Below are 56,726 nucleotides of genomic sequence, written 5' to 3' on the forward strand. Positions count from 1 at the left end.
GGGCGACCACCGTTCGGGCGCCCTGGGCGAGGACCTGGAGCTTCCCGTCCCGCTGGGCACCGTGGTCAAGGACGCCGACGGCACCGTGCTCGTCGACATGCTCACCCCGGGGATGCGCTTCGTCGCCGCTCCCGGCGGTCTCGGCGGCCTCGGGAACGCGGCGCTGGCCTCGCCCAAGCGGAAGGCGCCGGGCTTCGCGCTACTCGGCACCCCCGGCTACGAGGGCGACGTCGTCCTCGAGCTCAAGACCGTCGCGGACGTGGCCCTGGTGGGCTTCCCCTCCGCCGGCAAGTCGAGCCTGATCGCCGCGGTCTCGGCGGCGCGCCCGAAGATCGCCGACTACCCCTTCACGACCCTCCACCCGAACCTCGGCGTGGTCCAGGCGGGCGACGCGCGGTTCACGATCGCCGACGTCCCCGGGCTCATCGAGGGCGCGAGCGAGGGCAAGGGCCTGGGCCTGGAGTTCCTCCGTCACGTCGAGCGCTGCACGGCGCTCGTCCACGTGCTCGACTGCGCCACGCTCGACCCGGGCCGCGACCCGCTGAGCGACCTCGACGTCATCCTCGCCGAGCTCGCCGCCTACCCGGTCCCCGAGGGCCAGACCCCGCTCCTGGAGCGGCCGCAGATCGTCGCGCTGAACAAGGTGGACGTCCCCGAGGCGCACGAGCTGGCCGACTTCGTCCGGCCCGACCTCGAGGCCCGCGGGTTCCGCGTGTTCGAGATCTCCACCGTCAGCCGCGCCGGCCTGCGCGAGCTCACCTTCGCCCTCGGCGAGATCGTCGAGCAGCACCGCCTCGCGACCGTCGACCAGGCCCCGGCGGAGCGCGTCGTCATCCGCCCCCGCGGCTCCGAGAAGGACTTCACGATCAAGGTCGAGGGCGGCACCTACGGGGCCGTGTACCGGATCCTCGGCGACAAGCCGGTCAAGTGGGTGCAGCAGACCGACTTCCAGAACGAGGAGGCCGTCGGCTACCTCGCCGACCGTCTCGCGCGCCTCGGCGTCGAGGACGGCCTGTTCCGCGCGGGCGCGGTCGCCGGCGCCACGGTCGTCATCGGTCCCGGCGACGGCATCGTCTTCGACTGGGAGCCCACCCTCACCTCCGCGGCCGAGCTCATGACGGCCCCCCGCGGCACGGACCCGCGCCTCGTGCAGAACTCGCGCCGGACCTCCTCCGAGCGACGCGAGCAGTATCACGAGCGGATGGATGCCAAGGCCGACGCCCGCGCCGAGCTCGAGGCCGAACGCCGCGCGGCGCGGGCCGCGGGCATCTCGCCCGACGGCGACTCCTCGGCGCTCTCGTCCGAGGACGAGGAGCGGTGACCGCGACGACCCGCGCCGACATCCCGCGCTCCGCACGCGTCGTGGTGAAGGTCGGCTCGTCCTCGATCAGCGGCGACGGCGCGCACCGCATCGACACGATCGTCGCGGCGCTGTCGGACCTCGTCGCGACCGGGACGGAGGTCGTGCTGGTGTCGTCCGGCGCGATCGCCACGGCCCTCCCGCTGCTCGACCTGGGGGAGCGCCCCAACGACCTCGCGACCCAGCAGGCCGCGGCCGCAGTAGGCCAGAACGTCCTCATGTGGCGGTACCAGACGTCCCTCGACCGGTTCGGCCTCCTCGCCGGGCAGGTCCTCCTCACGGCCGGCGACCTCGAGAACGCGACCTCGCGGTCGAACGCGCGCCGCGCGATGGAGCGCCTGCTGGGCCTGGGCATCCTGCCGATCGTCAACGAGAACGACACCGTCGCGACGCACGAGATCCGCTTCGGCGACAACGACCGCCTCGCCGCGCTGGTCGCCCGCCTCATCGGCGCCGACGCGCTGGTGCTGCTCAGCGACATCGCCTGCCTGTACACGCGGCCGCCGAGCGAGCCCGGGGCGCAGCCCATCACACACGTGGCGTGGGGCGACGACCTCGAGGAGTTCGAGTTCGGTGCGGGCGTGGTCAACGGCGTGGGCACCGGCGGAGCGGCGACCAAGGCCTCCGCAGCCAAGCTCGCCTCCACGGCCGGCGTCGGCGTCCTCGTCACGAGCGCCGACCTGGTGGCATCCGCCCTCTCCGGAGACGACGTCGGCACCTGGTTCGCGCCGAATCCCGACCCGGTGACCCTCGCGACCGGCCCGGTGGGGGCCGTCGCCCCGGCGGTAGACTGAGCCGATGACCACGATCGCCGCCTCCGTCGAGGACCGCCTGCGTTTGGCGAAGGACGCCGCCCGCGAGATCGGGCTCCTGGATGCCGCCGCGAAGACGGCTCTGCTGACGGCGATCGCCGACGGGCTCGAGGCCGCCACCGACGACATCGTCACGGCGAACGCGGACGACCTGGAGCGCGGTCGCCGCGACGGCATCGGCGACGCCCTGCTCGACCGGCTGCGCCTGGACGCGGAGCGCGTCGCTTCGCTCGCGTCCGCCGTGCGCGCCGTCGCCGAGCTGCCGGACCCCGTCGGCCGCGTCCTCGACAGCCGCACCCTCCCGAACGGCCTCGCCCTCCAGAAGGTCGCCGTGCCGTTCGGCGTGGTGGGGTCCATCTACGAGGCGCGTCCCAACGTGACCGTCGACATCGCCGCCCTCGCGCTGCGCTCCGGCAACGCCGTGGTCCTCCGCGGCGGGTCGGCCGCCCAGAGCTCCAACGCGGCCCTCGTGGACGTCATGCGCGCCGCGCTGGAGACGCGGGGGGTCTCGCCCGAGGCCATCCAGACGGTCGACGACTTCGGCCGCGAGGGGGCGCGGGCCCTCATGAACGCGCGCGGCCTCGTCGACGTGCTCGTCCCGCGGGGCAGCGCCGGACTCATCGAGACGGTCGTGACCGAGTCGACGGTGCCGGTCATCGAGACCGGGGCCGGCGTCGTGCACATCTACCTCGACGCGACGGCCCGCGACGCCTGGGCCCGCGACATCGTCCTCAATGCCAAGACGCAGCGCCCGAGCGTGTGCAACGCGGTCGAGACCGTCCTGGTCCACCGCGCCGCCGCCGACCGTCTGGTCCCCGAGCTCGTCGCCGCGCTCTCCGACGCCGGCGTGCGCGTGCACGGCGACGAGACCGTCGCGGGCTTCGACGCGCGCGTCATCCCCGCGACCGAGGACGACTGGGCCGCCGAGTACCTCAGCCTCGATCTCGCCGTCCGCGTCGTGGACGACCTCGACGCCGCCCTCGACCACATCCGCCGCTACTCGACGCAGCACACCGAGTCGATCATCACCGAGGACGCGGCATCCGCCTCCCGCTTCCTCGCCGAGGTCGACTCCGCCGTGGTGCTCGTGAACGCCTCCACCCGTTTCACCGACGGCGGCGAGTTCGGCTTCGGCGCCGAGGTGGGCATCTCGACCCAGAAACTGCACGCCCGCGGCCCCATGGGCCTCGCCGAGCTGACGAGCACCAAGTGGCTCGGGCGCGGCGACGGGCAGATCCGCCCCTGACCGCCTAAAATGACTGTGGCTCACGCCGCAGACTTCCCGAACGGAGCACCGATGACTTTCGCCACGCTGACCGCCCTGGCCGCCGAAGGGGCCGAGCACCACGGCGGCAACGTCCAGGCCGAGACGTTCATCTTCGGCGTCATCGCCTTCGTGGCGTTCGTCGCGCTGAGCCTCGTGACCCTGTCGTACCGCAACGTCGCCAACCGTCACGCGAACAAGGCCGACGCCTGGACGCGCAAGAACGGCACGCCCACTCCCGAGGCGCACGGCCACTGAGGCCGACCATATGTCGGTGACGCGCGCCCCTCGCATCGGGGTCATGGGTGGGACGTTCGATCCCATCCATCATGGTCACCTGGTCGCCGCCAGCGAGGTCGCCCAGTCGTTCGACCTCGACGAGGTCGTCTTCGTCCCCACGGGCCGCCCGTGGCAGAAGGACCAGGTCACCTCGAGCGAGCACCGCTACCTCATGACGGTCATCGCGACCGCGGCGAACCCGCAGTTCACCGTGAGCCGCGTCGACATCGACCGCGAGGGCCCCACCTACACGATCGACACGCTGCGCGACCTGCAGCGCGAGCGCCCCGGCGCCGACCTGTTCTTCATCTCGGGCGCCGACGCGGTCGCGCAGATCCTCGGATGGCGCGACCACGAGGAGCTGTGGGAGCTGGCGCACTTCGTCGCCGTCTCCCGTCCCGGTCACGTCCTCTCGACGGAGGGGCTGCCGAGCGACGACGTCAGCCAGCTCGAGATCCCCGCGCTGTCGATCTCGTCCACCGACTGCCGCGCCCGCGTCCGTCGAGGCCACCCCGTGTGGTACCTCGTCCCGGACGGCGTCGTGCAGTACATCGCGAAGCACCACCTCTACCGGAGCAAGGCATGAGCACATCCGATTCCTCGACGCCCCCGCTGACGCGTCGCCAGTTGCGCGAGCTGCGCAACACCGGAGCGACGCCGGTCATCACCCCGGACATGACCCCGGCGGATGCCGCCCCCGCGGAGCCGTCCGCTCCCGACGAGACCGTCATCGACGCGGTCCCCACCGCCGAGGACGAGGGCGCCGCGCCCGCCTCGACGGACGCCGACTCCTCCGCCTCGACGGACGCCGACTCTCCCGCCTCGACGGACGCCGGCGCTGGCGCGGACGGGGACGGCGACGCCCTCGTGGAGGAGCCCGCCACCGATGATGCCGCTCCCGCCGCGGAGGGTGACACCGTCGCCGCGGACCGCGACGACGAGCCCACCACGACGCCGGCCGGCCCGTCGGCCCCGCTGGCCCGCGCGGCCGCCCCCGTCTCCTTCGCCCCGCCCATGACCGATGCCGGTCTCGACCTGGGTGTCGGCGGTCTCGACATGGGCGTCGGCGGCCTGACCCGTCGTCAGGTGCGGGCGCAGGAGAAGATCCGCACCGCGTCCATCCCGGTCATCACGCCCGACTTCGACCCGGCCCCCGCCACCGCGGTGCAGCCGGTCGTGGCCGAGCGCGCCGAGACGACGCCCGCCTCCGCGGCATCCGAGACCCCCGCCATCTTCAAGCCCGCCGTCCCCGACGACACCGATGAGACGCCGGTCGCCGCGGACGCCGAGGCCCCGCGCGTCGACGCCCCGGTCGCCGTGGTCAACCCGAGCCTCGGCTCCGAGCTGCTGGAGGGGGCGACGCCCGAGGTGTCGCTGCCGCCGTCCTTCGACCAGCTCATCGCGCGCAGCGCCTCCGCCACCGGGTCGATCTCCACCCCCAACGCGCTCATCCTCTCGCAGACCCCGACGGGCGCCCCGCTCGTGGCGCCGGTCACCGCGACCGGCGAGGTGCTCATCACGGGCACGTTCGACCTCCCCGAGGGACTCGGTTCCATCGGGCACGCCCCCGGGACGACCGACGGCCGCGACGCCGACGCCGTCCTCATCGACGGCGAGCTCCCGCCCGCCTCCTCGCCGACCCCCATCGCCGCCAGCGCGGCGATCAGCACCGTCAAGCAGCCGGGTGAGATCATCCGGCCGCCGGCGCCCGAGAAGGGCAGCCGACTGATGATCGGACTGATCATCACCACCGGAGCCCTGGCGATCGCCGTCGTCGGCGCGCTCGTGCTTGCTTTCACGACAGGAGTCTTCTGATGCCGGCTACCCAGAACGGCCGCGACATGATGCAGATCGCGGCAGCCGCCGCCGATGCGAAATCGGGGGAGGACCTCGTCGCGCTCGACGTCTCGGAGCCGCTGCCGCTCGTCGACATCTTCCTCCTCGTCACCGGCCGCAACGAGCGCAACGTCGCCGCGATCGCGGACGAGATCGAGGAGAGGCTGCTCGAGGCCGGCCACAAGCGCCTGCGCCGCGAGGGCCGGCAGGAGTCCCGCTGGGTCCTGCTGGACTTCGGCGACCTCGTCGTCCACGTCTTCCACGAGCAGGAGCGCGTCTACTACGGTCTCGAGCGGCTCTGGAAGGACTGCCCGGTCGTCCCGATCGACCTGCCGGCACCCACCACCGCCGACTGACCCGCAGGATCCCGGATGCCTCTCGACCTCGCGTCGAGGGGCATCGGCGTTTCCGGCGCCCTCCCCGGGCCGATGCGAGCCTCGCCCTGAGTTGGCGCAGATGTCCGCCGCAGGGCCCTCCCCGCGTACATTCACGCCAACTCACCGCCCCCGGGAAGCAGCCCCTCCGCTGAGTTGGCGCAGATGTACGCCGCAGGACCCTCCCCGCGTACATTCACGCCAACTCACCGGCCCGGGGAAGCAGCCTCCGCTGAGTTGGCGCAGATGTACGCCGCAGGGCCCTCCCCGCGTACATTCACGCCAACTCACCGCCCCGGGGAAGCAGCTCCTCCGCTGAGTTGGCGCAGATGTACGCCGCAGGGCCCTCCCCGCGTACATTCGTGCCAACTCACCGCCCCGGGAAGCAGCTCCTCCGCTGAGTTGGCGCAGATGTACACTGCAGGACCCTCCCCGCGTGCATTCACGCCAACTCACCGCCCCGGGGGTCAGCCGTAGCGCTCGCGATACCGTCGGGCGGCGGCAGGATGCAGCGGCACGGGCACCGTGTCGATGAGGCTCGCCGGGGTCAGGTACTGCACGCCGGCGGCATCCGGGGGCACGAGGGCACGCGCGTCGTCGATGAGGATGTCGACGAGCGCAGCGACCGCGTCGTCGTTCAAGGACGACCGCGCGAGCAGCAGGTTCGCGATGCCGATCGTCGCCACCGGCTCCTCCCCGCCGTAGACCCCCGCAGGGATGGCCGTGGCGATGTACGCCTCCGGGTACTGCTCGCGCAGCCGCGGGAGCACGGTCGTGGTGTCCAGCACTCGCAGGGCCGTCGTGCCGGACAGCGCGGCGATCTGCGGTGTCGGCACCCCGCCCGACCAGAAGAGGGCGTCGATCGCGCCTGTGCGCAGCTGCGTCGCCGCCTCGCCCAGCAGGCGCTCCACGACCACCGGGCCGTCGGGGACGGCGAGGAGTCCCGCGGCCGCCAGCACCCGACGCGCCGTCGCGGCGGCGCCCGATCCCGGCGCGCCCAGCGAGACGACGCGACCCGACAGGTCGCCGAGGGTCCGGATGCCGCTGTCGGCGCGAACCACGCACTGGAGGTAGTTCTGATACACCCTCCCCACGGCGACGAGGTCCGAGGTCGGGGAGCCGGCGGCGGAGTCCGCGAGCGACAACGCGAGCGCGATCCGGTCGGCGTCGAGGAGGGACAGGTTCTCGACGCTACCCTCCGTCACGAGCGGCCGCAGGCGGAGCCGACCGGACCGCTGCGCCGCCTCGGCGAGCAGGCGACCGAACTCCAGATAGCTTCCGCCGTCCTCGCCGCACCCGACGTCCAGGGTCGCGGGGGGCGCGACGTCGCAGCCGGCCAGGGCGAGAAGCCCCGTGCCCGCGAGCCCGGTCAGCACGGCGCGCCGCGTCAGCCCGGCGGACGGAGCGCTCACGCGGCATCCCATCGCAAGGAGGCCCGCAGACCGCCCTCGGGCGACCGGGCGAGCTCCAGCCGGCCGCCGGATGCCGTCATGAGCTGATCCACGATGGCCAGGCCAAGGCCCGTGCCCGTCCGCCCCTGGTGCCGGCCGGCGCGCCAGAAGCGGGTGCCCATGCGGGCGAGGTCGTCGTCGCGGAGGTCCGTGCCGGTGTCGTCGACGCGGATCACGGGACCCGGCTCGACGGTCACGCGCACCTGCGCGCCCGGCCCGGCGTACTGGAGGGCGTTGTCGACGAGGACGTCGACGATCTCGTCGAGGTCCGCGCGGGGGAGGGGCGGCGAGAGCACGGGGGCGGCGTCGGCGACGAGCGTCAGCCCGGCGGCGGCGAGCCGGTCGCGATGCCGGTCGGCGAGGTCGGCGGCCGACAACGGACCCGAGCGGCCCCGGTCGTCCTCCGCCGGTCCTCGCCGACGCGTGGAGACGCGGTGTTCGGCGTTCGCGAGCACCAGCATGCGGTCGACGGTGTGCTCGAGCCGGTCGAGGTCCTGCTCCACGGCCGCGACGTCGGCGGCATCCTCCGCGGACCGCGGGAGGGCGTCCACGCGCAGCCGGATGGCAGCGAGCGGGTTGCGCAGCTGGTGCGATGCGTCGGCGACGAACCCGCGCTGCTGCTCGAGCGCGTCCTCGACCTCGACCGCCATGCGTGAGAACGCCCGGCTCAGGCTCCGCAGTTCGGGCGGCCCGCTCGCCGGCACGCTCTCCAGCGGCCGGTGCGCGGCGACGGCGGCCACCGCGGCGTCGAGCGCCTTGACGGGGCGGAGCACCCATCGCGTCCAGAGGAGGGATGCCGCCATCAGCGCGACCAGCAGCAGACCGCCGACCGCGGCCACGAGCAGCCACCCGAGGGTGACGTCCGTCCGCGCTTCGCGCAGGTCGACCCGGAGCACGACGACGCCGCGGGGCAGGTCCCCGGCCGCGATGACCGGCACGGCCACATCGGCGGTGTCCCCGCCCCACGGCAGCACCGTCGGCAGCGACCACTGGGGGAGCGTTCGCGACGCGGCGGTCACCAGGGCGTCGACGCGGTCGTCGCGCACGAGGTCGCCGGCGCGGGCGGCCACGTCGCCGCGCTCGTCGAGGACGAGCACCGCCTCGCCGTACGTCCGCTCGAAGCGCTCGAGGTACGCCTGGAGAGCGGCCGTGTCGCCCTGCGCGAGAGCGGTCCGGGCGCGTTGGACGATCTGCTCGGCCGCGGCGGTCCGCTGCAACGCGAGCTGCGACGTCCGCGTCTGGGCGATCGCCTGCCCCACGGGGATGAGCACCGCGATCACGGCGATGAGCCCGAACACGAGCAGCGGCAGCAGCACGCGCCGCCTCACGAGTCGTCCTCGAGGCGGTAGCCGAAGCCGCGCACGGTCGTGATGCGGACGCCCGGCAGCTTCTGACGTACTTGCGCGAGATGCACGTCGAACGACCGCGACGACGCGGCGTAGGCGTCGCCCCACACCTCGTCGAGGACCTGCTGGCGGCTCACGATCTGTCCGCTCCGGCGCGCCAGGGCCACGAGCAGCCCGAACTCGGTCGGTGTCAGCGTGACGGCCTCGCCGGCGGAGACCACCGTCCGCGCGACGACGTCGACGGCGAGGTCGCCCACCACGATCCGCTCGGCCTGGTGCGGACGGGCGTACCGGCGGACGACCGCCCCCAGCCGCGCGAGCAGCTCGTGGAGCCGCACGGGCTTGACGAGATAGTCGTCCGCGCCGAGGCTCAGGGCGCGCACGGTGGAGCGCTCGTCGCCGCGGGCGGTCACGACGATCACCGGCACCTCGCTGACGGCCCTCAGCTGCGTGAGCGCGTCGAGGCCGTCCATGTCCTCCAGGCCGAGGTCGAGCAGCACGACGTCGGCGTCGCGGTGGCGCAGCAGCAGGTCGCTCCCGCGGGCGACGCGCGCGCAGGTGTGACCGGCGCGCGCGAGCACCGACGTCAGGGCGGCGGCGACCGACGCGTCGTCCTCGGCCACGAGCACACGCATGGCCCCATCGTAGGCACAGCGCCGCCGCACCCCCGGTCCGGACCACCTCGCCTGCATGTCGCACTTCGCGCAGCACACAGCACCCCAAGCTGCACAAAAGGGGACACGCCCCCTCCGGCCCGCCGGACACCTGACAGGCATGTCCCACTTCGTGCAGCACGCAGCACCCCAAGCTGCACAAAACGGGACACGGGCGCCTCCGCACCGCTGCAGCGCGCAATGTAAAGCGAACGTAAGGATTCCGCCCGCAGGGACCGGGATGCCGCGACGATGAGCGGACGTGTCCCACCGGTGTCGCTGTGCACGAGCTCGGCGACGCCATCGGTCCCCGAACGAACGGATTCCCATGTCGACGACGACGACGATCCCCACCAGCCTGCGGCGCTCCATATCGAACACGCTGAAAGGCTCCGCCGGCAATCTCGTGGAGTGGTACGACGTCTACGTCTACTCCGTGTTCGCCGTGTACTTCGAGTCGCAGTTCTTCGCCGCGGAGGACAAGAACTCCACCATCTACGTCTGGGCCATCTTCGCCGTGACGTTCCTCATGCGCCCGATCGGCTCCTGGTTCTTCGGACGCTTCGCCGACCGCCACGGACGCCGCCTGTCGCTCACCGTGTCGGTCTCGCTCATGGCGCTGTGCTCCCTCGTCATCGCGTTCGCGCCCACCGCCGAGACGATCGGCGTCGGCGCCGTCGTCATCCTCGTCCTCGCGCGTCTCGTGCAGGGCTTCGCCACCGGCGGCGAGTACGGCACGAGCGCGACGTACATGTCCGAGGCGGCGATGCCCGGCCGCCGCGGCTTCCTGTCGTCGTTCCACTACGTCACGCTCGTCGGCGGGCACGTGCTCGCGCAGACCACGCTGCTGATCATGGTGGTCACGCTCCCCGAGGAGGCCATCACCGCGTGGGGCTGGCGCGTCGCCTTCGCCATCGGCGGCATCGCGGCCGTGGCCGTGTTCTGGATGCGCCGCACGATGGACGAGTCGCTCGAGAAGCACGTCCTCGACGACACCAAGGCGGGCCGCTCGAAGGACTCCGGCTCGATGCGCGACCTGCTCGTGAACAACTGGCGTCCGCTGCTGCTGTGCTTCGCCGTCACCGCCGGCGGCACGGTCGCGTTCTACACGTACTCGGTCACGGGCCCGAACATCGTCAAGACCGCGTTCTCGGGCGGCGACGTCGTGGCCGGCACGATCATCAACCTCGTCGCCCTGACCGCGCTCATGCTCATGCAGCCGCTCGGAGGATGGCTGTCCGACAAGGTCGGGCGCAAGACGCTCCTGGTCTTCTTCGGCGTCGGGGGAGTGCTGTACACGTGGTTCCTCATCACGGTCCTGCCGCAGCAGACGAACGAGTTCGCGGCGTTCGCCATCCTCTTCGGCGGGTTCGTCATCCTCACCGGCTACACGTCGATCAACGCGCTCGTGAAGGCGCAGCTGTTCCCGACCCACGTCCGCGCCCTCGGCGTCGGGCTCGGCTACGCGCTGGCCAACTCCCTGTTCGGCGGCACGGCGCCCCTGCTCTACGCCGGCGCGCAGACGACCTCGCAGGTCCCGTTGTTCATCGTCTACGTGACGGCGATCATCGCGGCATCCCTGCTCGTGTACATCTTCTGCCTGCGCAACAAGGCACCGAACTGGCTAGACGACGAGGTCGCGATGCGCGAGGCGCAGGTTCCGGCCCGCGTCCCGGCGGCGCGCTGACCGCGTCCGGTCCTCGCGACCCCGGTATGGGGGGAGGGATGCCACGAGCCCTGGCATCCCTCCGGCGAGGACCGGCGCGGTGTCGTGCACACCGCCGGGGAAAGCGGAAGGCCCCCGCTCTCGCGGGGGCCTTCCGGTGAGGGTGGACCTGAGGGGACTCGAACCCCTGACCCCCTGCATGCCATGCAGGTGCGCTACCAGCTGCGCCACAGGCCCTCAGCTGCCCCTCGCGGGGCAACTCATTCAGCTTACAACACGGAAAGCGCGGGCGAAAAACCGGCGTAGCACGGGCGTGTCGCGTCGGCTCCCGGCTTGCCATCTCCCGCCGCCCGGGGGACCCTGGAATCACCCCATTATGTCCCACCCCCGCTCACGCGCCCGTCGTCCCGGCCTCCCCGCCCTCGGCGTCGCCGCGCTCCTGTCCCTCACCGTCGCCTGCGCTCCGACGCCGGAGGCGCCCGCGGCATCCCCTGCGCCGACGACCGCCGCCGCCGACCCGACCCCGACCCCGACCCCCTCGCCCACGCCCACGACCGCCCGGACCAGCGCCGAGGCCCGCGTCGACGCGATGGACCTGCGCGAGCGCGCAGCCTCGGTCGTCATGGGGCACGTCGCGACCACCGATCCCGCGACCGCCGGAACGTACGTCCGCGAGAACGCGCTGGGCGGGTTCCTGCTGATGGGGGCGAACATCGGCGCGGACGCCGCCGAGGTGCGGCGGCTGACCGGGGCCATGGTGACCGACCCCGCCTTCCCGCCGCTCGTCGCCGTCGACCAGGAGGGCGGCGACGTCTCCCGCCTGCGCTGGGACGACCTGCCGAGCGCACTCACCCTCAAGGACGCGAGCCCGGAGACCGTGCGCGACGCGTTCGCCGGGCGTGCCGCACTCGTGGCCGACGCCGGCGCGAACGCGAACTTCGGCCTCGTCGCCGATGTGACCGACGACCCCGGCATGTTCATCTACCGTCGCGCCCTGGGCACGACCCCGGAGGCCGCCGCCACCCGCATCGCCGCCGCGGTCGAGGGCGAGAAGGGCACCGTCGCGAGCACCCTGAAGCACTTCCCCGGACACGGCGCGGCACCGGGCGACTCGCACGAGGGGATCCCCGGCAGCGACATGTCGATCGAGCAGTGGCGGCAGACCCAGGCGCCCCCGTTCGTCGCGGGCGTCGACGCCGGCGCGGAGATGCTGATGTTCGGACACCTCCGCTACACCGCCGTCGACGACGCCCCGGCCTCGCTGTCCCCGGAATGGCACCGCATCGCGCGCGAGGAGCTCGGCTTCGACGGCGTCATCGTCAGCGACGACCTGGGCATGCTCGAGTCCTCGGGCGAGGCGGCGTACACCGACCCGGTGGACAACGCCGTGCAGGCCCTCGCCGCGGGCACCGACCTCGTGTTGACGGTGGTGGGGACGGATGCCACGACCGCTCCGCGCATCGTCGACGGCATCGTCGCGGCGGTCGAGGACGGGCGTCTTCCCGCGGACCGTCTCGACGACGCCGCGGCCCGGGTGGCCGCGCTGCGGCTGGACCTCGCGTCCGGCGCCGGCTGAGCGCGCAGGGTACGCCCGTCCACGCGCCGGGACGCGGGTCCGCCCTCGCCGCCGGCTCAGTCCTCGCGCGTCGCCGCGTCGACGACCGCACGGCGCAGCCGCTGGCCGCGGGCGCTGAGCTCGCGCTGGCGCGCGACGTATTCGGCCTTGCCCTCCGCCGTCTCGATCCGCACCGGAGCGTAACCCCACGCGGCGAGGTCGTACGGCGACGCCTCCATGTCGAGCGTGCGGATGTCGCGGGCCAGTTCGAACGCCTCGAGCAGAAGCGCACCGGGCACGAGGGGCCCGAGCTTGAGGACCCACTTGTAGAGGTCCATCCCGGCGTGCAGGCAGCCGGGCTGCTCCCGGGCCGCCTGTCCGTCCCGGGTCAGCGGCTCGCGGTTGCGCGGTGCCGCCTCGGGCGTGAAGAACCGGAACGCATCGAAGTGCGTGCACCGCAGGTCGTGCGCCTCGACCACCGCGTCGGTCCCGTCGCGCCCCAGCCGGAGCGGTACCGCGTGGCGCACCTCGTCGGCCCGGTACGCCATCGCCCACTCATGCAGCCCGAAGCACCCGAACTGGGCCGGCCGGTCCAGGGTCGCCCGCAGCAGGTTCACGGTGCCGCGGAACAGCGCGCCCTTCTCGGTGCGGAACGCCGCGGCATCCACTCTCACCCCCGACCCGTCGGCGCGGTACCAGCGCCACCCGGCGCGGTCGTCGGCGTCCTCGAGGACGACACCGATCCCCGGATGCCACCGCCGCAGGATCGCCGGCTTGTACGAGTAGTAGGTGAAGAGGAAGTCCTCGACCGGATGCCGCTCGGCCCGAGCCGCGCGTTCCCGATGCGCCGCCGTCAGGGCGTCGGCCCGTGCAGCGTGGTCTGCGGCCGTCGCCGACCACTCGTCGCGCGAGAGCACGACGGCAGCGGGGGCGGCGAGAGAGGGCACCGTCCGACGATACGTCAGTCGTCGACCGGCTCGATGAGCGCGGCGGAGTCGTTGCGGACGTTGCCCACCGCCGACGACACGACGTGGTCGTCGAGCGTCTCGGCGATGTCGGGGGCGGCGTCGATCGCCGCGTCGAGGATGTCGCCGACGTTCTCGGTCGTCGGGTCGAGCCAGGCGTCCGCGAAGTCGGGGTCCATGAACAGCGGCATGCGGTCGTGGATGGACCCGAGCCGGCCGATGGAGTCCCGCGTGAGGATCGTGCAACTGAGGACCCAGCGGGCGGGGTCGTCGTCCGCGCGGGCCGGGTCCTTCCACCACTCGTACAGTCCCGCGAAGAAGAGCGGCGAGCCGTCGGCGGGGTGGATGTAGTGGGGCGTCTTGACTCCGTCGACGGTCTTCCACTCGTAGTAGCCCGAGGCGGGGATGACCGCGCGGCGCTTGATGAGCGCGTTGCGGAACATCGGCTTGTCCTCGATCTCCTCGGAGCGGGCGTTGAAGGCCCGCGCGCCGATCTTGACGTCCTTCGCCCAGCCGGGCACGAGACCCCAACGGGCGACCTCGAGGCGGCGCGTCGGCGGCTCGGTCTTCACCGAGTCCAGGACGATCGCGACCGGGGAGGTCGGTGCGATGTTGTACGAGGGCGGGGGGAGCTCATCGGCCTCGACGTCGACGCGCAGCACGCCCACGAGCTCGGACCCGACGTTGGCCACCACGAATCGACCGCACATGCCTCCACCGTACGCGCAGGCTCCGACATCGCGGCGCGGGCAGCGGCGTCGACGCCGCCGGTCAGGCGTCGCTGCGGATGACCCCGACGCCCTCGAGGCGCTCCAGCAGGCCGGCGCCGTCGGACTCGCTCACCCACGGGACCTCCGCGGCCGAATGGTCGTCGACGACCGTGCGACCACCGGCCAGCACCGCCTCGGCGGGAGAGAGGCGCCGGATGGCGACGGCCGTGACGTTCGACGGGTGCTCGATCGCGAACCCGGTGTAGATGGCGTCGTCGTGCTGCCCGTCGTCGCCGACGAGGAGCCACTTCACGTCGGGGAACTCGGCGGCCAGACGGCGGAGGTTGACCTCCTTGTGGTCCCGTCCACTGCGGAACCACCGGTCGTGCGTGGGGCCCCAGTCCGTCAGCAGCAGCGACCCCGAGGGGAAGAGGTGACGCCGGAGGAAGCGCATGAGCGTCGGCGCGACGTTCCACGCGCCGGTGGAGAGGTAGATGACGGGCGTGCCCGGCTGCTCGCGCGACAGACGCTCGAGCAGGACCGCCATTCCGGGGACCGGCTGCCGGGCGTGCTCGTCGACGACGAACGAGTTCCACGCCGCCAGGAGCGGGCGGGGGAGCGCGGTCACCATGACGGTGTCGTCCACGTCGCTCACGACGCCGAACTTCACGTCGGAGCCGACGACGAAGACGCGGGTCTCGCTGGGCTCGCTGCCCTCGACGGTCATCGTGACGGTCTGCCAGCCCGGGGCGAGGGATGCCGGGAGCTTGGCGTCGATCACGCCGCCGCGGTCGGCGACGACCTCGTGCGACACGCCCTCGATGGTGACGCGGACCTGCGCGTAGCCGACGGGCACCGCCGCGAAGCTGCGCCAGCCGCGCAGGCTCGCGAACTCACCGGTGGAGGTGCGCTTGATCGGCGGGGCGATGAGCACGCGACCGAGGACGCGCACCCACTGCTCGGTCCCGTAGCCGGGGAAGCCGGTGACGGACGGGCGCAGACCGCGGGCACGCGCGCGACGTTCGCGCCAGGCGTGGAAGCGGTACTCGAGGCGGGCGAACCACAGCACTTTTTTGCGGGGCGAACGAGGCATCGGCCTCAGTCTTTCACGTCGCCGGTGCCCGCTCCGATCGTTTCCTTCTCGTCGGCCAGATGACGTCGCTCGACGCGCTCCAGCACCTTCTTGCCGATGAAGATCACCACGAGGAAAAGGACGATGGCGCCCACGAACCAGTAGCCCGCAGAGTGGATGCTGTCGCTCAGCTCGCGATACGTCCCGGCGGCGGTCGCCGCGACCGAGATGTAGAGCGACGTCCAGACGACGCAGGCCGGCGTCGTCCACGCGAGGAAGCGCCGGTAGCTGTAGCCGCTCATCCCGACGGTGAGGGGGACGAGGGAGTGGAGCACGGGCAGGAAGCGCGACAGGAAGATGGCGGGCCCGCCGCGACGGGTCAGGTATTTCTCCGCCCGCACCCAGTTGCGCTCGCCCAGGCGGCGTCCGAGTCGCGAGGCGCGGATGCGCGGACCGAACCAGCGCCCGAGCCAGAAGCCGAGACTCTCGCCGATCAGCGCGCCGACCACGACGGCGGCGCCCAGGACGACGGCCTCGAGGGGCGAGGCGACGGCCGTGCCGGCGACGATGACGATGGTGTCGCCCGGGACGACGAGCCCGACGAGGACGCTCGTCTCGAGCATGATCGCCACACCGGCGAGAAGAGTGCGCACCACGGGGTCGACGTTCTGGACGACGTCGAGGAGCCACGTGAGGATCTCGTTCACCTCCGTCAGCCTATGGCGCGCAGCTAGCCCTAGCCTGGGAGCGTGCCGCGTCCTGTCTCCACGATCGCCCTGCCGGCGTGGATCGACCCGGAGGACGTCTTCGTCCACCTGTTCGCCGACGCCGCGCACGCGTTCTGGCTCGACGCCGGCCCGGGGAGCGCGACCGGGTTCTCCTGGATGGGCACGGGCGCGCCGGACCCGTCGTCCGCGCCGCTGACCCGGGATGCCGCCTCCCCGAGCCCCGTCCCGACCTCCGGCCGCTTCACGGGCGGCTGGGTGGGGTGGATCCCCTATGACGAAGGCCCGTCCGGGGCGCAGTGGCTGCGGGTGGACACCTGGCTCGCCTTCGACCACGGCAGCCGGCGCGTCTGGGCGTCGTCCGTCGACGGAGACGACGCGGCCGCGGACCTCGCCGCGCGCGCCGCCGCCGCGCCGACGGCCGTCGCACCGCCGCAGGCGGCGGCATCCGGAACCGCCCTCTCCCGGCACACGCCCGAGGAGTACGCCGACCTCATCGCCGCGTGCCGTTCGCACATCCGCGAGGGCGACGCGTATCAGCTGTGCCTGACGACACGGTTCACCGTCCCGGGTGGCGCCGACCCCGCCGCCGTGTTCCGCCGGCTGCGGGCGGCCGCACCGTCCCACCACGGCGGCTACGTCCGCCTCGGCGGAACGGCGCTGGCGAGCGCGTCGCCCGAGCGCTTCCTCGACGTGCGGGACGGGCGCGTGCACACGCACCCCATCAAGGGAACGCGCCGCCGCGACCCCGATCCGGAGAGGGATGCCGCCCTCGCTCATGACCTGCGCGCGGACGAGAAGGAGCGCGCCGAGAACGTCATGATCGTCGACCTCATGCGCAACGACCTGTCGCGGGTCTGCGTGCCGGGGTCGGTCACCGTGGACCGGCTGCTGGAGGTCGAGACGTATCCGACCGTCCACCAGCTGGTGAGCGAGATATCCGGACGGCTGCGTCCGGGGACGACGATCGGCGACCTGCTGACGGCCACGTTCCCGGCCGGCAGCATGACCGGCGCCCCGAAGGAGTCCGCGATGTCGATCCTCGCCCGACTGGAGGGGGCGCCGCGCGGCGTGTACGCGGGGGCGTTCGGCTGGATCGGCGACGACGGCGCCGCGGATCTGGCGATGGTCATCCGCAGCGTCGTGACGACTCCGGATGCCGCCCACGTGGGCGCCGGGGGAGGGATCACGTGGCGCTCGGTCGCGGCCTCCGAGGTGGCCGAGGTGGGCATCAAGGCCCGTGCGCCGCTGGCCGCGCTGGGTGCCGCCGTCCCGCCCGGGTGGTGACCTGAGGGTCCGCTAACCTGGAAGACGGCCCTCCGGGGTCTCCCGACTTACACGATTGGCTTCTCCGTGTCCCAGAACAGCACGACCGCGACCGCGTCCGAGGGCGGCTTCGACCCCCACGAGATCCAGGCGAAGTGGCAGCGCGCGTGGGCCGACAAGGACCCCTTCCGCGCCGGCGGCGACGATGACACCCGCCCCCGCAAGTACGTGCTCGCGATGTTCCCGTACCCGTCCGGCGACCTCCACATGGGCCACGCCGAGAACTACCTCTACTCCGACATCGTGGCGCGCTTCTGGCGCCACCGCGGCTACAACGTCCTCAACCCGATCGGCTGGGACTCGTTCGGCCTCCCCGCCGAGAACGCCGCCATCAAACGCGGCGCCGACCCGGTGCAGTGGACCTACGCCAACATCGACCAGCAGAAGGCGAGCCTCAAGGACTACGGCGTCTCCTTCGACTGGAGCCGCGTGCTGCACACCAGCGACCCGGAGTACTACCGCTGGAATCAGTGGCTGTTCCAGAAGCTGTACGAGAAGGGCCTCGCGTACCGCAAGGACGCGCTCGTCAACTGGGACCCGGTGGACCAGACGGTCCTGGCCAACGAGCAGGTCCTGCCCGACGGCACGAGCGAGCGCAGCGGCGCCGTGGTCGTCAAGAAGAAGCTGACCCAGTGGTTCCTGCGGATCACCGACTACGCCGACCGCCTGCTCGACGACCTGAACCAGCTGGAGGGGTTCTGGCCGTCGAAGGTCATCCAGATGCAGCGCAACTGGATCGGCCGCTCCGTCGGCGCCGACATCACCTTCGAGATCGAGGGCCGCGACGAGAAGATCACGGTCTTCTCCACCCGTCCCGACACCCTCCACGGCGCGACGTTCTTCGTCGTGGCGCCGGAGTCCGACCTGGCCGCCGAGCTGGCGGCATCCGCGGATCAGGGCGTGCGGGAGAGCTTTGAGGCGTACCTCACGCAGGTGCAGCGCGCCACGGACATCGAGCGCCAGGCGACCGACCGCCCCAAGACGGGCGTGTTCCTCGGGCACTACGCGATCAACCCCGTGAACAGCGAGAAGCTGCCGATCTGGGCCGCGGACTACGTGCTGGCCGACTACGGCCACGGCGCGGTGATGGCCGTGCCCGCGCACGACCAGCGAGACCTGGACTTCGCCCGCGCCTTCGACCTGCCGGTGAAGGTCGTCGTCGACACGACCGCGCCCATCACGGGGGCCATCCCGGTCATCGAGCTCGACGACGACGGCGTGCCGATCGACCCGCTCGGCGACGAGGACGACCTCGACCCGGTCAAGACCGGGGTCGCCCTGACCGGCGACGGGCGCATGATGAACTCCGGGTCGCTGAACGGACTGTCCAAGCGCAACGCGATCGCCCGCATGATCGAGGAGCTCGAGGCATCCGGGACGGGCAAGGCCGCCAAGACCTATCGCCTCCGCGACTGGCTCATCTCCCGCCAGCGCTACTGGGGCACGCCGATCCCGATGCTGCACGACGAGGACGGCGCGATCGTGCCGGTCCCCGAGGACCAGCTGCCCGTCGTCCTCCCGTCCGTGGAGGGCCTCGACCTGAAGCCCAAGGGCACGTCGCCCCTCGGCGCGGCGACGGACTGGGTCGAGGTGACCGATCCCGAGACGGGTCGGACGCTGCAGCGCGACCCCGACACGATGGACACGTTCGTCGACAGCTCCTGGTACTACCTGCGCTTCCTGTCGCCGCACAGCGACAGCGAGCCGTTCCCGGCGCGCGAGGCATCCAAGTGGGGCCCGGTCGACTTCTACATCGGCGGCGTCGAGCACGCGATCCTCCACCTCCTGTACGCGCGCTTCATCACGAAGGCCCTCTTCGACATGGGCCTGGTGGAGTTCACCGAGCCGTTCTCGAGCCTCATCAACCAGGGCATGGTCATCCTCGACGGCGCGAAGATGTCCAAGAGCAAGGGCAACCTCGTGCTCTTCCAGGAGGAGCTCGACGCCCACGGCGCCGACGCGCTGCGCGTGGCGCTCGCGTTCGCCGGGCCGGTGGAGGACGACAAGGACTGGAACGACGTCTCGACGACGGGCGCGGCGAAGTTCCTCGCCCGGGCGCTGCGCATCGCGCACGACGTCGACAGCGAGACCGACGTCGTCTGGGCCGAGGGCGACCAGAGGCTGCGTCGCGTGACGCACCGCCTGCTGGCCGACGCCCCCGGGCTGATCGAGCAGACGAAGTTCAACGTCGTCGTCGCGCGCCTGATGGAGCTGGTCAACGCCACCCGCAAGGCGATCGACGGCTCCGCCGGCACGAGCGACCCCGCCGTCCGCGAGGCGGCCGAGGTCATCGCGATGACCCTCGACCTGTTCGCGCCGCACACCGCCGAGGAGATGTGGCAGACGCTCGGCTACACCGGCTTCGTCGGCCTCGCCACCTGGCGTCAGCCCGACCCGACGCTGCTCGTCGAGGAGTCCGTGACCGCCGTCGTCCAGATCGACGGCAAGGTGCGCGGCACCCTCCAGGTGTCGGCCAAGGTCGGCGCCGACGAGCTCGAGGCGCTCGCCCGTCAGGACGAGAAGGTCCGCCGTGCGCTCGGCGACCGTGAGATCGTCCGCGCGGTCATCCGCCCGCCGAAGGTCGTCAGCTTCTCCACGAAGTAGCGCTTCGTCCGTCCGCCCCCGTCGTTCCCCGGAACGGCGGGGGCGTCGTACGTTCCGGGGTGCGAGCGATCTCGTCTCCCCACGCCGCGGATCGTCGAACGCGTCCCCATTCGAGGGTCACCGGACCTCGCGGGGGGAGCGCCGCTGCCTACTCTCGCTCGCGTGACGACTTCCGAGGACGCTGCCGAGCCCCCTGCCGCCCGGAGACGCCTGGGCGTCGGCGCCGTCATCGTGCTCGTGCTCGCGGCCTTCGCGGTCGTCGTCGTCATCGGCATGGTCAGGGGAGCGACGGGGGCCAAGGTCGTCACGTCCGTCCCGTCACCCTCGGGCTCCGCCGCCCACGCCCCGACGGTCGGGCTCTACGTCCACGTCACGGGTGCGGTCGGCGCGGCCGGACTCTACCGACTGCCCGCGGGGAGTCGGGTGATGGATGCCGTCGCGGCGGCGGGCGGGTTCGCCGACGACGCCGACCGGGCCGGGGTCAACCTGGCGCGTGCGGTGTCCGACGGCGAGCAGATCGTGGTGCCCGTCCTCGGCGCCGCGGCGGAGGCACACCCCGACGGCGGTCCCGACGGCGCGGCGGGGGCGGCCGGCGGAGGGGCGGCGGCCAGCGGGACCATCGACCTCAACACGGCGACCGCCGATCAGCTCGACACCCTTCCGCGGATCGGGCCCGCCATCGCAGAGCGGATCATCTCCTGGCGGGAGGAGAACGGCCGTTTCACGAGCGTCGACGACCTGCTCTCGGTCCCGGGCATCGGCGAGAAGATGCTCGCGGGGCTGCGCGACAAGGTGCGGGTGTGAGCGTCCGCGCTGCGCTGGTCCGGCGCAGTCTCCGCCCGGTGGTCGTCGCCCTGATCACGTGGACGGCCGCCGCCGTCGCGGTCTCGGTCCCCGCTGCGGCGGTCTGCGGTGGTCTGACGGCCGTCGCCCTGATCGCGGGGGCGGTCTTCCTCCGCGGGCGGCGGGCCGTGCTGGGCGTGGTCGTCGTCGCCGCCGCGTGCGGGGCGGCCGCGGCGGGCACCGTCACGACGGTCGCGCCGCTCCGCGCGACGGTCGCGGCCCTGCAGGTCGACGGCGGTCGGCATCTCGTCGTCGAGGCCACGGCCGTCGGGAGGCTCGCCGTCGCCGACAGCGGCGACGTCTGGTTCGACGCCGTCGCCACGGACATCGCGGCCGGACGGGAGCATGTCCGCGGCCGCTTTCCGGCCCGCATCGGCGTCCCGGCGGCTCAGCGACCGGCGCTCGCGGACGTCGGACCGGGCAGTCCCCTCGTCGTCGCGGGGACGGCGTTCGTCCCCGATGGTCCCGAACGCGCCGTCCTCGTGCTCCGCGTCGCCGACGTTTCGCGCGCGACGGCCCCGACGGGCCTGTGGGGCTGGTTCGAGGACCTGCGCGACGGACTCGTGGCATCCGCCCGGGGACTCCCGGAACCCGGGGCGGGCCTCGTCCCGGGCCTCGCGGTCGGCGACACCTCCGGCCTCGACCCGGCCACGGAGCGGGCCATGACCGCCACGTCGCTGTCGCACCTCACCGCCGTCTCCGGCGCGAACTGCGCCATCGTGGTGGGCGCCGTGTTCGCGCTCCTCGCCCTCTGCGGGGCGCCGAGAGGCGTCCGGGTGGTCGGGGCGGCGACGGCCCTCGCCGCCTTCGTCATCCTCGTGACCCCGGAGCCGAGCGTCGTCCGCGCGGCGACGATGGCCGCCGTCGCGATGATCGCCGTGGCCCTCGGGCGACCGGCGGTCGGCGTCGCGGTGCTGTCGGCGGCGGTCACGATCGTCCTCATCGTCGACCCGTGGACGTCCCTGTCCCTCGGCTTCGCCCTGTCCGCCGCGGCCACCGGCGCCCTTCTGACGCTGGCGCGCCCCCTCGCGGCGGGCCTGGAGAGATGGATGCCACGATCCCTGGCACTCGCCCTGGCGGTGCCGACCTCCGCACAGCTGGCGTGCGGGCCGCTCATCATCCTCATCGACCCGCACGTGCCGCTGCTCGGCATCGGCGCGAACCTCCTCGCCGACGTCGCCGCGGCGCCCGCCACCATCGCCGGCGCGTTGGCGTGCATCGCACCGTTCCCGTGGCTGCGCGACGGCCTCGTGGCCGTCGCGTGGGTCCCCGCCGCCTGGATCGCGGCCGTCGCCCACACGGGTGCCGGAGCCGCGGAGCAGGAGCTGCCATGGCTGGAGGGGGTTCCCGGGGCCGTCGCCCTCGCGGGTGTGGGCGCGGCGACCGCTCTGCTGCTGCTCCGTCCCGGGCGGCGGGTGCGGCGATGGCGCCCGGTCGCCGCGCTCGTCGTCGCCCTCACGGTCGGCGTCTCGGCCGGGCATACCGCGGTCCGGACGGTGGCGGGACCGCTGACGCTGCCGACCGCGTGGAGCGCCGCCATGTGCGACGTCGGGCAGGGCGACGCGACCCTCTGGCGGAGCGGGAACGCCGTCGCGCTCGTCGACACCGGGCCGGACGCCGAGCTCCTCACGAGCTGCCTCCGTCGTTTCGGCGTGGACCGCCTCGACCTGCTCGTCCTGACCCATTTCGACCTCGACCACGTGGGCGGAAGCGCCGCTGTGGTGGGGCGGGTCGACCGCGTCCTGCACGGTCCGCCCGCCGACGGAAGGGACGAGAGCCTGCTGCGACGTCTTGCGGACGGGGGAGCGGCGCTGCAGCGGGCCGCGATCGGCGACGCGGGCGTCGTGGGCGACACCCGCTGGACCGTCCTCTGGCCGGTCGAAGCCCAAGAGCCCGGGAACGACGCCAGCGTCGTCATCGACGTCACCGGACCGGGCTTTCCGCACATGGTGCTCCTCGGCGACCTCGGGAAGCGGCCGCAGGCCGCGCTCGGCCGCCGCGTGGACGTCCCGCATGTCCGCATCGTCAAGGTGTCCCACCACGGCAGCGCCGATCAGGACCCCGATCTGTACCGCCGGCTCGCGCCCGAGGTCGCCTTCATCGGCGTCGGCGCGGACAACACCTACGGCCATCCCACGGCCACGCTCCTGTCGACCCTCGCGTCCCTGGGGACGACGACCGGCCGGACCGACGTCGACGGCCACCTCGCGGCCTGGCTCGACGAGCAGGACCGCCTCGTCCTGTGGCGCGACCGCGCTCCCGGCGACACCCCGCCCGAGCCGCGTCGGAGAGCACCCGGCGTCCCGGTCGCGTCGGAGCGACGCCGCCACGCCCGCGGCGAGCACGAGTCCTCCCTCCGCCGGACGAGGACGGTGTCGGAGGGCGTCGGTAGGCTGGGGGAGTGACTCCGGCCCCTCGACGCTCCGCCCCCGCGAAGACGAAGTCGGCCATCCCGCAGCTTCCGTGGCGCAACCCGCAGCCCGCGCCGATCGTCCTCGTGTCCGGCCCCGAGGAGGTCTGCGCGGAGCGGGCCATCGCGGGCGTCCGCGACTTCCTCAAGAGCGAGGACCCCAGCCTCGAGGTCACCGACGTCCGCGCCGACGACTACGCCGCCGGCACCCTGCTCGCGGTCACGTCGCCGTCCCTGTTCGGCGAACCGCGCCTCGTGCGGGTCGCCGGCGTCGAGAAGTGCTCCGACACCTTCCTCGCCGAGGCCGTCTCGTACCTGTCGCAGCCGCAGGAGGGCGCAACGGTCGTCCTCCGTCATACCGGCGCCAGCGTCCGCGGCAAGAAGCTGCTCGACGCGATCCGCGCCGGCCAGGGCAGCGGCGTCGAGATCGCGTGCCCCGCGATCAAGCGCGACTCCGACCGGTTCGACTTCGCCGCGGGCGAGTTCCAGGCCGCCAAGAAGCGCATTGCCCCGGTCGCGCTCCGCGCCCTCGTCTCCGCCTTCGCGGACGACCTCACCGAGCTCGCGGCCGCGTGCCAGCAGCTCATCAACGACGTCCCCGGCGACGTGACCGAACAGGTCGTCGAGCGCTACTACGGCGGCCGCGTCGAGATCTCGGCGTTCACGGTGGCGGACACGGCCATCGCCGGCCGCTACGGGGAGGCTCTGCTGGCGCTCCGCCACGCCTTGGCATCCGGAGCCGACCCCGTCCCGCTCGTCGCCGCCGTCGCCATGAAGCTCCGGACGATGGCCCGTGTCGCCGGCACCCGCGAGTCGTCCTCGGCGCTGGCCGCGCGCCTCGGGATGAAGGACTGGCAGGTGGACCGCGCCCGCCGCGACCTCGTCGGCTGGACCCAGGCGACGCTCGGCATGGCCATCCACGCCACCGCGCGCGCCGACGCCGAGGTCAAGGGCGCGTCTCGCGACTCCGTGTTCGCGCTCGAGCGCATGATCACGGTCATCGCCACGCGCGCGCCCTTCGCCGGCTGACCCTCCCTCCCGACCGTCACGCCTCCCGACCGGGGCGCACAAAGTGCAGTGGGGCGATCCTCGACCGCCACCCCTGCACAAACGGCGCCCCGAAGTGGGGCGTCAGCGCCGCCTCGCGCTCAGCCCGCATACCCGAGCCGCGCGTCCAGGATCTGCAGCAGGCGCGTGCGCAGCGGCACCGACGACCATCCGTGGTCCGCACCATCGATCACCGTCAGCGTCGCATCCGGGAGCAGGTGCTCGTACCGGGCCCCGTAGGCGACGGGGACGATGTCGTCCGCCGTGCCGTGCACGATGTCGACGGGACCGGGGTACGCGAAGACGGGACCGTAGACGTCGAAGCCATCGCGGACCTCGGCGATGAACGGCATCCCGAGCGCCATACCGCCGAAGTCGAACCACCCCTGCTCCCGCGCGGGGGCGAGCGACTGGCCCTGGATCTCGTCGTGAACGGTGATGTCGTCCACGACGACGCCCGCAGGCGACCACAGCGTCAGGGTGGCGACGGCGTCGGGGAGGCGCGCCGCCGCGAGGGCCGACTCCACCGCGCCCAGGCTGTGCGCGACGACGTGCACGGTCCCGCCGGCGGCGAAGTCCTCGATCATCTCGACGACCTGATCCACCTCGTCGCCGAGGGTGATGTCGGCGAACTCGCCGTCGCTGGCCCCCTGGCCGAGGCGGCTGTAGCTGCGGACGACCGCGCCGAGGGCGGCGAGGTGCCGCGCGGTCTGGACGAACAGCTGACGGCCGCCCATCTCGTCCGCCCCGAAGCCGTGGACGAGCAGGACGCGCGGCGCATCAGCGACCGCTCCGGCAGCGGGCTCCCACTGCCGACCGCGGAGGATTCGGCCGACGTGGGCCAGCTCGACCGGTGTCACGCGCGGTTCGGCGGCCATCAGTTGGTCCGCTCCGTCCACCCGGCCGGCAGGTCGCCCGGCGCGATGTCGATCACCGACTCGTCGTCCTCGCCGACGTGCTCGAAGAGGGTGATGTGCGCGAACTCGGGGACGACGTAGATCGGGTACGTCGGCCCCTTGTCGCGGTGGCGCCGCATGTCGTCCAGATGGTCGTTCTGGAACAGCACCGTCTTCCGCCCGTCGAGCTCGACCCAGCGCGGGAAGAAGATCGTGCCATGCAGCACGCGCGCCTCGGGGAGCACGTTCACGACGACGCTCGTCCCGGTCGGCTCGTTCCACGACACTTTGAAGACGCCGGGAGCCAAGGCGACGAGATCGACGGTCTGGTCCTTGACCCATCGGCCGCCGACGTGTCCGGAATGGATGCGGTAATCGATGGTGTCGGCGTTCTTGACGTACATCTCGTACTGCCAGCCGTTGGCATAGGTGTAGACGAAGCGGTGGCCGACGATCCCGGTGAGATCCTGCGGCGGAGCGGGTCGAGCGACCGTGGTGGTGATGTCCATGAAGCGATGGTGTGCCTAAGGTAGTTTTTTGTCAAACCTACTTTTCTCCTAGACTTCACGCATGGACGATGGCGCTCTCCGCACCGCGCGCGCGCTCAGCGATCGGCTCGGACCCCTTCGGCGAGCCGTCCTGCGGACCTCGCGCGCCGCGGCCGACCTGCCCGACATCCCGGATGCGCAGATCGAGGTCATGCGCACGCTCGCCGCGACGGGCGGCAGCGCTCCGTCCGACCTCGCCGCGGGCCTGGGCCTCGCCCGGTCGACGGTCAGCAACCTCCTCTCGCAGATGGAGAAGGGCGGTCTCATCGAGCGACGCGTGGTCCCCGGCGACGGTCGCCGCAGCGTCGTCGCCCTGTCGCCGCTCGCGAGCGCGCGCCTCCACGCCTTCGACGACGCCGCGACCGAGGTGATCGTCTCCGCCCTCCTCGACCTCCCCGCGGGCGACCTCGACGCCATCGCCGGCGCGCTCCCCGCCCTCGAACGTCTCCAGCACGTCATCGTCGACACCTGAGGGCGGGGGGAGGGGGATGCGGCCACCTCGCGGCATCCGTCCCCCACCTCGCCGGCGGCGCGACGACCTGCCGTACGCGCGAACGCCCGGCGAAAGGCAGAAGGCCCGCCCCGCGCGATGCGGGACGAGCCTTCCGGAGATCGGCGGCTCAGAGAGCGGCGACCGACTTCGCGATGGCCGACTTGCGGTTCGCGGCCTGGTTGGTGTGAATGACACCCTTGCTCACGGCCTTGTCGAGCTTCTTGGTCGCGGTGGCGAGGGCCTTCTCGGCGGCCTCCTTGTCACCGGCCAGGACGGCCTCGCGGGTGCGGCGCACGTGGGTCTTGAGCTCGCTCTTGACGGCCTTGTTGCGCTCGCGCGCCTTCTCGTTGGTCTTGTTGCGCTTGATCTGCGACTTGATGTTCGCCACGTCGACGGTCTTTCGTTTGAGTGAGTGTTGGAAGTGCCGGGCGAGCGGTAGAGGGACGCCGCACCGGCGGTCGTGGAGGTCGGGAAAAACCCCACACGCAAGCCAAGAGTCGAGTCTAACAGGTCGAGGCCTCGACCGTGGTGAGCGCCACGTCCAGCAGCGCGTTGAAGACGCGCGGCCGCATGGCGGTCACGAGGTGGGTCGTCCGCGGCACGACGATCAGCTCCGCGTCGCGGGCCACGCGGAGGAACAGGCGCTCGTTGACGCGCAGCTGGTCCCACTGGCCGTTGACGAACCACAGCGGCACGTCGATGCGCGCGAGCGCGGCGAGCAGGTCCAGCACGGACAGGCTCCGCAGCGCCGTGTCCTGCGCGTCGAACGCGTAGCCGCCCGCGCCGAAGTCCTCGCGCGTCTCGGGCGGCAGCGTGCGGTCCAGCACCCGGTTGGTCAGCGCGAGCCCCCGATCCGGCAGGCTGTCGAACCGCCGCGCGAAGAACCGGTACGCGGCCAGCCCGACCCCGCGCGGGATCGACGTGCACGAGGCGGCGACGAAGGCGGCCACCGGCGGTCGGTCCTCCCGCCCCACGTACTCGATGCACAGCAGTCCGCCCATCGAGTGCCCGACGAGCAGGACGGGACCGCGGGCCGCGGCATCCCGGACCGCCCGATCGATCGTGGCGAAGGCCTCCTCGAGCGTGAAGGTCTCGCCGCGTCGCGTGCCGTGCCCGGGCAGGTCGACCGCCGTGGCGGCCGTGCCGCGCTGCGCGAGGTGCGCGACCTGCGCGCGCCACATGGTGGCCGACGTCCGGATGCCGTGCACGAACACGACCTGGACCCCACCCATGGCATCCACTGTAAGAGCCCGCCCGACAGACGCCGAGATCGCACGATCGGGCCGAGAGCACACGCTCGTGCGCCCTCGGACCGTGGGTGCTCGCGCGGGACGTGCGATCTCGACCGGGGAGCCGGACGTGCGCGACGAAACAGGAGCCGGGATGCCGCCGGCCCCGACGCCCGCGGACGGCGACGTCGCCGCGCCACCGTAGAATCGACGGAACATGTCACCGCGCGCCCTGAAGCCCCTCGAGCCGTCTGCCACCCCGCCGGAGCAGATCCGCAACTTCTGCATCATCGCCCACATCGACCACGGCAAGTCGACGCTGGCCGATCGCATGCTGCAGATCACCGGCGTCGTCAGCGACCGCGACATGCGGGCGCAGTACCTCGACCGCATGGACATCGAGCGCGAGCGCGGCATCACCATCAAGTCGCAGGCCGTCCGGATGCCGTGGGCCACGAGCGACGGCACCTTCGCGCTGAACATGATCGACACCCCCGGGCACGTCGACTTCACGTACGAGGTCAGCCGCTCGCTCGCCGCGTGCGAGGGTGCGATCCTCCTCGTCGACGCCGCGCAGGGCATCGAGGCGCAGACGCTCGCCAACCTCTACCTCGCGCTCGAGAACGATCTGACGATCATCCCGGTCCTCAACAAGATCGACCTGCCCGCGGCCGACCCCGAGAAGTACGCGGCAGAGCTCGCCGGCCTCATCGGCGGCGACCCCGCGGACGTGCTGCGCGTCAGCGGCAAGACGGGAATGGGCGTCGAGGAGCTGCTGGACCTCATCGTCGAGAAGATCCCCGCCCCGGTCGGCCAGGCCGACGCCCCGGCGCGCGCGATGATCTTCGACTCCGTTTACGACGCCTACCGCGGCGTCGTCACCTACGTCCGCATGATCGACGGCTCGCTGCAGCCGCGCGAGCGCATCCAGATGATGTCGACCGGCGCAACTCACGAGGCCCTCGAGATCGGCGTGTCCAGCCCCGAGCCGGTGCCCACCAAGGGGCTCGGCGTCGGCGAGGTCGGCTACCTCATCACCGGCGTGAAGGACGTCCGCCAGTCCAAGGTCGGCGACACCATCACGACGCACCGCAAGCCCGCCACCGAGGCCCTGGCCGGCTACACGGACCCGAAGCCCATGGTCTTCTCGGGTATCTACCCGATCGACGGCAGCGACTACGCGGAGCTCCGCGAGGCGCTCGACAAGCTCAAGCTGTCGGACGCGTCGCTGCAGTACGAGCCGGAGACCTCCGTCGCCCTCGGCTTCGGCTTCCGCTGCGGCTTCCTGGGCCTCCTCCACCTCGAGATCATCACCGAGCGCCTCTCCCGCGAGTTCGGCCTCGACCTCATCACCACCGCGCCGTCGGTGACGTACGAGGTCGCCACCGACACCGGCGACGTCGTCTCGGTCACGAACCCCAGCGAGTACCCCGACGGCCGCGTCGCCGAGGTGTCGGAGCCGATCGTCAAGGTCGGCATCCTGCTCCCCAAGGACTACGTCGGTACGGTCATGGAGCTGTGCCAGTCCCGCCGCGGCACGCTCCTCGGCATGGAGTACCTCAGCGAGGACCGCGTCGAGCTGCGCTATCACATGCCCCTCGGCGAGATCGTGTTCGACTTCTTCGACCACCTCAAGAGCCGCACCCAGGGCTACGCGAGCCTCGACTACGAGCCCGCCGGCTCGCAGACCGCGGACCTCGTCAAGGTCGACATCCTCCTGCAGGGCGAGAAGGTGGATGCCTTCAGCTCCATCGTCCACCGCGAGAAGGCGTACAGCTACGGCACGATGATGACCGAGCGGCTGCGCAAGCTCATCCCGCGCCAGCAGTTCGAGGTGCCCATCCAGGCGGCGATCGGCGCGCGGATCATCGCGCGCGAGAACATCCGTGCCATCCGCAAGGACGTCCTCGCCAAGTGCTACGGCGGTGACATCACCCGCAAGCGCAAGCTCCTCGAGAAGCAGAAGGAGGGCAAGAAGCGCATGAAGATGGTCGGCCGCGTCGAGGTGCCCCAGGAGGCGTTCATCGCCGCGCTCTCCGGCGACGTCGACGGCAAGAAGTAGCCCCGGCTCCGCCCCTCCACCCTCCCCCCAGCCCCGACACGTACCCTGGAACCATGCGCCGGCAGAGCTTCACCGACGACACCGTCGACTACGCGGCGGTCGGCGCCACTCAGGCGCACGACCTCATGCAGTACCCGCCCGAGAAGTCCCTCCCCGCCGAGGACGCCTGGCGGATCGGCAGCGGCGAGGAGCGCTTCACCGCCGCGAGCGAGCAGCTGCTCGCCTGGGGTCCGCTCCGCGGCGGCGACCTCCGCATCAGCGACGTGCGGCCGGCGGGCGGCCCCGGCTACACCGGCGTCGCGTTCGACGCCGATGGCGCACCCGTCGCCCCCAGCCGCCTCGACGCCGACCAGCGCTTCGACGCGGACGGCACGCCGTTCGTGAGCGCCGGAGCGGGCGTCCGCCTGCACGGCCGGGTCGACGGCCACCGGGCCGACGCCGAGCTGAGGGTCATCTCGGTGATCGAGGAGCCCCGCCGCGTCGGGTACATCCTCGGCACGGTCGGGCACTCGCTCGTCAGCGGCGAGGAGCTGTTCGTCCTGGAGTGGCGCGACAACGACGAGGTCTGGTTCATCGTCCGCGCGTTCGACCGCCCCACGGCCCCCACCTACCGCCTGTTCAAGAGCCGGGTGCGCCGCCGCCGCCGCGCGCTGTTCACGCGCTACCTGCGGGCGATCTCGCCGCTGTACGCGTCCTGATGGGCGGACCCCTCCCGCTCGGCGACCCGGCCCCGGCCGACGGCCTGCTGCCGGCCGACGTCACGGCCGATCCCACGAAGGACTTCGGCGTCTACCTGCACGTGCCGTTCTGCCGCGTCCGCTGCGGCTACTGCGACTTCAACACCTACACCTCCGGAGAGCTCCGCGGCGCCCGTCAGGACGAGTTCGCCGACACGCTCGCACACGAGGTGCGCCTCGCGAGACGGGTGATGGATGCCGCGGGCCCGAGACGCATGGCATCCACCGTCTTCTTCGGGGGCGGCACGCCCACGCTCCTGCCCCCGGGCGACCTCGCGCGCATGCTGGACGCGGTGCGGGCGGAGTTCGGGATCGTCGAGGGGGCCGAGGTCACCGTGGAGGCGAACCCGGACACGCTGGACGACGCGGTGGCCGCCACGCTGGCCGCCGCCGGGGTGACGCGCGTGTCGATCGGGATGCAGTCCGCCCGTCCGCACGTCCTGGCGGTGCTCGACCGCACCCACGACCCCGCCAACGTCGCGACCGCGGTGGCCGCCGCGCGCGGCGCCGGGCTCGACGTGTCGCTCGACCTCATCTACGGCGCACCGGGGGAGTCGCTGGAGGACTGGCGCGCCTCGCTGGAGACGGCGGTGGCGCTGCAGCCCGACCACATCTCCGCGTACGCCCTCATCATCGAGGACGGCACCAAACTGGCCCGGCAGATCCGCTCGGGGCTCGTGCCGATGCCGGACGACGACCTCCAGGCCGACATGTACGAGCTGGCCGACGACCTCCTCGCCGCGGCCGGGTACGACTGGTACGAGGTCTCGAACTGGTCGCGCGGGGTCGATCACCGCTCCCGCCACAACCTCGCCTACTGGCGCGGGACGGACTGGTGGGGCTTCGGTCCGGGCGCGCACAGCCACGTCGGCGGTCTGCGCTGGTGGAACGTCAAGCACCCCGCCGCCTACGCCCAGCGGCTCGCGGCGGGGGAGTCGCCGGCCGCCGCGCGCGAACGGCCCGACGAGGAGGCCCGGCGCCTGGAGTCGGTGCTGCTGCGCAGCCGCATCCGCGAGGGTCTCGCCGTCTCGGAGGTGCAGGGGGAGGGCCGCCGCGCCGTCGCCGCTCTCATCGCGGACGGGCTCATCGAGGGCGGGGACGCCGTGCGGGGGCGGATCGTGCTCACCCGGCGCGGCCGCCTGCTGGCCGATGCCGTCGTCCGCGCGCTGACGGTCTGAGCCGGTCGCGCTCCCACGTCCGGCGCGCGGAATCGGACACGTCGCCGCGTCTGCGCGCGTCCGAGGCGCCGGGGCGGGGGCATCGATTAGAATTGGCACTCCCGTCAGCGGAGTGCCAGCAGGAAGGAGCGGAGCGTGGTATCTGAACGCGGCCTGCAGGTGCTCCGTGCGATCGTGCAGGACTACGTCGACACGCGCGAGCCGGTCGGCAGCAAGGCGATCGTCGAACGGCACGCGTTCGGCGTCTCGGCGGCCACCATCCGCAACGACATGGCCCTGCTCGAGGACGAGGAGCTCATCGCCGCCCCGCACACCTCGTCGGGACGCGTGCCGACGGACAAGGGCTACCGGGTGTTCGTCGACCACCTCGCCGAGCTCCGCCCGCTCTCGGGCGCGCAGCGCAGCGCCATCACCTCGTTCCTCGACGGCGCCGGCGACCTCGACGACCTGCTCGCGCGCACGGTCCGGGCGCTCACGCAGCTGACCGGCCAGGTCGCGATCGTGCAGTACCCGTCGTTCGCCCGGGCCAACGTCAGCCACGTCGAGCTCGTCGCCCTGGGCGGACCGCGGGTGCTCGTCATCATCGTCACCGACACCGGCCGGGTCTCGCAGCGCATCGCGCTCGTGGGGCACGAGCCCGACGAGAACGACGTCATCCAGCTGCGCTCCCGCATCGGCGCCCTGCTCGTCGGGCACAGTGTCGGAACGGCCGTGCAGCGGGTCGCCGCACACCTCGCCGAGCCGACCCGGGCGGGCATGCCGCTCGACCAGATCGTCGACGCCGTGCTCCGGGTCGTCGCCGAGGAGCTCGAGGGCTTCCGACAGGACCGGCTCGTCATGGCCGGTGCGGCCACCCTCGCCAAGCGCGAGCAGGACTTCCGCGGCAGCATCTACCCGCTGCTGGAGGCCATCGAGGAGCAGGTGACGCTGCTGCGCCTCATGAGCGAGATGGTCGCGGACGACCAGGGCCTCTCGGCCAGCATCGGCCGCGAGAACGAGCCCTTCGGCCTCGTCGAGGCCTCCGTCCTCGCGAGCCGCTACGACGGCGCCGCGGGCGGCGCCCGGGTGGGCCTGCTCGGCCCGACCCGGATGGACTACTCCTCCAACCTCGCGGCGGTCCGCGCCGTCGCGCACTATCTCACCCGGTTGCTCGAAGACGACGACAGCGCGCGCTGACGAGCATCCCGACCGACGACGACACCCGCACCCGCGGACAGGAAGGCGACTGTGGCTGACCATTACGAGGTCCTCGGCGTCGCGCGCGACGCCAGCCCCGACGACATCAAGCGCGCGTACCGCCGTCTGGCACGCGAGCTGCACCCCGACGTGAACCCCGGCGAGGACGCGTCCGAGCGCTTCAAGCTCGTCACCCATGCCTACGACGTGCTGAGCGACCCCGACCAGCGCCGCCGCTACGACATGGGCGGCGATCAGAGCCCGTTCGGCGGTGGGGGAGCGGCCGGGTTCGGCGGCTTCAGCGACATCTTCGAGACGTTCTTCGGCGGCGCCCAGGGCGGCGGCGGTCGCGGCGCGCGTCCCCGGTCCCGCCGGGAGCGCGGTCAGGACGCGCTCGTGCGCGTCACCCTCGACCTCGGCGACGTCGTGTTCGGTGTCCACCGCGACCTCGAGGTCGACACGGCCGTGCTGTGCGAGACCTGCCAGGGCTCGTGCACCCAGCCCGGCACCAGCGAGGTCACCTGCGACATCTGCCACGGCAGCGGCCACGTGCAGCGCACCGTTCGGAGCCTGCTCGGCAACGTCGTCACCAGCCAGCCCTGCACCGTGTGCCACGGTCACGGCACGACGATCCCCTACCCCTGCGGCACGTGCCAGGGGCAGGGCCGGGTCCGCGCCCGGCGCACGGTGTCGGTCGACATCCCCGCCGGTGTCGAGTCGGGCCTGCGCCTCCAGCTCCCGGGCTCCGGCGAGGTCGGCCCCGCCGGCGGCCCGAACGGCGACCTCTACATCGAGATCACCGTGGCCACCCACGACGCCTTCAGCCGCGAGGGCGACGACCTGGTCGCCACGCTCGAGGTCTCGATGCCCGACGCGATCCTCGGCACGACCACGTCGATCGAGTCGCTGGACGGCTCCGTCGACCTGGAGGTGCGCGCCGGCGTGCAGTCCGGCGACGTCCTGACCATCAAGGGACGCGGCATCACCCCGCTGCGCGGCTCCCAGCGCGGCGACCTCAAGGTCGGCGTGCACGTGGTGACGCCCACGCGTCTCGATCACAAGGAGCGCGCCCTCATCGAGGAGTTCGCCAAGCGCACCAAGGCCCCGAAGCCGCGCCTGGCCGAGCACCAGCAGGGAATGTTCTCGAAGTTCCGCGACCGCTTCCGGCACTGAGCGTGGCGCTGCACTTCGTCACCGACGACGCCGCCGCGGCGCGCCCGGGCGACGACATCGCCCTCACGGGCGCGGAGGCGCACCACGCCGCCGCCGTCCGGCGCGTCCGCGTCGACGAGGCGGTGACCCTCGGCGACGGCCGCGGCGTGTGGCTCGAGGGAGTCGTCACGGCGGCCACGCCGAAGCAGGTCGACGTGCGCGTGACCGGCCGCACCGAGCTGCCGGCCTCGGCGCCGCGCATCGTGCTCGTCCAGGCGCTGGCCAAGGGCGACCGCGACGAGCTCGCCGTGCAGGCCGCGACCGAGCTGGGCGTGGACGCCATCGTGCCGTGGCAGGCCGCTCGCAGCGTGTCCCGGTGGGACGCCAAGGCCGAGAAGGGCCTCGCCCGCTGGCGGACGATCGTCCGCGAGGCGGCGAAGCAGGCCCATCGCGCCTGGATCCCTCCGGTCGAGGGCGTCGCCCGCACGGCCGACCTCGTCGCGCGGGCGGGCACGTCCCAGGTCCTCGTGCTCGAGCCGTCGGCATCCGATCGCCTGTCCGCCGTCGCCGCGGAGCCCTCCGACGGACGCGACATCGTGCTCGTCGTCGGCCCCGAGGGCGGGATCGCCCCGGAGGAGCTCGCCGCGCTGGCCGACGCCGGCGCCCGTCTCGTCCGTCTCGGCGACACCGTGTTGCGAACCTCCACCGCGGGAGCGGCGGCGATCTCGGTCCTCTCCGCCGCGTCCGGCCGGTGGTGACGGTTCCCCTCGAAGGCGCCCGCGCCCGTCCCGCCCTGGGCGTCGGACCCCGTCGATAGACTGGATGCCATGACCGAGCCGTCGATCTTCACGAGAATCCTGCGCGGCGAGATCCCGGCCGAGATCGTCGCCGAGACCGAGAACGCCTTCGCCATCCGCGACATCGCCCCGCAGGCGCCCGTGCACCTGCTGGTCATCCCCAAGACCGAGCAGTACCGCAACGTCGTGGAGCTCGCCGCGGGCGACCCCGACCTGCTGACCGAGATCATCGGTCTGGCCAACTCCGTCGCCGCCGAACACGCGGACGGCGACTTCCGACTCGTCTTCAACACCGGCGCCGGTGCCGGTCAGACGGTCTTCCACGTGCACGCCCACGTCCTCGCGGGCGGCCTGAACGAAAAGAGCCTGGGTGGCTGACTCCTCCGAAGGACCCGTCGTCGAGCGCATCTACGCCGACGGCGTCGCGATGGTGCAACTCCTCGGACCGCAGGACCGACTCCTGCGCGTCGTCGAGAAGGAGCACCCCGGTGTCGACGTGCACGTGCGCGGCAACGAGATCACGCTCTCCGGAGAGGCGGACGCGGTCGCCGCGGCGAAGTCCCTCGTCGACGAGCTGATGACGATGACGCGCAACGGCCAGGGCCTGGACCCGTCCGACGTCTCGAGCTCCAGCCGCATCCTGCGCAACGACGGCGGACCGCGTCCCTCCGAGGTGCTCGGTGAGGCGATCCTGTCGTCGCGCGGCAAGGTCATCCGCCCCAAGACGCTCGGGCAGAAGGCGTACGTGGATGCCATCGAGGAGAGCACGATCGTGTTCGGCATCGGCCCGGCCGGTACCGGCAAGACCTACCTCGCCATGGCGAAGGCCGTGCAGGCGCTGCAGCGCAAAGAGGTCAGCCGCATCATCCTGACGCGTCCGGCGGTCGAGGCGGGGGAGCGGCTCGGCTTCCTGCCCGGCACCCTCACCGACAAGATCGACCCATACCTGCGGCCGCTGTACGACGCGCTCAACGAGATGATGGACCCCGACATCGTCCCCAAGCTGATGGCGACGGGCACGATCGAGGTCGCCCCGCTGGCGTACATGCGCGGTCGCACGCTCAACGACTCGTTCGTCGTGCTCGACGAGGCGCAGAACACCACGCCCGAGCAGATGAAGATGTTCCTCACGCGCCTGGGCTTCGGCACGCGCATGGTCGTCACCGGCGACATCACGCAGATCGACCTCCCCCAGGGGGCCTCCGGCCTCCGCCTGGTCACCCGCGTGCTGGGCGACATCGACGACATCCACTTCTCGTACCTCACCAGCGACGACGTCGTGCGGCACACCCTCGTCGGGCGGATCGTGGACGCGTACAGCGAGTACGACGAGAAGAAGCTGGCCGCGCGGCGCGAGCGCGACGAGGCCAGCGAGCTCGCCACCCGTGCGGAGCGACGCGGCCCCCGGGCCGCGGGTCCCCGCGATCACCTCCCGAGACGAAACCGTTCATGACGATCGACATCAACAACGAATCCGGCCACGAGATCGACGAGCAGGTCCTGCTCCGTCTCATGGAGCACAACCTCGCCGAGCTCCACGTGAGCCCCGACGCCGACGTCGCCATCGTGCTCGTCGACGAGGGCGCCATGGAGTCCCTCCACGTGCAGTGGATGGACGAGCCGGGTCCGACCGACGTCCTCAGCTTCCCCATGGACGAGCTGCGCCCGGGCTCCGAGGACGCGCCGACCCCGGCCGGCCTCCTCGGCGACATCGTCCTCTGCCCCGCCGTCGCGGAGACCCAGGCGGTCGCGGCAAAGCACTCCACGCAGGACGAGCTGATCCTGCTGACCACGCACGGCCTGCTCCACCTCCTCGGCTTCGACCACGCCGAGCCCGAGGACGAGCGCGAGATGTTCGGCCTGCAGCGGGAGCTGATCACCGGGTTCCAGGCCGTCGAGCGCCGCCGGCGCGCATGACCGCGACCCTCCTCCTCGTCGCCGCCCTCCTCCTCGTCGCCTTCGGCGGGTTCATGGCGGCGTCGGAGGCGGCGCTGGGCGTGACGTCCCGCGCCGATCTGGCGGAGCTGGGGGCGAGCGGGCGCAACGCCCGTGCGCTCCAGCGCATCGCCGCCGACCCGAGCGCGCACGTCACCGCGGTCGTGTTCATCCGCGTCCTCGCCGAGACCACCGCGGCGGTGCTCGTCACCGCCGCGTTCATGCTGCTGTTCGAGAACATCTGGCTGGCCCTGCTGGCTGCGGCCGTCCTCATGAGCGGCATCTCCTTCGTCGCGGTCGGGGCCTCGCCGCGTACCGTCGGCCGCCAGCACGCCCGCGGGCTCCTCCGCGGCGGCGCCCCCGTCATCCGCGGCATGCGCCTGCTGCTCGGACCGCTGGCGCACGGCCTGGTCGCGGTCGGCAGCCGCATCACGCCCGGGGTGTCGCACTCGACGTCGTTCGCCTCCGAGGAGCAGCTGCTCAGCATCATCGACGAGGCCGCCGAGAACGAGCTCATCGAAGAGGACGACCGCGAGCTCATCCACTCGGTCTTCGACTTCACGGACCGCTACGTCCGCGAGGTGATGGTGCCCCGCACCGACATGGTGACCGTGGATGCCACCGCCACCTCGCGCGCCGCCCTCGCGCTGTTCCTCGACAAGGGCGTCTCCCGCGTGCCGCTCGTCGACGACGAGGCGGACGATGTGGTCGGCATGCTCTACCTGAAAGACCTGGTCCAGTTCGGGTTCCGCGACGAGGCCGGCTGGCGCGACGCGCCGATCCGCCGCATCGCGCGACCCGCCGTGTTCGTGCCCGAGTCGATGAAGGCCGAGACGCTGCTCCAGCAGATGCGGCGCGACGCCGTGCACGTCTGCCTCGCCGTCGACGAATACGGCGGCGTCGCCGGTCTGGTCACCCTGGAGGACCTCATCGAGGAGCTCGTGGGCGAGATCGCCGACGAGTACGACCTGCCCTCGACCGAGGTCGTCGAGCTGGAGGAGGGCCGCTACCGCGTCAGCGCCCGCCTCGGTCTCGACGAGGTCGGCGACCTGTTCGGCCTGGAGCTCGACGACGAGGACGTCGACTCCATCGGCGGCCTGCTCGGCAAGGCGCTCGGCCGCATCCCCCAGCCCGGGGCGACCGCGGAGCACTCCGGGCTCCTCATGACCGGCGGGGCCTCGCGCGGCCGCAACCGCGGCATCGCCACCGTCTTCGTCGAGCGCGCCGACACGGACGACCACGACACCGACGACGAGAACGTCCGCGAGAGGACCGAGAGATGACCGACACCACCCGTTCCGGATTCGTCACCTTCGTGGGGCGGCCCAACGTCGGCAAGTCGACGCTGACCAACGCCCTCGTGGGCGAGAAGGTCGCGATCACGAGCGAGAAGCCGCAGACGACGCGCCGAGCCATCCGCGGCATCGTCAACCGCCCCGGCGGACAGCTGGTGGTCGTCGACACTCCTGGCATCCATCGTCCCCGCACCCTGCTGGGTCAGCGCCTCAACGACCTCGTCGAGCAGGTGCTCGGCGACGTGGACGTCATCGCGTTCTGCGCCCCCGCGAACGAGAAGGTGGGTCCGGGGGACCGGCGCATCGCCGAGTCGCTGTCGGGCTACCCCCGGGCCAAGAAGGTCGCGCTGGTGACGAAGACCGACGCCGCGAACCGGGAGCAGATCACCGAGCGTCTCATCGAGGTGGACGCACTTCGTGAGGACTGGGACGCGGTCATCCCGCTGTCGGCGGTCACCCGCGACCAGCTGGACGTCCTCAGCGACGAGCTGCTGGCCCTCATGCCCACGGGTCCCGCGCTCTACCCGGACGACGTGGTCACCGACGAGACCCTCGAGGATCGCATCGCCGAGATCATCCGCGAGGCGGCGCTGGAGGGCGTGCGCGACGAGCTGCCCCACTCGATCGCGGTCACCGTCGACGACGTCGCCCCCCGCGAGGACAGCGACCTCACCGACGTCTACGCCAACATCGTCGTCGAGCGCGACAGCCAGAAGGCGATCATCATCGGCCGCAAGGGCTCGCGTCTCGCCGACGTCGGCGCACGCGCACGCAAAGGCATCGAACCGCTCGTCGGCGGCCGGGTGTACCTTTCGCTGCATGTGCGCGTCGCCAAGGAGTGGCAGCGCGACCCGAAGCAGCTGGGGCGCCTCGGCTTCTGACGCGCCCGACGCGCTCCGACACGACGACGAGAGGTGGATGCCATGGCGATGAGGTGGACGGCGCCGCAGCCCGGGCCGATCGACGGCTGGCGTTTCGACGAGGTCGAGGTCGCCCCGCCGGGGCCCGGCGAGGTCACGATCCGCGTGCACGCGGCGGGGATCAACCCCGCCGACGCCAAGCACGTCGCCCGGGCCCGTCCCGGCGCGACCTTCCCCGTGCCGATCGGCTACGAGCTGTCCGGCGAGATCGTCGCCGTCGGCCCGGACGCCGTCGGCGGATCCGGTGAGCTGGCGGAGGGCGACGAGGTCGTGGCCTTCCGCGTGCAGGGCGCCTACGCCACCGCGCTCACGGTCCCGGCCCGCGACGTGTTCGCGAAGCCGTCGACCCTCTCGCACCCCGAGGCGGCGAACCTGCTGCTGGCCGGCACGACAGCGGCCGAGATGATCCAGGTCACCCGTGTCGCCGAGGGCGACACCGTCCTGCTCCACGCCGCCTCCGGCGCGGTGGGCGTGAGCCTCCTGCAGCAGGCGCGGGCGCTCGGCGTCACGGTGATCGGCACGGTGGGACCGGATGCCGCGGAGTCGGCCGACCGCGTCCGCCGGTACGGCGGTATCCCGGTGGCGTACGGCGACGGGCTGCGCGACCGCGTCGCGGAGGCGGCCGCGGGGGCGCCCATCGCGGCCGCGTGGGATGCCGCGGGCACCGACGAGGCGATCGACGTCTCGCTGGAGCTGGTGGCGGACCGCGACCGCATCGTGACGATCGTCGACCCCGCCCGCGCCGAGAAGGACGGGTTCCTGTGGATCGCCGGGTCGCGGCCGGAAAGCACTCGTTTCCGCGACATCGCCCGCGCGCGGGTGCTCGAGCTGGCGGCATCCGGAGCCCTCGAAGTCCCCGTCGCGCGCACGTATCCGCTCGCCGACGCAGTCGAGGCGGTGCGCTTCGTCATGACCGGACACCCCGGCGGCAAGGTCGCCCTGCTGCCGTGACCGGGCGGGATCCCCGCCCGAGGTGCTGCTACGATCGCAGGATGCGCTTCGGTGGCCTGCTTCTTCTTAGCTGCCGCGACGAGTCCTCGTTCTAGGGCCTTCCTCGTCGCGGAGATCGTCGTCGGCCCCACCGAACGAAATCACAGAAGCGACAGATCATGAAGAACACCCAGAAGCCCACCTCCGCTCCGGTCCACAAGTACCGTCCGTTCCACGAGCAGATCCGCGTCGACCTGCCGGACCGCACCTGGCCGTCGAAGCGCATCGAGACCGCGCCCCGCTGGTGCGCCGTCGACCTGCGTGACGGCAACCAGGCGCTGATCGACCCGATGAGCCCCGAGCGCAAGCGCGTCATGTTCGACCTGCTCGTGAAGATGGGCTACAAGGAGATCGAGGTCGGCTTCCCGAGCGCCAGCCAGACCGACTTCGACTTCGTCCGTCAGCTGATCGACGACGACCTCATCCCCGACGACGTCACGATCCAGGTGCTGACGCAGGCGCGGGAGCACCTCATCGCCCGCACGTACGAGGCCATCGCGGGCGCCAAGCAGGCGATCGTGCACCTGTACAACTCCACGAGCGTGCTCCAGCGGGAGGTCGTGTTCCGCACCGACCAGGACGGCATCGTCGACATCGCCCTCGAGGGCGCGCGCCTGTGCAAGAAGTACGAGGCGACGATCCCGCAGACCGAGGTGTACTACGAGTACTCGCCCGAGAGCTACACCGGCACAGAGCTCGAGTTCGCGCTGCGCATCTGCAACGAGGTGCTCGAGGTGTTCCAGCCGACGCCGGAGCGCAAGGTCATCCTGAACCTCCCCGCCACGGTCGAGATGGCCACGCCCAACGTCTACGCCGACTCGATCGAGTGGATGTCGCGCCACCTGAACCACCGCGAGAACGTCATCCTGTCGCTGCACCCGCACAACGACCGGGGGACGGCCGTCGCGGCCGCCGAGCTCGGCTACCTGGCGGGCGCCGACCGGATCGAGGGATGCCTCTTCGGCAACGGCGAGCGGACGGGCAACGTCGACCTGGTCGCTCTGGGCATCAACCTGCTGACGCAGGGCATCGACCCGCAGATCGACTTCAGCGACATCGACCAGGTCAAGCGCACGGTCGAGTACTGCAACCAGCTGCCCGTGCCCGAGCGCAGCCCATGGGCCGGCGACCTCGTCTTCACCGCTTTCAGCGGGTCCCACCAGGACGCGATCAAGAAGGGCTTCGAGGCGATGGAGGCCCGCGCGACCGCCGAGGGCAAGAGCATCGACGAGATCGAGTGGGCCGTCCCGTACCTGCCCATCGACCCGAAGGACCTCGGCCGCTCGTACGAGGCCGTCATCCGTGTCAACTCCCAGTCGGGCAAGGGCGGGGTCGCCTACCTGCTGAAGGCCGACCACGCGATCGACCTGCCCCGCAAGCTGCAGATCGAGTTCTCCGGCGTCGTGCAGGCGCGCACGGACGCCGAGGGCGGCGAGGTCTCCAGCGGTCAGATCTGGGACATCTTCACCGACGAGTACCTGCCGTCGCAGGACGACGACCAGCGCTGGGGCCGGTTCGAGCTGCTGTCGACGCGCTCCTCGAGCGACATGTCCGGCGACGTCCACCTCGACGTGTCGCTGCGCGACGGTGACGCCGTGCAGCCCGCGTCGGCCGTGGGCAACGGCCCCGTGGCCGCGTTCCTCGAGATCGTGCGCGCGCAGGGCTTCGACGTCACCCTCTACGACTACGTGGAGCACGCGCTGAGCTCGGGCGGCGACGCCCAGGCGGCGGCGTACGTCGAGCTGCAGGTCGACGACCAGCGCCTCTGGGGCGTCGGCATCGACGGCGACATCTCGACGGCGTCGCTGAAGGCGATCGTCTCGGGCGTCAACCGCGCCATCCGCACCCGTCAGGCCTCTGGCGCCCTCGCCGCCGTCTGAGGACGTCGTCGTGTCCTACGCCCACGGACACCACGAGAGCGTGCTGCGTTCCCACGCCGCGCGCACTGTCGCCGACTCGGCGGCGTACCTGGTGTCGTCGCTGTACCCCGGCGCCAGCATCCTCGATGTGGGAGCCGGGCCCGGCACCATCACCGTCGACCTCGCCGACCGGGTCTTCCCGGGGCGGGTCGTCGGGGTGGATGCCGCTTCCGACGTCGTCGAGGTCGCTCGCGCGGCGGTTGCGGGGCGCACGAACGTGGAGTTCCGCGTCGGCGACGCGTACGCGCTCGACCTCCCCGACGCGTCCGTCGACATCGTCCACGCGCACCAGACGCTGCAGCACCTGGCGCGACCCGTCGACGCCCTACGCGAGTTCGGCCGGGTGGCCGGCCCCGACGGGCTCGTCGCGGTGCGCGACGTGGATTACGGCGGCGTGATCTGGCATCCGCAAATCCCCGCTCTCGACGAGTGGATCGAGACCTACCACGGCGTGCACCGCGGCTCGTCGGGGGAGCCCGATGCGGGTCGGCGCCTCAAAGCGTGGGCGCGCGAGGCCGGGTTCACCCGGATCGATGGGAGCGCGAGCGTGTGGGTGTTCGACACGCCCGACAAGCGCGCGTGGTGGGGCGGGATGTGGGCCGATCGCGTCCTCGCCTCGGCGTTCGCCGATCACGCGCGAGCGCTCGGGCTCGCCGACGACGCGCTCCTGCGGCGGATCTCCGACGCCTGGCGCGAGTGGGCGGCGCATCCTGACGGGTGGATCCTGCTGCCGCACGGCGAAGTCCTCGCGCGCTGGTGAAAGCGGGGGAGGGCGTCGGTGCGAGGATGAAAGCGTGATCCGCGTCGATGCCCTCTACCGCTACCCCGTGAAGGGCTTCACGCCCGAACGCTGCCCGCGTCTGGTCGTCCAGACGGACGGGCGCGTCCAGGGCGATCGTGCACTGGTGTTCGCCTTCGCCGACGTCGACCACCCCGACGAGGCGACGTTCCCGAAGAGCCGCGGGCTCGCGCTCATGACCTTCCCCACGCTCGCCCGCATCGCTCTGACCCTCGACGACGCGACGGACCGGCTGCGTCTCCGCGTCGACGAGATCGACGTCGAGGCGGATCTCGACGAGGACGGACGCCGACGGCTCGCCGAGGCCGTCACCGCCTATCTCCGCACCTCGTCCGACGCGAAGCTCCTCGACCGCGACGGCATCCTGCCGCTGCAGCTGATCGGCGACAGCCGCACCGCGCGATTCCAGGACCGTCCGCAGGGCTACATCTCGCTGCACGGCGCGGCCTCGGTCGACGCCCTGGATGCCACGGTCTCCGCGCCCGTCGACGACCGACGGTTCCGTTCCAACATCGTCGTCTCCGGCGCCGCCCCCTGGGCCGAGCTCGACTGGCGCGGACGCGTCCGCATCGGCGAGGTGGAGTTCGAGGTGCAGAAGCCGATCGAGCGCTGCGCGGCCATCACCGCCAACCCGGACACCGGCGTGCGCGACGCGCGACTGCTGCGGGTGCTCACGACGGAGTTCGCGCAGACCGAGCCGACGCTCGGCATCCTGCTCCTGCCCGTCGACGGCGGCGGCAAGATCGCCGAGGGCGACGAGGTCGTCCCGCTCGGCTGAGGGTCCCGCACCGCGCGACGCGGGCGGGACCGTCTGCGACGTTCAGGACGCGTCGTCGGTGCGGATGATCGGGATGCCGGTGGTCTCGACCGCCACCTTGCGGCGGTAGAGCTTCCGCTGCTCGGGCAGGGACAGGTCGAAGATGACCGCGAGCACGCGGATGACCGTGGTGACGGCCACGCCGATCACCGCCGCGATCGGCAGCGGCACACCGAACGCCGCCGTGGTCGCGAGCACCGCGCACCCGCCGCCGGCCGCCACCGCGTAGAGCGAGCCAACGTGCATGATGGCGACGGGCAGGCCCATCAGCACGTCCCGGAGGACGCTGCCCCCGGCCGCTGCCACCACGCCGACGAAGACCGCGGGCACCGCCGGCATGCCCAGCGCAAGCGCCTTCGACGTGCCGAAGGCACCGAACAGGCCGATCACGACGGCGTCGAGCATGACGATCGCACGGTTCAGGCGCTGGAAGATCCCCGAAAGCAGCATCCCCACGATCGAGGCGAGCGTCGCGGTGATGAGGTACCAGTTGCTCTGCAACGTCGCCGGGGTGAGGCCGAGCAGGAGGTCGCGGATGAGACCGCCGCCCATCCCCAGCAGGATGCCAATGATTGCCACTCCGAGCAGGTCCAGGCGCCGCTGCCCCTGGAAACCCGACGCGAACAGCGCCCCCTGCACCCCGCCCAGGGCGACGGCTGTCAGATCCGCCCACAGCGGGATGACGAAGGTCGGCGTGTCCACGGCATCCATTCTCCCGGGTCGGGCGGCCCGTGCCCGTCTGCCGGACCGGCGGGGCGGGTGTGGCCGGAAGAGGCCGGTGCGACGCCCCCGCGGCCGTACGCCCTGCCGACGTGCGTCACCCGAGCCCAGGCGCGCCGCACGGCCGACTCCCGGTGACGCGGGTCGATAATGGACTGTGCCCACCTACCGCGACGAAGTCGTGGTCCTGCGTACCCACAAGCTGGGGGAGGCGGACCGCATCGTCACCCTCCTCAGCCGCCGCAACGGCAAGATCCGCGCGGTGGCCAAGGGCGTCCGCCGCACGTCGTCGCGCTTCGGGTCGCGTCTGGAGCCGTTCATGGTCGCGGACGTGCAGCTGTACCGCGGTCGCACGCTCGACATCGTGCAGCAGGCCGAGTCGCTCGGCTCGTACGGGGCCGACATCGCGGTGCACTACGACCGCTACACCACGGCGAGCGCGATGGTCGAGACGGCGGACCGGCTGAATGAGGCCGAGGCCACGCCGCAGCAGTACCTGCTGCTGGTCGGCGGGCTGCGGTCGCTGGCGCGCGGCGACCACGCGTCGCGGAGCGTGCTGGACTCCTATCTGCTGCGCGCGATGGCGCTGTCGGGCTGGGCGCCCGGTCTCGGCGAGTGCGCCCGCTGCGGGACCGTCGGCGACCACGACTACTTCCTCGCCCAGCTGGGCGGCGTCATCTGCTCCGCGTGCGCCCCCGCCGGCTCCCCGCGCGTCGCGCGCGACACCGTGGACCTGCTCCGCGCCCTCATCGCGGGGGAGTGGGACATCGTGGACGCCGCCCCCGACCGGACCACCGCCGCCGCCTCGGGACTGGTCGCGACGTACGCGCAGTTCCACCTCGAGCGCGGCATCCGCTCCCTCTCGCACCTGGATTCGAGGCGATGACCCCCAAGCCCTTCACGCACCGCGACGCCGTCCCCTTCCGCCCGGTCGACTGGACCGCGGAGTACCCGCCGGCGTTCCCGAAGGGGGCGGTGCCGGAGCACGTCGCCATCGTCATGGACGGCAACGGCCGGTGGGCCAACCGGCAGGGCCTGACGCGCGTCGAGGGACACCGCGCGGGCGAGGCGGCGCTGCTCGATGTCGTGGCCGGCGCCATCCAGGCCGGCGTGAAGCACCTGTCGGTCTACGCCTTCTCGACCGAGAACTGGTCGCGCTCGCCCGACGAGGTCCGCTTCCTCATGGGCTTCAACCGCGAGGTCCTGCACCGTCGCCGCGACCAGCTCAACGAGTGGGGCGTGCGCATCCGCTGGTCGGGTCGCAAGCCGCGCCTGTGGGGCTCGGTCATCAAGGAGCTCCAGCACGCCGAGCGCCTGACCGAGGGCAACGACGTGCTCACCCTGACGATGTGCGTGAACTACGGCGGGCGCGTGGAGATCGTGGATGCCATGCGTCGCATCGGCGAGGACATCGCGGCCGGGCGGCTCAAGCCGTCGGCGGTGACGGAGAAGCTCATCCGCCGGAACCTCTACCAGCCCGACATGCCCGACGTGGACCTCTTCGTCCGGTCCAGCGGCGAGCAGCGCACCTCGAACTTCCTGCTGTGGGAGTCCGCCTACGCCGAGATGGTCTTCCTCGACACGCTGTGGCCCGACTTCCGGCGCACGCACCTGTGGGACGCCATCGGCCTGTACCTGTCGCGCGACCGCCGATTCGGCGGCGCCGTCGACACCCCGGACGCCGCCGACACCCCGGACGCCGCCGACCGGTGAATGCCGCTGCGGGAATAGTTCGACGTCGAGGAAGGTTGCAGGCGACATGACGGATGCCATCAAGATCGACGTGTGGAGTGACATCGCCTGCCCCTGGTGCTACATCGGCAAGCGGAACCTCGAGAACGGACTGGCCGCGACGGCCTCCGACGACGACGCGCCGGTCGTGGAGATCGAGTACCACTCGTTCGAGCTCTCTCCCGACACCCCGGAGGACTTCGACGGGGGCGAGGTGGACTACCTGTCGCAGCACAAAGGCATCTCGCCGGAGTCGGCGCGGGAGATGCTGGACCGCGTGACCGGCGTGGCCGCCGAGGCGGGTCTGGCCTACCGGTTCGACATCCTCAAGCACACCAACACCGTCAAGGCTCACGAGCTCCTGCACTTCGCGAAGGAGAACGGACGCCAGCTCGAGCTGTCGGAGCGCCTCATGTCGGCGTACTTCCTCGAGGGGCGCCACGTCGGGCGCGACGACGACCTCGTCGCCCTGGCCGTCGAGGTCGGCCTGGACGAGGCCGCCGCCCGCGACGCCCTGTCGTCGCAGCGCTACCGGCCCGCCGTCCGCGCGGATCAGGAGCAGGCGCAGCAGTACGGCATCACGGGCGTGCCCTTCTTCGTCATCGACGGCAAGTACGGCGTGAGCGGGGCGCAGCCGGTCGAGGCTTTCGCCCAGATCGCACGGCAGGTGTGGGGCGAGCGACGCGAGGCCGCGGCCGCCGCTCCCGAGGGCGCGAACGCCTGACCGCCTTTCCTCCCCAGCGATGCCCGCGCGGTGCGTTGTGCACAGCGGGCATCGCCGGCTCCGCTCGTCTGGGAGAATGAGACAGTGAACACGGCACTCGCTCCGACGCGCACCCTGCGCATCGGCAACATCGAACTCGACGCCCCCGTCGTGCTCGCGCCCATGGCCGGCATCACGAACACCGCGTTCCGCCGCCTGTGCCGCGAGTACGGCGCCGGACTGTACGTCAGCGAGATGATCACGACGCGCGCCCTCGTGGAGCGCAACGAGACGACGATGCGGCTCATCCGGCACCACGAGTCCGAGACGCCCCGCTCGATCCAGCTGTACGGCGTCGACCCGGCCACCGTCGAGGCGGCTGTGCGTCTGATCGTCGACGAGGACCACGCCGACCACATCGACCTCAACTTCGGCTGCCCCGTCCCGAAGGTGACCCGCCGCGGCGGCGGCTCCGCCCTGCCGTGGAAGACTGCGCTGTTCCGCGAGATCGTGGAGCGCGCCGTCCGCGCCGCCGGAGACAAGCCGCTGACGATCAAGATGCGCAAGGGCATCGACGCCGACCACCTCACCTACCTCGAGGCCGGACGCATCGCGGAAGGCGCCGGGGTGGCATCCATCGCCCTCCACGCCCGCACGGCCTCGGAGTTCTACTCCGGTCAGGCCGACTGGAGCGCGATCACGAAGCTGAAAGAGACGGTCACGAGCGTGCCCGTGCTGGGCAACGGCGACATCTGGTCCGCGGACGACGCGGTGCGCATGATGGACGAGACCGGATGCGACGGCGTCGTCGTCGGACGCGGATGCCTCGGACGCCCGTGGCTGTTCGGCGATTTGGCCCGTGCGCTCGGCGGTCCCGCTGCCGCCGCGGGGGAGCCGGTGGACGCCACGCTGGGCTTCGTCGCCCAGGCGTTCCGCCGCCACGCGGAGCTGCTCGTCGAGTTTTTCGAGGACGAGGGCCGCGGCTGCCGCGACATCCGCAAGCACGTCGCCTGGTACTTCAAGGGCTATCCCGTCGGCGGCGACCTGCGGGCGAGCCTCGCGACGGCCTCCACGCTCGCCGAGATCGACGAGCTGCTCGCCACGATGGACCTCGCCGCGCCCTACCCGGGTGCGGCGGCCGAGGGGCAGCGGGGACGTGCAGGCACCCCCAAGCGGCCGGCGCTGCCCGACGGCTGGCTGGACTCCCGCGAGATCGGCGACGCCGCCGGACGTGCGCTGGCCGACGCCGAGCTGGACCACAGCGGTGGCTGACGCGGTGTCGGTCGCGGCGCGCCCGGACGGCTATGTCGAGGCCGACGGCGCCCGGTTCCACACCGAGCTCCACCGTTCGCAGCGCGACGACTTCGCGCGGGACCGCGCCCGTGTGCTGCACTCCGCCGCCCTGCGTCGCCTCGCCGCCAAGACCCAGGTTCTCAGCCCCGCGAGCCCGGCCGACTTCGCCCGTAACCGCCTGACGCACTCGCTCGAGGTCGCCCAGGTCGGCCGCGAGCTGGCGACGGCTCTGCGCCTCTCGCCCGACGTCGTCGACACCGCATGCCTGAGCCACGACCTCGGCCACCCGCCGTTCGGCCACAACGGCGAGCGGGCGCTGAACGACTGGGCCGAGGACATCGGCGGGTTCGAGGGCAACGCCCAGACCCTGCGGATCCTCACGCGGCTCGAGCCGAAGGTCTTCGGCCCGGCGGGGGAGTCCTACGGCCTCAACCTCACCCGGGCGAGCCTGGATGCCGCCTGCAAGTACCCGTGGACCGTCGACGAGCCGGTCCCCGACCCGGGCGGCCGCCTGAAGTTCGGCGTCTACCCCGACGACGAGCCGGTCTTCCACTGGATGCGGGACGCGGCGCCGCCGCGCGTGCGCTGCATCGAGGCGGAGGTCATGGACCTCTCCGACGACATCGCCTACTCGGTCCACGACTTCGAGGACGCCGTCGTCAACCGGTACCTGGATCCCGCGATCCTCTCGGCCCCGGGGGAGCGCGAGTCGCTGCTCACGGCGATCCAGACCTGGGTGGGCTTCGACTTCTCGCGCGACGAGCTCGCCGACGGTCTCGAGCGTCTGCTCCTCGTCCCCGAGTGGATCGGCTCCTTCGACGGCACCCGGCCCGCGCTCGCCCGTCTCAAGAACCTCACCTCCGACCTCATCGGGCGCTTCGCCCGCGCGGCCACCGCCGAGACCCGCGCGTCCTACCCGGTCGCCGACCTGACCCGCTACCGGGCCCACGTCGTCGTCCCGCGCTCGGTCGAGGCCGAGATGGCGGTCCTCAAGGGCATCATCGGCGCGACCGTCGTCTCCATCGACGGCCGCAAGGTGCTGTACCGCGAGCAGCGACGGGTCCTCAAGCGCCTGGCATCCGCCCTCTGGGACGAGCCGGCCGCCCTCGACGCCCTGCACGCGGAGGACTTCGCCGCCGCCGGCGACGACACCGCCCGGCGCCGGGTCGTGGTCGACCAGGTCGCCAGCCTCACCGACCAGCTCGCGATCGCCTGGCACGGCCGGCTGGTCGGAGAGGTGGATGCCGCCGAGCTCGGCGTCTGGGCCCCCGGCGCACGCCCGCCGCGGGGAGCGGATGCCTGATGCCCCGCATCCGGCAGTCGGACGTCGAGGAGGTCAAGACGCGGGTCAACATCGCGGACGTCATCGGTGAGCGCGTCGCCTTGAAGCCCGCCGGCGTCGGATCGATGAAGGGCCTGTGCCCCTTCCACGACGAACGCAGCCCGAGCTTTCACGTCCGACCCCAGGTCGGGTACTACCACTGCTTCGGCTGCGGCGAGTCCGGCGACGTGTACTCGTTCCTGCGGGCGATGGACCATGTCTCGTTCACCGAGGCCGTCGAGCGCATGGCCGGCCGGGTGGGCTACACGCTGCACTACGAGGACGGGGGAGCGGCCCCCGAGACGACCGGACGCTCCCGCCTCTACGCCGCCAACGCGGCCGCGGCGGAGTACTACCGCAGCCGGTTGCTCACCCCCGAGGCCGACGCGGCGCGGCGGTTCCTCGGCGATCGCGGCTTCGACGCCGGCGCCGCGGCGCACTTCGGCGTCGGCTACGCGCCGAAGGGCTGGTCGTCGCTGCTGGACCACCTGACCGCCCAGAAGTTCTCCCGCGACGAGCTCGTGCAGGCGGGACTGGTCTCGCAGGGGCAGCGTGGGGTGTACGACCGCTTCCGCGGCCGCCTGGTCTGGCCCATCCGCGATGTGACCGGCCAGGTGATCGGCTTCGGCGCCCGCAAGCTCTACGACGACGACCAGGGGCCGAAGTACCTCAACACCCCCGAGACGCCGATCTACAAGAAGGCGCAGGTGCTCTACGGGCTCGATCTCGCCAAGCGCGACATCTCGCGGTCCCACCGCGTGGTCGTGGTCGAGGGGTACACCGACGTGATGGCGTGCCACCTGGCGGGCATCACCACGGCGATCGCCTCCTGCGGCACCGCCTTCGGCAGCGACCACATCTCCGTCCTGCGCCGCGTCATGGGCGACGACAGCGCGTCCGGCGAGGTGGTCTTCACCTTCGATCCGGATGCCGCCGGCCAGAAGGCCGCCCTCCGCGCCTTCGCGGACGAGAAGCGCTTCGCCGCGCAGACATACGTCGCCGTGGCTCCCGAGGGACTGGACCCGTGCGATCTCCGCCTGCAGCGCGGTGACGGCGCGGTGCGCGCCCTCATGGACACGAAGGCGCCGATGTTCGAGTTCGTCATCGACCAGCGGCTGAAGGACTTCGACCTCTCCAGCGTCGAGGGGCGGGCGGGCGCTCTCCGGGCCGCAGCTCCCATCGTCGCCGACATCCGCGACCCGTCGCTCCGGCCCGGGTACGTCCGCGTCCTCGCCCGCCGTCTCGGCCTGGACATCCCCGAGGTCCAGTCCGCGGTCGAGCGCGCCGCACGCGGCGCCGACCGGGTGGAGGCGCGGGAGAAGGGCCGCACGGCGGGCTCCGAGCCCGAGCGCGCTCCCTTGGCCGCGTCCGTGACGCTGTCATCGCTACCGAACACCCGCGACGTGGCCCTCGAACGCGGCGCGATGATGGCGTTCCTCCAGTACGGGCACCGCATCGAGCCGGACCTGTTCCTGCGCGCGCTGCAGACGCCGTTCGGCCATCCCGCGCTCGAGGCGGTGCGCAGCGCCCTCGCCGCCACCGACCTGTCTCAGCCCGGCTGGGCCGTCGCCGCCGTCGAGGCCGTCCGCGAGCCGTTCCGCTCCCTCGGCGCCGAGCTGCTCACCGCCGAGTTCCCCGCCCGCACCGAGGAGGGCGCCGTCGCCTCGGCGAACGACCTCGCGCGCGGACTGCTCGTGCGCGAGCTGCAACGCGAGAAGGACGAGCTGCTCCGCGGCATCCAGCGGGTCCCCGCCGATTCCGACGAGGGCCGCCGTCTGCGCTACCGACTGCGTGAGCTCGACGCCGACCGTCAGCGTCTCGCCGACGCCTGAGCCGCCCCCGCGCAGCGCGTCGCGGGCCGAGACGGCACGCCGTAGTGGCGTCGGCGCGCGCCGTCCGGGAGGATGAGGGCTATGCCCCGGCCCCTGGACACCGACGTCGCCCTGCACGCCGACGACCTCTCGCTCGCCCGCGGGGGAGTGCGCGTCGTCGACGGGGTGAGTTTGAAGGTGGATGCCGGCGCCTCTCTCGTCGTGATGGGGCCGACCGGCGCGGGTAAGTCCTCCCTCGCGGCCGTCCTGGCGGGAGGGACGGACACGGGGATCACGATCGTCGGCGGAGATGCCCGCGTCCACGGGATCTCCGCCCGGCACCCCGGCCGCCGTCGCCGCCAGTGGGTCTTCCACACCGGATATCTGCCTCAGGGTGCCGGCGCCGCCCTGCCGTCCCGGCTCACCGTGTCGGACGTCATCGCCGAGCCCATCACCAGCCGCGACCGGCGGGTCAACCCGCGCGCCCTCTCCGTCCGCGTCGCCACGCTGCTCGACGAGATGCAGCTGCCGCTCGGGACGGCCCCGAAGTACCCGTACGAGCTGAGCGCGGGGATGCGGCAGCGCGTCGCGCTGGCCCGTGCGCTCGTCCTGGAGCCGCGGCTGCTCATCGCCGACGACCTCTACGCCAACCTCGACGTCGAGGTCCGCGCCGCCGTCCGCACGGCGCTGCGACGTCGACGCGACGAGAACGGCATGGCATCCCTCGTCGTCACGAACGACGCCGACGCCCCCCGGGACCTGGATGCCGACGTGCTCGTCCTGCGTGCGGGCCATGCCGTCGCGTTCGGTCCGCGCGCGGAGGGACTCGTGTGGACGCCGGGCGGCACGCCCGAGCGGCGCATTTCCGCCACCTGATTTTTTCGCGGGCGTCCGATCCTGTTAGTATCGTGGGGTTGCCCGCCGCAAGGTGCGCATGATCCTCGGTAGCTCAATTGGCAGAGCAATCGGCTGTTAACCGATAGGTTCTTGGTTCGAGTCCAAGCCGGGGAGCGAGAGACCCGCGTCCATCTAACGCGGCTCTCACCTTAGGCCCGGGCTTCCACCCCGGGCCTTACTTCTTCTCCGGCGACCGCGGAAGACCGGCTCCCGGCTGTGGCCGATGCGGCGTGCTCGCACCGCCCCTGCCGATCGCATCGCGCGGCACGCGAGGCTTGGTCAGCGCCGACGCGACTTGTGCTCGAGGAACGTGCAGAGCTCGGCCACCGCGACGAACTCGTCGGCGAGTCGGACGAGCGCGTCGCTCGTCAGCTCGGTCGCCTGCGGCTGCGCCTCGATGGTCACGACCCAGCGATCGCTGCCGTCCGGCTGCTCGAGGAGGACCGACGTCCGCGCGTCGCCGAGCTGCGTGACGACGACGGCGCCGTCCCGGCCGTCGGCCTCGTCCGGCGTCGCGACCCGCGCCGCAGCCCCTTCGGGCATCAGCTCGGCGTACTCCTCGAGCCAGTCCTCGAGCATCGGTCGACTCCGGAACATGGGATCCTCCGTCCGCTCTGCTTCCCCTCAACCTAACAATCGTGAGCGTCCTGAGGCGATACAGACCCGCACCGCCTAGCCATCTGCCCCATGCGGGCCCTGCGGTCCTCTTCGCCGACTCCCGGACGCGGGTATCACCCGGACGCGGCCCTGCTCCGTGGCATCCCTCCGTCGTCTCCGCCACCCCGGCGGATACCGGACCCCGGCCTGACAGGGTGGGGGAATGGATGCCGCCACCCCGCACGACATCGACCTCGACGCTCTCCGGACCACGGTCCTCGACGACCGTCGGGGCGACGTGGACGACAGCATTCCGCAGCTGGCCGACGCAGACCCCGGTCTGTGCGGAATCGCGCTCGCCCTGCCCGACGGGGAGGTCAGGGCGTCGGCGCAGGCGGACGTGGCGTTCAGCATCCAGTCCGCGGTCAAGCCGTTCCTGTTCGCGCTGGCTCTCGTCGACACCGACGGGGAGGCGCTCGGACGCGTGGGCATCGAGCCGACGGGGGAGTCGTTCGACGCGATCAAGCTCGAGAGCGGGACCGGCCGCCCGCCGAATCCCATGGTCAACGCCGGCGCCCTGCTCACGGCCTCGCTCGTCACCGGCGGCGACGTCGCCGCACGGCAGGAGCGGATCGCCCGCGGGCTGGCGGGATTCGCCGGCGCCCCCCTCGACGTCGACGAGGACGTCGCCCACAACGAGCACCTCCTCGGCGACCGCAACCATGCACTCGCCCACCTCATGCGCGCGGAGGGGACGATGTCGGTCTCCGCGGACGACGCCGTCGCCGTCTACGCCCGCGCCTGCGCGACGCTCGTCGACGCGCGGATGCTCGCGGTGATGGGGGCCACGCTCGCCCTCGGCGGACGGAACCCCCTGACCGGGGAGCAGGTGGTCCCCGCCGCGGTCGCCCGGGACGTCGTGTCCGTCATGGCGACCTGCGGCGTCTACGACGGCTCGGGCCGGTGGATGCGCGCGGTCGGCGTACCCGCCAAGTCCAGCGTCTCCGGCGCGATCGTGCTGTCCGCGCCGAGGCGGCTCGGGGCGGCCGTCGTCAGCCCGCCGCTGGACGCGCAGGGCACGAGCGTGCGGGGCCACGAGGTGAGCCGCGCACTCAGCGAGGACCTCGGCCTGCACAGCTTCGCCGCCGAGGGCTGATGTCGGCGGCCGCCCGTACGCTCCCCGCATGGCCGAGAGAGTGCAGGCGTGGTGGGCGCGCCGTCAGTGGTCCAAGCAGGTCGAGGTGCCGTACGAGATCGGCACCTACCGGGACGCCTGGGCGTCCTTTCCCGCGCTGGTCCGTCAGTATCACCCCGAGCTCAACGCCGGCATCACCCTGACCCAGATCCCGCCCGCCGCGGATGTGCTGCTGCTGTGGGAGTGCGACGCCGGCCACCACTTCGTCGCGACGCCGAGCGAGCAGCGCACGCGCCCGGGGCGGGAGCGGCGACGCAGCGCGTGGTGCCCCGATTGCACGCTGCTGGCGGCTCCGCCCCGCATCCGGCCGGCGGCGGAGCCGGGCACCCCGGTGCCGCCGCGACGCGTGCGTCCGACGCCGGCCCTCTGCCGCAAGACGCCCCCTCTTCCGCCGGGCAGTCCCTTCGTCTCGACCTGCGCGCCCACGCCCGCGTCCGCGGTCGAGGCGCGCATGCGGGCCGATCTGTCCGCGCGGTTCTCCTTCGACATCGCGGCGAACGCCGTGACGGTAGCGCGCCCGTTCTTCCAGCACACCGAGGTGTGGCCCGACATCGTCATCGCCGACCTGCGCGTGGCGATCGAGTTCGACAGCACCGGCCGGCACGGTCTCGAGCACGTGGGCGATCGCGAGGCGTCCGACCGCCGCAAGGACCGGGCACTACGGGGCGCGGGCTGGGAGGTGGTGCGGGTGCGGACGGGCAACCTGACCGCGCTCGGCCCTCTCGACGTGGAGGCGTCCGGCTGGAACCGCGCGACCCTGGACCGCGTGGATGCCGCGCTCGTCGCGGCGCGCGGAGCGCTCCTGGTCGACGCGTACCGGCGCTGACCGGTCAGGCGTCGATGTCGTCGACGCCCGGCATCCAGGAGGCGCCGGGCTTGCCCCACTTGCGCTTGCGCGCGATCTTCGCCACCACGCGGCTGTCCTCCTCGTCGAGCCGGTCGACGTAGAGGACGCCATCGAGGTGGTCGAACTCGTGCTGGACGATGCGGGCGCGCCACCCCGACACCTCGATCCGCACCGGTTCGCCGTCCAGGTCGGTACCTGTCAGGAGGGCCGTCTCAGACCGGCGCAGGGGGAACCGCTCGCCAGGGAACGACAGGCACCCCTCCGACTCCTCGTCGGGGTCGGGATAGCCGGGCTCCAACGGGCGGATCCACAGCTGCGGGTTGATGACGACGCCGCGCCACGGCTGCCCGTCGTCGTCCTCGTACGTGTAGGTGAAGATCCGCAGACCGACCCCGACCTGGGGCGCGGCGAGACCGACGCCGGGAGCGGCATCCATCGTCTCGAACATGTCGGCGACGAGCGTGCGGATGTCGTCGGTGATCTCGTCGACGGGGGAGGCGGGGGCGTGCAGCACGGGGTCGCCCATGATGCGGATCGGGAGTACGGCCACGTCTCCAGCCTATCCAGCGGACCTGCGGCTAGTGTCGGAGGGTGCTCCCGCTCGACGTCTCTCTGACCGACGGAATCGACGAGCTCGTCGGCATCTTCCGCGACCCGCGCATCCTGCTCGGGATCCCGCTGGCCCTGCTCGGGGCCGTGCTGATGTCCTTCGGTGCCCAGTACCAGCACCGCGGCGTGCAGAAGGTCGAGCGCCTCTCCGGCAAGACCACCGGCGGGCTCTCCCGTTCGCAGCTGAAGAAGCTGCTCACCCGCCCGTCCTGGGTGGCCGGGGCGATCATGCTCGGCCTCGCCGTCGTCTTCCAGCTCGCCGCGCTGTCCGTGGCGCCGCTGATCCTCGTGCAGCCGCTGGGGGCCATCGCCCTCGTGATCACCACGATCCTCAACGCGCGCGTCACGCATCACAAGCCGAACCGCCGGTCGCTCGTGGCGATCGCGGCCTGCGTGGGCGGCATCTTCATCTTCGTCACCATCGCGGCGTTCTTCGCCACGGAGCACGAGGTGACGGACGCTGCTCTGACGACCATCCTCAGCATCCTCGCCGCGGTCGTCGTCGTCTTCGGCGTCGTGTGGATCCTGCTCCGCCGCCGGGCGCCCGCGCTGTTCTACATCATGGCCGCCGGCGTGATCTACGGCTTCGTCGCGACGCTGACGAAGGTCGTCATCAGCCGCATCCAGACCGGCGACTTCGGCTGGCTGTCGCTGATCTGCGCGGTGGCGCTCATCGCGGCCGCCCTCGTCGGCGGGTACTTCGTCCAGACGGCCTACTCGGCCGGCCCGCCCGATCTCGTCATCGCGGGTCTGACCGTGATCGACCCGATCGTCGCCGTGCTCATCGGTCTGACGGTGCTCGGGGAGGCATCCACCGCTCCCGCCTGGGCCCTCATCGGATTCGCCGTCGCCGGGGCCATCGCCACATGGGGCGTGATCCAGCTGACGCGGCATCACCCGCAGATCACCGCCGACGGCAAGGTCGCACCCCCGCGGGTGAAGTGACGCCCGCCCCGCAGGCGCGGCGCGTCGAGCGGAAGGTGTCGTGACGGTAGGCTCGTCGTCGCTGGGGGCGGTGGCCAAGCTGGTCAAGGCAGCGGGCTCATAACCCGACGATCGTGGGTTCAAGTCCCACCCGCCCTACTCACTCCTCCGCGGAGGGCCTGATGCTCGGCGCGGACGCGGCCGAGGTCACACGTTCGGCTCGAGCGCACACGTTCGCGCTGCTCTCGAGCGTGTGTTCTCGGCGGGATCGTGTGATCTCGGGGGAGTACCCGCGGCGGCCGTGCGCCGCTCAGCCGCGGCGGCCCGCCGCCCCCCGACGTTGCGGCCAGCTTCGAAGGGATGCGCGCGCTCACACAATCTCGTGCTGCTGTGAGCCCCCGATCAGCCCTCCCGTGTAGATTCGGAAGCTCCCGAGGCGGGGGCCTCTCCAACGGACCTCCGTAGGCGCCTCACGGAAGAAGGGGCGACGATGAACACGCGACGCATCGCGCTTCCCGCCGTGACCGCGATGGCCGCGCTGGTGCTGAGCGGATGCAGTGGCGAGGTGTACGAGTCGGCCCCGACCGACACCGTCTACTGCGTCGACGCCGACAACACGATCGTCGACGAGGCGCAGTGCGACGACGTCGACCCCACCGCCTCTCCGAGCCCGAACGGCGGGGGCGGTGGCGGGAGCGGCCTCCTCGCCTGGTTCCTCATCGGGCGCTATGCCGGCGGACTGCAGCCGGGCACCACCCTCGACCCGTCGCTGTCGACCTCGCGGGTCCCTGCCGGGGACGCCTCCGCCCGACGCGCGGCGGGACTGGCGGAGACGGG

At 72.2% G+C, this 56,726-nt stretch carries 55 protein-coding genes and 3 tRNA genes (2 of these 58 running past the window's edge); 43 read left to right on the forward strand and 15 right to left on the reverse strand.

The features are described 5' to 3' along the window. The 7 genes in view from obgE to rsfS are tightly spaced (at most 51 nt apart) and all read left to right on the forward strand, a layout consistent with a single transcriptional unit that may run on beyond the window. On the forward strand, positions 1-1,321 hold the 3' portion of the coding sequence (gene obgE / locus ACO03V_RS07460) for a GTPase ObgE (RefSeq protein ID WP_423137164.1). It extends 224 nt beyond the left edge of the window; the window shows 1,321 of its 1,545 coding nt (coding positions 225-1,545); the start codon falls outside the window, past its left edge; its stop codon occupies positions 1,319-1,321. Then, positions 1,318-2,154, forward strand: coding sequence for a glutamate 5-kinase (gene proB, locus ACO03V_RS07465; protein WP_367726709.1), 837 nt, complete (start codon positions 1,318-1,320; stop codon positions 2,152-2,154). The genes obgE and proB overlap by 4 nt, the downstream gene beginning before the upstream one ends. 4 nt (positions 2,155-2,158) lie before the next feature. Continuing rightward, positions 2,159-3,418 carry a glutamate-5-semialdehyde dehydrogenase gene (locus ACO03V_RS07470; protein WP_423137165.1) on the forward strand — a complete coding sequence of 420 codons (1,260 nt, stop codon included), beginning with the start codon at positions 2,159-2,161 and terminating at the stop codon, positions 3,416-3,418. 51 nt (positions 3,419-3,469) lie between these two features. After that, complete coding sequence (locus tag ACO03V_RS07475; RefSeq protein ID WP_367726711.1) at positions 3,470-3,694, forward strand: hypothetical protein; 225 nt, start codon at positions 3,470-3,472, stop codon at positions 3,692-3,694. 10 nt (positions 3,695-3,704) lie between these two features. Next, positions 3,705-4,301: a nicotinate-nucleotide adenylyltransferase gene (gene nadD, locus ACO03V_RS07480; RefSeq protein WP_367726712.1), complete on the forward strand. Its 597-nt coding sequence runs from the start codon at positions 3,705-3,707 to the stop codon at positions 4,299-4,301. After that, complete coding sequence (locus ACO03V_RS07485; protein WP_423137166.1) at positions 4,298-5,530, forward strand: hypothetical protein; 1,233 nt, start codon at positions 4,298-4,300, stop codon at positions 5,528-5,530. Before nadD ends, ACO03V_RS07485 begins: the two co-directional genes overlap by 4 nt. Next, positions 5,530-5,907, forward strand: a complete 378-nt coding sequence (gene rsfS / locus ACO03V_RS07490) for a ribosome silencing factor (RefSeq protein WP_367726714.1) — start codon at positions 5,530-5,532, stop codon at positions 5,905-5,907. Before ACO03V_RS07485 ends, rsfS begins: the two co-directional genes overlap by 1 nt. 485 nt (positions 5,908-6,392) lie before the next feature. Here the strand turns inward: rsfS and ACO03V_RS07495 are convergent, their stop codons facing one another. Genes ACO03V_RS07495 through ACO03V_RS07505 form a run of 3 tightly spaced genes read right to left on the reverse strand, consistent with a single transcriptional unit; the run spans position 6,393 to position 9,357 of the window. Continuing rightward, positions 6,393-7,337, reverse strand: coding sequence for a TAXI family TRAP transporter solute-binding subunit (locus ACO03V_RS07495; RefSeq protein ID WP_423137167.1), 945 nt, complete (start codon positions 7,335-7,337; stop codon positions 6,393-6,395). Beyond that, positions 7,334-8,704 (reverse strand): sensor histidine kinase, encoded by a 1,371-nt coding sequence (locus ACO03V_RS07500; RefSeq protein ID WP_423137168.1) that lies wholly within the window; start codon positions 8,702-8,704, stop codon positions 7,334-7,336. The genes ACO03V_RS07495 and ACO03V_RS07500 overlap by 4 nt, the downstream gene beginning before the upstream one ends. Beyond that, positions 8,701-9,357 carry a response regulator transcription factor gene (locus ACO03V_RS07505; protein ID WP_423137169.1) on the reverse strand — a complete coding sequence of 219 codons (657 nt, stop codon included), beginning with the start codon at positions 9,355-9,357 and terminating at the stop codon, positions 8,701-8,703. Before ACO03V_RS07505 ends, ACO03V_RS07500 begins: the two co-directional genes overlap by 4 nt. A 346-nt stretch (positions 9,358-9,703) precedes the next feature. Here ACO03V_RS07505 and ACO03V_RS07510 point away from each other — a divergent pair, with 346 nt between their 5' ends. Continuing rightward, the gene (locus tag ACO03V_RS07510) at positions 9,704-11,062 is read left to right on the forward strand and encodes an MFS transporter (RefSeq protein WP_423137170.1); all 1,359 of its coding nucleotides are present in this window, start codon (positions 9,704-9,706) and stop codon (positions 11,060-11,062) included. 143 nt (positions 11,063-11,205) lie between these two features. On the opposite strand, the gene ACO03V_RS07515 is transcribed toward ACO03V_RS07510, so the two are convergent. Next, positions 11,206-11,278: transfer RNA gene (locus tag ACO03V_RS07515), tRNA-Ala, on the reverse strand. 139 nt (positions 11,279-11,417) lie between these two features. Here ACO03V_RS07515 and ACO03V_RS07520 point away from each other — a divergent pair. Beyond that, positions 11,418-12,617, forward strand: a complete 1,200-nt coding sequence (locus ACO03V_RS07520; RefSeq protein ID WP_423137171.1) for a glycoside hydrolase family 3 N-terminal domain-containing protein — start codon at positions 11,418-11,420, stop codon at positions 12,615-12,617. Between the two features lie 56 nt (positions 12,618-12,673). On the opposite strand, the gene ACO03V_RS07525 is transcribed toward ACO03V_RS07520, so the two are convergent. From ACO03V_RS07525 to ACO03V_RS07540, 4 genes are all read right to left on the reverse strand, one after another. Then, positions 12,674-13,543, reverse strand: a complete 870-nt coding sequence (locus ACO03V_RS07525) for a 3-methyladenine DNA glycosylase (protein ID WP_423137172.1) — start codon at positions 13,541-13,543, stop codon at positions 12,674-12,676. A gap of 14 nt (positions 13,544-13,557) precedes the next feature. After that, a complete protein-coding gene (locus tag ACO03V_RS07530; RefSeq protein ID WP_367726720.1) occupies positions 13,558-14,271 on the reverse strand; it encodes an SOS response-associated peptidase in 714 nt (237 codons plus the stop codon). A gap of 61 nt (positions 14,272-14,332) precedes the next feature. Further along, positions 14,333-15,364, reverse strand: coding sequence for an App1 family protein (locus ACO03V_RS07535; RefSeq protein ID WP_367726721.1), 1,032 nt, complete (start codon positions 15,362-15,364; stop codon positions 14,333-14,335). A gap of 5 nt (positions 15,365-15,369) precedes the next feature. Beyond that, the gene (locus ACO03V_RS07540) at positions 15,370-16,050 is read right to left on the reverse strand and encodes a DedA family protein (RefSeq protein WP_367726722.1); all 681 of its coding nucleotides are present in this window, start codon (positions 16,048-16,050) and stop codon (positions 15,370-15,372) included. 42 nt (positions 16,051-16,092) lie between these two features. On the opposite strand from ACO03V_RS07540, the gene pabB reads away from it, so the two are divergent. From pabB to holA, 5 genes are all read left to right on the forward strand, one after another. Continuing rightward, on the forward strand, positions 16,093-17,355 hold the full coding sequence (gene pabB / locus ACO03V_RS07545) for an aminodeoxychorismate synthase component I (protein WP_423137173.1): 1,263 nt from the start codon (positions 16,093-16,095) through the stop codon (positions 17,353-17,355). A gap of 66 nt (positions 17,356-17,421) precedes the next feature. Beyond that, entirely contained in the window at positions 17,422-19,998 is a 2,577-nt protein-coding gene (leuS, locus tag ACO03V_RS07550; protein WP_423137174.1) for a leucine--tRNA ligase, read from the forward strand. Positions 19,999-20,160: 162 nt separating this feature from the next. Then, positions 20,161-20,802: a ComEA family DNA-binding protein gene (locus ACO03V_RS07555; protein WP_423137175.1), complete on the forward strand. Its 642-nt coding sequence runs from the start codon at positions 20,161-20,163 to the stop codon at positions 20,800-20,802. Next, positions 20,799-23,246 carry a ComEC/Rec2 family competence protein gene (locus ACO03V_RS07560; RefSeq protein ID WP_423137176.1) on the forward strand — a complete coding sequence of 816 codons (2,448 nt, stop codon included), beginning with the start codon at positions 20,799-20,801 and terminating at the stop codon, positions 23,244-23,246. The genes ACO03V_RS07555 and ACO03V_RS07560 overlap by 4 nt, the downstream gene beginning before the upstream one ends. After that, positions 23,243-24,280 carry a DNA polymerase III subunit delta gene (holA, locus tag ACO03V_RS07565; RefSeq protein ID WP_367726727.1) on the forward strand — a complete coding sequence of 346 codons (1,038 nt, stop codon included), beginning with the start codon at positions 23,243-23,245 and terminating at the stop codon, positions 24,278-24,280. The genes ACO03V_RS07560 and holA overlap by 4 nt, the downstream gene beginning before the upstream one ends. 119 nt (positions 24,281-24,399) lie before the next feature. Here the strand turns inward: holA and ACO03V_RS07570 are convergent, their stop codons facing one another. Together ACO03V_RS07570 and ACO03V_RS07575 are read right to left on the reverse strand one after the other, a co-directional pair. Then, the gene (locus ACO03V_RS07570; protein ID WP_423137177.1) at positions 24,400-25,176 is read right to left on the reverse strand and encodes an alpha/beta hydrolase; all 777 of its coding nucleotides are present in this window, start codon (positions 25,174-25,176) and stop codon (positions 24,400-24,402) included. Next, positions 25,176-25,703, reverse strand: a complete 528-nt coding sequence (locus ACO03V_RS07575) for a phenolic acid decarboxylase (RefSeq protein ID WP_423137178.1) — start codon at positions 25,701-25,703, stop codon at positions 25,176-25,178. Before ACO03V_RS07575 ends, ACO03V_RS07570 begins: the two co-directional genes overlap by 1 nt. A 61-nt stretch (positions 25,704-25,764) precedes the next feature. Here ACO03V_RS07575 and ACO03V_RS07580 point away from each other — a divergent pair, with 61 nt between their 5' ends. Beyond that, positions 25,765-26,214, forward strand: a complete 450-nt coding sequence (locus ACO03V_RS07580) for a MarR family winged helix-turn-helix transcriptional regulator (RefSeq protein WP_423137179.1) — start codon at positions 25,765-25,767, stop codon at positions 26,212-26,214. A gap of 148 nt (positions 26,215-26,362) precedes the next feature. Here the strand turns inward: ACO03V_RS07580 and rpsT are convergent, their stop codons facing one another. Continuing rightward, positions 26,363-26,623: a 30S ribosomal protein S20 gene (gene rpsT, locus ACO03V_RS07585; RefSeq protein WP_367726728.1), complete on the reverse strand. Its 261-nt coding sequence runs from the start codon at positions 26,621-26,623 to the stop codon at positions 26,363-26,365. A gap of 115 nt (positions 26,624-26,738) precedes the next feature. Continuing rightward, positions 26,739-27,467, reverse strand: a complete 729-nt coding sequence (locus ACO03V_RS07590) for an alpha/beta fold hydrolase (protein WP_423137180.1) — start codon at positions 27,465-27,467, stop codon at positions 26,739-26,741. A 214-nt stretch (positions 27,468-27,681) separates the two neighbouring features. Between ACO03V_RS07590 and lepA the strand changes: the two genes are divergently transcribed. The 15 genes from lepA (at position 27,682) to ACO03V_RS07665 (ending at position 43,202) form a co-directional block, all read left to right on the forward strand. Further along, positions 27,682-29,526, forward strand: coding sequence for a translation elongation factor 4 (gene lepA, locus ACO03V_RS07595; RefSeq protein ID WP_423137181.1), 1,845 nt, complete (start codon positions 27,682-27,684; stop codon positions 29,524-29,526). A 53-nt stretch (positions 29,527-29,579) separates the two neighbouring features. Further along, complete coding sequence (locus ACO03V_RS07600) at positions 29,580-30,224, forward strand: DUF1990 family protein (RefSeq protein WP_423137182.1); 645 nt, start codon at positions 29,580-29,582, stop codon at positions 30,222-30,224. Next, entirely contained in the window at positions 30,224-31,441 is a 1,218-nt protein-coding gene (gene hemW, locus ACO03V_RS07605) for a radical SAM family heme chaperone HemW (RefSeq protein ID WP_423137183.1), read from the forward strand. The genes ACO03V_RS07600 and hemW overlap by 1 nt, the downstream gene beginning before the upstream one ends. A gap of 135 nt (positions 31,442-31,576) precedes the next feature. After that, positions 31,577-32,617, forward strand: coding sequence for a heat-inducible transcriptional repressor HrcA (gene hrcA / locus ACO03V_RS07610; protein ID WP_367726733.1), 1,041 nt, complete (start codon positions 31,577-31,579; stop codon positions 32,615-32,617). 51 nt (positions 32,618-32,668) lie between these two features. Next, positions 32,669-33,790 carry a molecular chaperone DnaJ gene (gene dnaJ, locus ACO03V_RS07615; protein ID WP_423137184.1) on the forward strand — a complete coding sequence of 374 codons (1,122 nt, stop codon included), beginning with the start codon at positions 32,669-32,671 and terminating at the stop codon, positions 33,788-33,790. A gap of 2 nt (positions 33,791-33,792) precedes the next feature. Next, positions 33,793-34,527 carry a 16S rRNA (uracil(1498)-N(3))-methyltransferase gene (locus ACO03V_RS07620; protein ID WP_423137185.1) on the forward strand — a complete coding sequence of 245 codons (735 nt, stop codon included), beginning with the start codon at positions 33,793-33,795 and terminating at the stop codon, positions 34,525-34,527. 69 nt (positions 34,528-34,596) lie between these two features. Then, positions 34,597-34,944 carry an HIT domain-containing protein gene (locus tag ACO03V_RS07625; protein WP_367726736.1) on the forward strand — a complete coding sequence of 116 codons (348 nt, stop codon included), beginning with the start codon at positions 34,597-34,599 and terminating at the stop codon, positions 34,942-34,944. 49 nt (positions 34,945-34,993) lie between these two features. Then, a complete protein-coding gene (locus ACO03V_RS07630) occupies positions 34,994-36,019 on the forward strand; it encodes a PhoH family protein (RefSeq protein WP_367727587.1) in 1,026 nt (341 codons plus the stop codon). Continuing rightward, entirely contained in the window at positions 36,016-36,483 is a 468-nt protein-coding gene (ybeY, locus tag ACO03V_RS07635; RefSeq protein WP_423137186.1) for an rRNA maturation RNase YbeY, read from the forward strand. The genes ACO03V_RS07630 and ybeY overlap by 4 nt, the downstream gene beginning before the upstream one ends. Continuing rightward, the gene (locus ACO03V_RS07640) at positions 36,480-37,784 is read left to right on the forward strand and encodes a hemolysin family protein (protein WP_423137187.1); all 1,305 of its coding nucleotides are present in this window, start codon (positions 36,480-36,482) and stop codon (positions 37,782-37,784) included. The genes ybeY and ACO03V_RS07640 overlap by 4 nt, the downstream gene beginning before the upstream one ends. Continuing rightward, on the forward strand, positions 37,781-38,677 hold the full coding sequence (gene era, locus ACO03V_RS07645) for a GTPase Era (RefSeq protein WP_367726739.1): 897 nt from the start codon (positions 37,781-37,783) through the stop codon (positions 38,675-38,677). The genes ACO03V_RS07640 and era overlap by 4 nt, the downstream gene beginning before the upstream one ends. A gap of 42 nt (positions 38,678-38,719) precedes the next feature. After that, a complete protein-coding gene (locus ACO03V_RS07650) occupies positions 38,720-39,667 on the forward strand; it encodes a quinone oxidoreductase family protein (protein ID WP_423137188.1) in 948 nt (315 codons plus the stop codon). 158 nt (positions 39,668-39,825) lie between these two features. After that, positions 39,826-41,586 (forward strand): 2-isopropylmalate synthase, encoded by a 1,761-nt coding sequence (leuA, locus tag ACO03V_RS07655; protein WP_423137189.1) that lies wholly within the window; start codon positions 39,826-39,828, stop codon positions 41,584-41,586. A gap of 10 nt (positions 41,587-41,596) precedes the next feature. Further along, positions 41,597-42,385, forward strand: coding sequence for a methyltransferase domain-containing protein (locus tag ACO03V_RS07660; RefSeq protein ID WP_423137190.1), 789 nt, complete (start codon positions 41,597-41,599; stop codon positions 42,383-42,385). A gap of 34 nt (positions 42,386-42,419) precedes the next feature. Beyond that, on the forward strand, positions 42,420-43,202 hold the full coding sequence (locus tag ACO03V_RS07665; RefSeq protein WP_423137191.1) for an MOSC domain-containing protein: 783 nt from the start codon (positions 42,420-42,422) through the stop codon (positions 43,200-43,202). 42 nt (positions 43,203-43,244) lie between these two features. Here ACO03V_RS07665 and ACO03V_RS07670 read toward each other — a convergent pair whose 3' ends face one another. Further along, positions 43,245-43,943, reverse strand: coding sequence for a trimeric intracellular cation channel family protein (locus ACO03V_RS07670; RefSeq protein ID WP_367726744.1), 699 nt, complete (start codon positions 43,941-43,943; stop codon positions 43,245-43,247). Between the two features lie 175 nt (positions 43,944-44,118). On the opposite strand from ACO03V_RS07670, the gene recO reads away from it, so the two are divergent. The 8 genes from recO (at position 44,119) to ACO03V_RS07710 (ending at position 51,831) form a co-directional block, all read left to right on the forward strand. Then, entirely contained in the window at positions 44,119-44,847 is a 729-nt protein-coding gene (gene recO / locus ACO03V_RS07675; RefSeq protein ID WP_423137192.1) for a DNA repair protein RecO, read from the forward strand. Next, on the forward strand, positions 44,844-45,674 hold the full coding sequence (locus ACO03V_RS07680; protein WP_423137193.1) for an isoprenyl transferase: 831 nt from the start codon (positions 44,844-44,846) through the stop codon (positions 45,672-45,674). Before recO ends, ACO03V_RS07680 begins: the two co-directional genes overlap by 4 nt. A gap of 46 nt (positions 45,675-45,720) precedes the next feature. Then, positions 45,721-46,416, forward strand: a complete 696-nt coding sequence (locus tag ACO03V_RS07685; protein ID WP_367726747.1) for a DsbA family oxidoreductase — start codon at positions 45,721-45,723, stop codon at positions 46,414-46,416. 84 nt (positions 46,417-46,500) lie between these two features. Further along, on the forward strand, positions 46,501-47,667 hold the full coding sequence (gene dusB / locus ACO03V_RS07690; protein WP_423137194.1) for a tRNA dihydrouridine synthase DusB: 1,167 nt from the start codon (positions 46,501-46,503) through the stop codon (positions 47,665-47,667). Beyond that, positions 47,660-48,991, forward strand: a complete 1,332-nt coding sequence (locus ACO03V_RS07695) for a deoxyguanosinetriphosphate triphosphohydrolase (protein WP_367726749.1) — start codon at positions 47,660-47,662, stop codon at positions 48,989-48,991. Before dusB ends, ACO03V_RS07695 begins: the two co-directional genes overlap by 8 nt. Further along, positions 48,991-50,841, forward strand: coding sequence for a DNA primase (gene dnaG, locus ACO03V_RS07700; protein WP_423137195.1), 1,851 nt, complete (start codon positions 48,991-48,993; stop codon positions 50,839-50,841). Before ACO03V_RS07695 ends, dnaG begins: the two co-directional genes overlap by 1 nt. Positions 50,842-50,922: 81 nt before the next feature. After that, positions 50,923-51,696, forward strand: coding sequence for an ATP-binding cassette domain-containing protein (locus ACO03V_RS07705; RefSeq protein WP_423137196.1), 774 nt, complete (start codon positions 50,923-50,925; stop codon positions 51,694-51,696). A gap of 62 nt (positions 51,697-51,758) precedes the next feature. After that, positions 51,759-51,831, forward strand: a tRNA-Asn gene (locus ACO03V_RS07710). A 165-nt stretch (positions 51,832-51,996) separates the two neighbouring features. Here the strand turns inward: ACO03V_RS07710 and ACO03V_RS07715 are convergent. After that, a complete protein-coding gene (locus ACO03V_RS07715) occupies positions 51,997-52,314 on the reverse strand; it encodes a hypothetical protein (protein ID WP_367726752.1) in 318 nt (105 codons plus the stop codon). A 223-nt stretch (positions 52,315-52,537) separates the two neighbouring features. Here ACO03V_RS07715 and glsA point away from each other — a divergent pair, with 223 nt between their 5' ends. Together glsA and ACO03V_RS07725 are read left to right on the forward strand one after the other, a co-directional pair. Then, positions 52,538-53,470, forward strand: a complete 933-nt coding sequence (gene glsA, locus ACO03V_RS07720) for a glutaminase A (protein WP_367726753.1) — start codon at positions 52,538-52,540, stop codon at positions 53,468-53,470. 28 nt (positions 53,471-53,498) lie between these two features. After that, positions 53,499-54,335, forward strand: coding sequence for a zinc-ribbon domain-containing protein (locus ACO03V_RS07725; protein WP_367726754.1), 837 nt, complete (start codon positions 53,499-53,501; stop codon positions 54,333-54,335). A gap of 4 nt (positions 54,336-54,339) precedes the next feature. Here ACO03V_RS07725 and def read toward each other — a convergent pair whose 3' ends face one another. Then, positions 54,340-54,906: a peptide deformylase gene (def, locus tag ACO03V_RS07730; RefSeq protein WP_423137197.1), complete on the reverse strand. Its 567-nt coding sequence runs from the start codon at positions 54,904-54,906 to the stop codon at positions 54,340-54,342. Between the two features lie 41 nt (positions 54,907-54,947). Between def and ACO03V_RS07735 the strand changes: the two genes are divergently transcribed. The 3 genes from ACO03V_RS07735 to ACO03V_RS07745 all read left to right on the forward strand — a co-directional run. Beyond that, positions 54,948-55,910 carry a DMT family transporter gene (locus ACO03V_RS07735; protein ID WP_367726756.1) on the forward strand — a complete coding sequence of 321 codons (963 nt, stop codon included), beginning with the start codon at positions 54,948-54,950 and terminating at the stop codon, positions 55,908-55,910. Between the two features lie 64 nt (positions 55,911-55,974). After that, positions 55,975-56,048 (forward strand) — tRNA-Ile (locus tag ACO03V_RS07740). A gap of 331 nt (positions 56,049-56,379) precedes the next feature. Continuing rightward, positions 56,380-56,726, forward strand: the 5' portion of a protein-coding gene (locus tag ACO03V_RS07745; protein ID WP_367726757.1) for a hypothetical protein. Its footprint extends 115 nt past the window's final position; the window shows 347 of its 462 coding nt (coding positions 1-347); the start codon lies at positions 56,380-56,382; its stop codon lies off the right edge, out of view.

Source organism: Microbacterium sp. HMH0099 (assembly GCF_049384025.1).
Taxonomy (GTDB): Bacteria; Actinomycetota; Actinomycetes; order Actinomycetales; family Microbacteriaceae; genus Microbacterium.

What these genes read in the sequence shown, in the direction of transcription:
- ACO03V_RS07470 (WP_423137165.1), top strand. Translation starts at nt 2,159, where the DNA reads ATGACCACGATCGCCGCCTCCGTCGAGGACCGCCTGCGTTTGGCGAAG.
- ACO03V_RS07475 (WP_367726711.1), top strand. Translation starts at nt 3,470, where the DNA reads ATGACTTTCGCCACGCTGACCGCCCTGGCCGCCGAAGGGGCCGAGCAC.
- nadD (WP_367726712.1), top strand. Translation starts at nt 3,705, where the DNA reads ATGTCGGTGACGCGCGCCCCTCGCATCGGGGTCATGGGTGGGACGTTC.
- ACO03V_RS07485 (WP_423137166.1), top strand. Translation starts at nt 4,298, where the DNA reads ATGAGCACATCCGATTCCTCGACGCCCCCGCTGACGCGTCGCCAGTTG.
- rsfS (WP_367726714.1), top strand. Translation starts at nt 5,530, where the DNA reads ATGCCGGCTACCCAGAACGGCCGCGACATGATGCAGATCGCGGCAGCC.
- ACO03V_RS07505 (WP_423137169.1), bottom strand. Translation starts at nt 9,357, where the DNA reads ATGCGTGTGCTCGTGGCCGAGGACGACGCGTCGGTCGCCGCCGCCCTG.
- ACO03V_RS07510 (WP_423137170.1), top strand. Translation starts at nt 9,704, where the DNA reads ATGTCGACGACGACGACGATCCCCACCAGCCTGCGGCGCTCCATATCG.
- ACO03V_RS07520 (WP_423137171.1), top strand. Translation starts at nt 11,418, where the DNA reads ATGTCCCACCCCCGCTCACGCGCCCGTCGTCCCGGCCTCCCCGCCCTC.
- ACO03V_RS07530 (WP_367726720.1), bottom strand. Translation starts at nt 14,271, where the DNA reads ATGTGCGGTCGATTCGTGGTGGCCAACGTCGGGTCCGAGCTCGTGGGC.
- ACO03V_RS07535 (WP_367726721.1), bottom strand. Translation starts at nt 15,364, where the DNA reads ATGCCTCGTTCGCCCCGCAAAAAAGTGCTGTGGTTCGCCCGCCTCGAG.
- ACO03V_RS07570 (WP_423137177.1), bottom strand. Translation starts at nt 25,176, where the DNA reads ATGGCCGCCGAACCGCGCGTGACACCGGTCGAGCTGGCCCACGTCGGC.
- ACO03V_RS07575 (WP_423137178.1), bottom strand. Translation starts at nt 25,703, where the DNA reads ATGGACATCACCACCACGGTCGCTCGACCCGCTCCGCCGCAGGATCTC.
- ACO03V_RS07580 (WP_423137179.1), top strand. Translation starts at nt 25,765, where the DNA reads ATGGACGATGGCGCTCTCCGCACCGCGCGCGCGCTCAGCGATCGGCTC.
- ACO03V_RS07590 (WP_423137180.1), bottom strand. Translation starts at nt 27,467, where the DNA reads ATGGGTGGGGTCCAGGTCGTGTTCGTGCACGGCATCCGGACGTCGGCC.
- lepA (WP_423137181.1), top strand. Translation starts at nt 27,682, where the DNA reads ATGTCACCGCGCGCCCTGAAGCCCCTCGAGCCGTCTGCCACCCCGCCG.
- ACO03V_RS07600 (WP_423137182.1), top strand. Translation starts at nt 29,580, where the DNA reads ATGCGCCGGCAGAGCTTCACCGACGACACCGTCGACTACGCGGCGGTC.
- hemW (WP_423137183.1), top strand. Translation starts at nt 30,224, where the DNA reads ATGGGCGGACCCCTCCCGCTCGGCGACCCGGCCCCGGCCGACGGCCTG.
- ACO03V_RS07625 (WP_367726736.1), top strand. Translation starts at nt 34,597, where the DNA reads ATGACCGAGCCGTCGATCTTCACGAGAATCCTGCGCGGCGAGATCCCG.
- ACO03V_RS07630 (WP_367727587.1), top strand. Translation starts at nt 34,994, where the DNA reads ATGGTGCAACTCCTCGGACCGCAGGACCGACTCCTGCGCGTCGTCGAG.
- ybeY (WP_423137186.1), top strand. Translation starts at nt 36,016, where the DNA reads ATGACGATCGACATCAACAACGAATCCGGCCACGAGATCGACGAGCAG.
- ACO03V_RS07640 (WP_423137187.1), top strand. Translation starts at nt 36,480, where the DNA reads ATGACCGCGACCCTCCTCCTCGTCGCCGCCCTCCTCCTCGTCGCCTTC.
- era (WP_367726739.1), top strand. Translation starts at nt 37,781, where the DNA reads ATGACCGACACCACCCGTTCCGGATTCGTCACCTTCGTGGGGCGGCCC.
- ACO03V_RS07650 (WP_423137188.1), top strand. Translation starts at nt 38,720, where the DNA reads ATGGCGATGAGGTGGACGGCGCCGCAGCCCGGGCCGATCGACGGCTGG.
- leuA (WP_423137189.1), top strand. Translation starts at nt 39,826, where the DNA reads ATGAAGAACACCCAGAAGCCCACCTCCGCTCCGGTCCACAAGTACCGT.
- ACO03V_RS07680 (WP_423137193.1), top strand. Translation starts at nt 44,844, where the DNA reads ATGACCCCCAAGCCCTTCACGCACCGCGACGCCGTCCCCTTCCGCCCG.
- ACO03V_RS07685 (WP_367726747.1), top strand. Translation starts at nt 45,721, where the DNA reads ATGACGGATGCCATCAAGATCGACGTGTGGAGTGACATCGCCTGCCCC.
- dnaG (WP_423137195.1), top strand. Translation starts at nt 48,991, where the DNA reads ATGCCCCGCATCCGGCAGTCGGACGTCGAGGAGGTCAAGACGCGGGTC.
- ACO03V_RS07705 (WP_423137196.1), top strand. Translation starts at nt 50,923, where the DNA reads ATGCCCCGGCCCCTGGACACCGACGTCGCCCTGCACGCCGACGACCTC.
- ACO03V_RS07715 (WP_367726752.1), bottom strand. Translation starts at nt 52,314, where the DNA reads ATGTTCCGGAGTCGACCGATGCTCGAGGACTGGCTCGAGGAGTACGCC.
- glsA (WP_367726753.1), top strand. Translation starts at nt 52,538, where the DNA reads ATGGATGCCGCCACCCCGCACGACATCGACCTCGACGCTCTCCGGACC.
- ACO03V_RS07725 (WP_367726754.1), top strand. Translation starts at nt 53,499, where the DNA reads ATGGCCGAGAGAGTGCAGGCGTGGTGGGCGCGCCGTCAGTGGTCCAAG.